The organism is Phenylobacterium sp. LjRoot225, assembly GCF_964252855.1.
Lineage (GTDB): Bacteria > Pseudomonadota > Alphaproteobacteria > Caulobacterales > Caulobacteraceae > Phenylobacterium.
In genome coordinates this window covers 552,005-606,414 of sequence record NZ_CAXUPL020000003.1, presented here as the reverse complement: position 1 = coordinate 606,414, position 54,410 = coordinate 552,005, and the positions used below count along the sequence as shown (strand labels likewise).

Annotated in this window: 53 protein-coding genes and 1 pseudogene (2 of these 54 running past the window's edge); 28 read left to right on the top strand and 26 right to left on the bottom strand. The window is 69.5% G+C overall.

Annotated elements, in window-relative coordinates; all coding sequences use genetic code 11:
- Together moaC and ACSQ2B_RS18085 are read left to right on the top strand one after the other, a co-directional pair.
- Positions 1-370, top strand: partial view of a cyclic pyranopterin monophosphate synthase MoaC gene (gene moaC / locus ACSQ2B_RS18090; RefSeq protein WP_436051978.1) — the 3' portion only. It extends 101 nt beyond the left edge of the window; only the last 370 of its 471 coding nucleotides appear in the window; its start codon lies beyond the left edge, outside the window; it ends in the stop codon at positions 368-370.
- 236 nt (positions 371-606) lie between these two features.
- Positions 607-1,797 (top strand): molybdopterin molybdotransferase MoeA, encoded by a 1,191-nt coding sequence (locus ACSQ2B_RS18085; protein WP_436051977.1) that lies wholly within the window; start codon positions 607-609, stop codon positions 1,795-1,797.
- On the opposite strand, the gene ACSQ2B_RS18080 is transcribed toward ACSQ2B_RS18085, so the two are convergent.
- Positions 1,752-2,726: an XdhC family protein gene (locus ACSQ2B_RS18080; protein WP_436051975.1), complete on the bottom strand. Its 975-nt coding sequence runs from the start codon at positions 2,724-2,726 to the stop codon at positions 1,752-1,754. The genes ACSQ2B_RS18085 and ACSQ2B_RS18080 overlap by 46 nt on opposite strands.
- 105 nt (positions 2,727-2,831) lie before the next feature.
- Here ACSQ2B_RS18080 and ACSQ2B_RS18075 point away from each other — a divergent pair, with 105 nt between their 5' ends.
- Positions 2,832-3,707, top strand: coding sequence for a bifunctional regulator KidO (locus tag ACSQ2B_RS18075; protein ID WP_436051973.1), 876 nt, complete (start codon positions 2,832-2,834; stop codon positions 3,705-3,707).
- Between the two features lie 98 nt (positions 3,708-3,805).
- On the top strand, positions 3,806-4,564 hold the full coding sequence (locus ACSQ2B_RS18070; protein ID WP_436051971.1) for an alpha/beta fold hydrolase: 759 nt from the start codon (positions 3,806-3,808) through the stop codon (positions 4,562-4,564).
- On the opposite strand, the gene ald is transcribed toward ACSQ2B_RS18070, so the two are convergent.
- From ald to ACSQ2B_RS18055, 3 genes are all read right to left on the bottom strand, one after another.
- On the bottom strand, positions 4,543-5,658 hold the full coding sequence (ald, locus tag ACSQ2B_RS18065; protein WP_436051969.1) for an alanine dehydrogenase: 1,116 nt from the start codon (positions 5,656-5,658) through the stop codon (positions 4,543-4,545). The two genes, ACSQ2B_RS18070 and ald, sit on opposite strands and share 22 nt — an antisense overlap.
- A 64-nt stretch (positions 5,659-5,722) precedes the next feature.
- Positions 5,723-6,409: a monofunctional biosynthetic peptidoglycan transglycosylase gene (mtgA, locus tag ACSQ2B_RS18060; RefSeq protein WP_436052608.1), complete on the bottom strand. Its 687-nt coding sequence runs from the start codon at positions 6,407-6,409 to the stop codon at positions 5,723-5,725.
- A 208-nt stretch (positions 6,410-6,617) separates the two neighbouring features.
- Complete coding sequence (locus ACSQ2B_RS18055) at positions 6,618-7,583, bottom strand: WD40 repeat domain-containing protein (RefSeq protein WP_436051967.1); 966 nt, start codon at positions 7,581-7,583, stop codon at positions 6,618-6,620.
- Between the two features lie 133 nt (positions 7,584-7,716).
- Here ACSQ2B_RS18055 and ACSQ2B_RS18050 point away from each other — a divergent pair, with 133 nt between their 5' ends.
- Positions 7,717-8,709: an aldo/keto reductase gene (locus tag ACSQ2B_RS18050; RefSeq protein WP_436051965.1), complete on the top strand. Its 993-nt coding sequence runs from the start codon at positions 7,717-7,719 to the stop codon at positions 8,707-8,709.
- Between the two features lie 7 nt (positions 8,710-8,716).
- On the opposite strand, the gene ACSQ2B_RS18045 is transcribed toward ACSQ2B_RS18050, so the two are convergent.
- Complete coding sequence (locus ACSQ2B_RS18045; protein ID WP_436051963.1) at positions 8,717-9,628, bottom strand: aspartyl protease family protein; 912 nt, start codon at positions 9,626-9,628, stop codon at positions 8,717-8,719.
- A gap of 335 nt (positions 9,629-9,963) precedes the next feature.
- On the opposite strand from ACSQ2B_RS18045, the gene ACSQ2B_RS18040 reads away from it, so the two are divergent.
- Positions 9,964-11,103 (top strand): hypothetical protein, encoded by a 1,140-nt coding sequence (locus ACSQ2B_RS18040; protein ID WP_436051961.1) that lies wholly within the window; start codon positions 9,964-9,966, stop codon positions 11,101-11,103.
- A gap of 16 nt (positions 11,104-11,119) precedes the next feature.
- Here the strand turns inward: ACSQ2B_RS18040 and ACSQ2B_RS18035 are convergent, their stop codons facing one another.
- Complete coding sequence (locus ACSQ2B_RS18035) at positions 11,120-11,350, bottom strand: hypothetical protein (RefSeq protein WP_436051959.1); 231 nt, start codon at positions 11,348-11,350, stop codon at positions 11,120-11,122.
- A 217-nt stretch (positions 11,351-11,567) separates the two neighbouring features.
- On the opposite strand from ACSQ2B_RS18035, the gene ACSQ2B_RS18030 reads away from it, so the two are divergent.
- Positions 11,568-12,032, top strand: coding sequence for a hypothetical protein (locus ACSQ2B_RS18030; protein ID WP_436051957.1), 465 nt, complete (start codon positions 11,568-11,570; stop codon positions 12,030-12,032).
- A 9-nt stretch (positions 12,033-12,041) separates the two neighbouring features.
- On the opposite strand, the gene ACSQ2B_RS18025 is transcribed toward ACSQ2B_RS18030, so the two are convergent.
- Positions 12,042-13,010 carry a cation diffusion facilitator family transporter gene (locus ACSQ2B_RS18025; RefSeq protein ID WP_436051955.1) on the bottom strand — a complete coding sequence of 323 codons (969 nt, stop codon included), beginning with the start codon at positions 13,008-13,010 and terminating at the stop codon, positions 12,042-12,044.
- A 78-nt stretch (positions 13,011-13,088) separates the two neighbouring features.
- Between ACSQ2B_RS18025 and ACSQ2B_RS18020 the strand changes: the two genes are divergently transcribed.
- Positions 13,089-14,219: a CobW family GTP-binding protein gene (locus ACSQ2B_RS18020; protein WP_436051953.1), complete on the top strand. Its 1,131-nt coding sequence runs from the start codon at positions 13,089-13,091 to the stop codon at positions 14,217-14,219.
- Positions 14,220-14,429: 210 nt separating this feature from the next.
- On the opposite strand, the gene ACSQ2B_RS18015 is transcribed toward ACSQ2B_RS18020, so the two are convergent.
- Positions 14,430-15,068, bottom strand: a complete 639-nt coding sequence (locus ACSQ2B_RS18015; RefSeq protein WP_436051951.1) for a TetR/AcrR family transcriptional regulator — start codon at positions 15,066-15,068, stop codon at positions 14,430-14,432.
- 151 nt (positions 15,069-15,219) lie between these two features.
- Between ACSQ2B_RS18015 and ACSQ2B_RS18010 the strand changes: the two genes are divergently transcribed.
- The 3 genes and pseudogenes from ACSQ2B_RS18010 to ACSQ2B_RS18000 all read left to right on the top strand — a co-directional run bounded on the left by ACSQ2B_RS18010 (position 15,220) and on the right by ACSQ2B_RS18000 (position 17,574).
- Positions 15,220-16,035 (top strand): UDP-2,3-diacylglucosamine diphosphatase, encoded by an 816-nt coding sequence (locus ACSQ2B_RS18010; protein WP_436051949.1) that lies wholly within the window; start codon positions 15,220-15,222, stop codon positions 16,033-16,035.
- An 84-nt stretch (positions 16,036-16,119) separates the two neighbouring features.
- A pseudogene (locus tag ACSQ2B_RS18005) lies at positions 16,120-16,311 on the top strand (TetR/AcrR family transcriptional regulator); the annotation flags it as partial.
- 165 nt (positions 16,312-16,476) lie between these two features.
- Entirely contained in the window at positions 16,477-17,574 is a 1,098-nt protein-coding gene (locus ACSQ2B_RS18000; RefSeq protein ID WP_436052606.1) for a glycosyltransferase family 4 protein, read from the top strand.
- Positions 17,575-17,789: 215 nt separating this feature from the next.
- On the opposite strand, the gene pstB is transcribed toward ACSQ2B_RS18000, so the two are convergent.
- The 4 genes from pstB to pstS form a co-directional block, all read right to left on the bottom strand.
- On the bottom strand, positions 17,790-18,599 hold the full coding sequence (gene pstB, locus ACSQ2B_RS17995) for a phosphate ABC transporter ATP-binding protein PstB (RefSeq protein WP_436051947.1): 810 nt from the start codon (positions 18,597-18,599) through the stop codon (positions 17,790-17,792).
- The gene (pstA, locus tag ACSQ2B_RS17990; RefSeq protein ID WP_436051945.1) at positions 18,596-19,462 is read right to left on the bottom strand and encodes a phosphate ABC transporter permease PstA; all 867 of its coding nucleotides are present in this window, start codon (positions 19,460-19,462) and stop codon (positions 18,596-18,598) included. The genes pstB and pstA overlap by 4 nt, the downstream gene beginning before the upstream one ends.
- Before the next feature lie 11 nt (positions 19,463-19,473).
- Entirely contained in the window at positions 19,474-20,439 is a 966-nt protein-coding gene (gene pstC, locus ACSQ2B_RS17985) for a phosphate ABC transporter permease subunit PstC (RefSeq protein ID WP_436051944.1), read from the bottom strand.
- A gap of 90 nt (positions 20,440-20,529) precedes the next feature.
- Positions 20,530-21,567 carry a phosphate ABC transporter substrate-binding protein PstS gene (pstS, locus tag ACSQ2B_RS17980; RefSeq protein ID WP_436051942.1) on the bottom strand — a complete coding sequence of 346 codons (1,038 nt, stop codon included), beginning with the start codon at positions 21,565-21,567 and terminating at the stop codon, positions 20,530-20,532.
- A gap of 267 nt (positions 21,568-21,834) precedes the next feature.
- On the opposite strand from pstS, the gene ACSQ2B_RS17975 reads away from it, so the two are divergent.
- Entirely contained in the window at positions 21,835-23,406 is a 1,572-nt protein-coding gene (locus ACSQ2B_RS17975; RefSeq protein WP_436051940.1) for an OprO/OprP family phosphate-selective porin, read from the top strand.
- Positions 23,407-23,609: 203 nt separating this feature from the next.
- On the opposite strand, the gene phnE is transcribed toward ACSQ2B_RS17975, so the two are convergent.
- The 3 genes from phnE to phnC are packed head-to-tail and all read right to left on the bottom strand — an operon-like array spanning position 23,610 to position 26,217.
- The gene (phnE, locus tag ACSQ2B_RS17970) at positions 23,610-24,425 is read right to left on the bottom strand and encodes a phosphonate ABC transporter, permease protein PhnE (protein ID WP_436051938.1); all 816 of its coding nucleotides are present in this window, start codon (positions 24,423-24,425) and stop codon (positions 23,610-23,612) included.
- A complete protein-coding gene (gene phnD, locus ACSQ2B_RS17965) occupies positions 24,425-25,426 on the bottom strand; it encodes a phosphate/phosphite/phosphonate ABC transporter substrate-binding protein (RefSeq protein ID WP_436051936.1) in 1,002 nt (333 codons plus the stop codon). Before phnD ends, phnE begins: the two co-directional genes overlap by 1 nt.
- Positions 25,423-26,217, bottom strand: coding sequence for a phosphonate ABC transporter ATP-binding protein (gene phnC, locus ACSQ2B_RS17960; RefSeq protein WP_436051934.1), 795 nt, complete (start codon positions 26,215-26,217; stop codon positions 25,423-25,425). The genes phnD and phnC overlap by 4 nt, the downstream gene beginning before the upstream one ends.
- 304 nt (positions 26,218-26,521) lie before the next feature.
- Between phnC and ACSQ2B_RS17955 the strand changes: the two genes are divergently transcribed.
- Together ACSQ2B_RS17955 and ACSQ2B_RS17950 are read left to right on the top strand one after the other, a co-directional pair.
- Positions 26,522-27,793 carry a type III PLP-dependent enzyme gene (locus ACSQ2B_RS17955; RefSeq protein ID WP_436051932.1) on the top strand — a complete coding sequence of 424 codons (1,272 nt, stop codon included), beginning with the start codon at positions 26,522-26,524 and terminating at the stop codon, positions 27,791-27,793.
- Positions 27,794-27,892: 99 nt separating this feature from the next.
- On the top strand, positions 27,893-28,960 hold the full coding sequence (locus ACSQ2B_RS17950) for a 1,9-bis(guanidino)-5-aza-nonane synthase (RefSeq protein ID WP_436051930.1): 1,068 nt from the start codon (positions 27,893-27,895) through the stop codon (positions 28,958-28,960).
- Positions 28,961-29,277: 317 nt separating this feature from the next.
- Here ACSQ2B_RS17950 and ACSQ2B_RS17945 read toward each other — a convergent pair whose 3' ends face one another.
- A complete protein-coding gene (locus tag ACSQ2B_RS17945; protein WP_436051929.1) occupies positions 29,278-31,356 on the bottom strand; it encodes a TonB-dependent siderophore receptor in 2,079 nt (692 codons plus the stop codon).
- Positions 31,357-31,530: 174 nt separating this feature from the next.
- Here ACSQ2B_RS17945 and ACSQ2B_RS17940 point away from each other — a divergent pair, with 174 nt between their 5' ends.
- From ACSQ2B_RS17940 to ACSQ2B_RS17915, 6 genes are all read left to right on the top strand, one after another.
- The gene (locus tag ACSQ2B_RS17940; RefSeq protein WP_436051927.1) at positions 31,531-31,935 is read left to right on the top strand and encodes an Imm6 family immunity protein; all 405 of its coding nucleotides are present in this window, start codon (positions 31,531-31,533) and stop codon (positions 31,933-31,935) included.
- Positions 31,936-31,999: 64 nt separating this feature from the next.
- Complete coding sequence (locus tag ACSQ2B_RS17935; protein WP_436051925.1) at positions 32,000-32,185, top strand: hypothetical protein; 186 nt, start codon at positions 32,000-32,002, stop codon at positions 32,183-32,185.
- 25 nt (positions 32,186-32,210) lie between these two features.
- On the top strand, positions 32,211-32,393 hold the full coding sequence (locus ACSQ2B_RS17930) for a DUF3606 domain-containing protein (protein ID WP_436051923.1): 183 nt from the start codon (positions 32,211-32,213) through the stop codon (positions 32,391-32,393).
- A 195-nt stretch (positions 32,394-32,588) separates the two neighbouring features.
- Positions 32,589-34,295 carry an FAD-dependent oxidoreductase gene (locus ACSQ2B_RS17925; RefSeq protein ID WP_436051922.1) on the top strand — a complete coding sequence of 569 codons (1,707 nt, stop codon included), beginning with the start codon at positions 32,589-32,591 and terminating at the stop codon, positions 34,293-34,295.
- Positions 34,292-34,849, top strand: a complete 558-nt coding sequence (locus ACSQ2B_RS17920; RefSeq protein ID WP_436051920.1) for an NADPH-dependent FMN reductase — start codon at positions 34,292-34,294, stop codon at positions 34,847-34,849. The genes ACSQ2B_RS17925 and ACSQ2B_RS17920 overlap by 4 nt, the downstream gene beginning before the upstream one ends.
- Before the next feature lie 49 nt (positions 34,850-34,898).
- The gene (locus ACSQ2B_RS17915) at positions 34,899-35,183 is read left to right on the top strand and encodes a hypothetical protein (RefSeq protein WP_436051918.1); all 285 of its coding nucleotides are present in this window, start codon (positions 34,899-34,901) and stop codon (positions 35,181-35,183) included.
- Between the two features lie 6 nt (positions 35,184-35,189).
- Here the strand turns inward: ACSQ2B_RS17915 and ACSQ2B_RS17910 are convergent, their stop codons facing one another.
- On the bottom strand, positions 35,190-35,966 hold the full coding sequence (locus ACSQ2B_RS17910) for a molybdopterin-dependent oxidoreductase (RefSeq protein ID WP_436051916.1): 777 nt from the start codon (positions 35,964-35,966) through the stop codon (positions 35,190-35,192).
- The gene (locus tag ACSQ2B_RS17905; RefSeq protein ID WP_436051915.1) at positions 35,963-36,793 is read right to left on the bottom strand and encodes a cytochrome b/b6 domain-containing protein; all 831 of its coding nucleotides are present in this window, start codon (positions 36,791-36,793) and stop codon (positions 35,963-35,965) included. Before ACSQ2B_RS17905 ends, ACSQ2B_RS17910 begins: the two co-directional genes overlap by 4 nt.
- Positions 36,794-36,916: 123 nt before the next feature.
- On the opposite strand from ACSQ2B_RS17905, the gene ACSQ2B_RS17900 reads away from it, so the two are divergent.
- The 3 genes from ACSQ2B_RS17900 (at position 36,917) to ACSQ2B_RS17890 (ending at position 38,589) form a co-directional block, all read left to right on the top strand.
- Positions 36,917-37,123, top strand: coding sequence for a hypothetical protein (locus ACSQ2B_RS17900; RefSeq protein WP_436051913.1), 207 nt, complete (start codon positions 36,917-36,919; stop codon positions 37,121-37,123).
- 81 nt (positions 37,124-37,204) lie between these two features.
- Complete coding sequence (locus ACSQ2B_RS17895) at positions 37,205-38,125, top strand: thioesterase family protein (RefSeq protein WP_436051911.1); 921 nt, start codon at positions 37,205-37,207, stop codon at positions 38,123-38,125.
- A 29-nt stretch (positions 38,126-38,154) separates the two neighbouring features.
- On the top strand, positions 38,155-38,589 hold the full coding sequence (locus ACSQ2B_RS17890; RefSeq protein WP_436051909.1) for a DUF488 domain-containing protein: 435 nt from the start codon (positions 38,155-38,157) through the stop codon (positions 38,587-38,589).
- Positions 38,590-38,784: 195 nt separating this feature from the next.
- Here ACSQ2B_RS17890 and ACSQ2B_RS17885 read toward each other — a convergent pair whose 3' ends face one another.
- Together ACSQ2B_RS17885 and ACSQ2B_RS17880 are read right to left on the bottom strand one after the other, a co-directional pair.
- Positions 38,785-39,999, bottom strand: a complete 1,215-nt coding sequence (locus tag ACSQ2B_RS17885; RefSeq protein WP_436051907.1) for a pentapeptide repeat-containing protein — start codon at positions 39,997-39,999, stop codon at positions 38,785-38,787.
- 180 nt (positions 40,000-40,179) lie between these two features.
- A complete protein-coding gene (locus tag ACSQ2B_RS17880) occupies positions 40,180-40,860 on the bottom strand; it encodes a CHAP domain-containing protein (RefSeq protein WP_436051905.1) in 681 nt (226 codons plus the stop codon).
- A 474-nt stretch (positions 40,861-41,334) separates the two neighbouring features.
- Between ACSQ2B_RS17880 and ACSQ2B_RS17875 the strand changes: the two genes are divergently transcribed.
- Together ACSQ2B_RS17875 and ACSQ2B_RS17870 are read left to right on the top strand one after the other, a co-directional pair.
- Complete coding sequence (locus ACSQ2B_RS17875; RefSeq protein ID WP_436051903.1) at positions 41,335-42,126, top strand: TerC family protein; 792 nt, start codon at positions 41,335-41,337, stop codon at positions 42,124-42,126.
- A gap of 103 nt (positions 42,127-42,229) precedes the next feature.
- Entirely contained in the window at positions 42,230-44,482 is a 2,253-nt protein-coding gene (locus ACSQ2B_RS17870; protein WP_436051901.1) for a beta strand repeat-containing protein, read from the top strand.
- A gap of 3 nt (positions 44,483-44,485) precedes the next feature.
- Here the strand turns inward: ACSQ2B_RS17870 and ACSQ2B_RS17865 are convergent, their stop codons facing one another.
- Positions 44,486-46,648 carry a primosomal protein N' gene (locus tag ACSQ2B_RS17865; RefSeq protein WP_436051900.1) on the bottom strand — a complete coding sequence of 721 codons (2,163 nt, stop codon included), beginning with the start codon at positions 46,646-46,648 and terminating at the stop codon, positions 44,486-44,488.
- 97 nt (positions 46,649-46,745) lie between these two features.
- On the opposite strand from ACSQ2B_RS17865, the gene fsa reads away from it, so the two are divergent.
- The 3 genes from fsa to ACSQ2B_RS17850 all read left to right on the top strand — a co-directional run bounded on the left by fsa (position 46,746) and on the right by ACSQ2B_RS17850 (position 49,108).
- Entirely contained in the window at positions 46,746-47,399 is a 654-nt protein-coding gene (fsa, locus tag ACSQ2B_RS17860; protein ID WP_436051899.1) for a fructose-6-phosphate aldolase, read from the top strand.
- Between the two features lie 90 nt (positions 47,400-47,489).
- Positions 47,490-48,167, top strand: a complete 678-nt coding sequence (locus ACSQ2B_RS17855; protein WP_436051897.1) for a DUF484 family protein — start codon at positions 47,490-47,492, stop codon at positions 48,165-48,167.
- Entirely contained in the window at positions 48,152-49,108 is a 957-nt protein-coding gene (locus tag ACSQ2B_RS17850) for a tyrosine recombinase XerC (protein ID WP_436051895.1), read from the top strand. The genes ACSQ2B_RS17855 and ACSQ2B_RS17850 overlap by 16 nt, the downstream gene beginning before the upstream one ends.
- A gap of 65 nt (positions 49,109-49,173) precedes the next feature.
- On the opposite strand, the gene ACSQ2B_RS17845 is transcribed toward ACSQ2B_RS17850, so the two are convergent.
- The 5 genes from ACSQ2B_RS17845 to ACSQ2B_RS17825 all read right to left on the bottom strand — a co-directional run.
- Positions 49,174-49,428, bottom strand: a complete 255-nt coding sequence (locus tag ACSQ2B_RS17845; protein WP_436051894.1) for a hypothetical protein — start codon at positions 49,426-49,428, stop codon at positions 49,174-49,176.
- Positions 49,429-49,483: 55 nt separating this feature from the next.
- The gene (locus ACSQ2B_RS17840; RefSeq protein WP_436051892.1) at positions 49,484-49,927 is read right to left on the bottom strand and encodes an N-acetyltransferase family protein; all 444 of its coding nucleotides are present in this window, start codon (positions 49,925-49,927) and stop codon (positions 49,484-49,486) included.
- 7 nt (positions 49,928-49,934) lie between these two features.
- Positions 49,935-51,341 carry a dihydrolipoyl dehydrogenase gene (gene lpdA, locus ACSQ2B_RS17835; protein WP_436051890.1) on the bottom strand — a complete coding sequence of 469 codons (1,407 nt, stop codon included), beginning with the start codon at positions 51,339-51,341 and terminating at the stop codon, positions 49,935-49,937.
- A 96-nt stretch (positions 51,342-51,437) separates the two neighbouring features.
- A complete protein-coding gene (gene odhB, locus ACSQ2B_RS17830; RefSeq protein WP_436051889.1) occupies positions 51,438-52,652 on the bottom strand; it encodes a 2-oxoglutarate dehydrogenase complex dihydrolipoyllysine-residue succinyltransferase in 1,215 nt (404 codons plus the stop codon).
- A 52-nt stretch (positions 52,653-52,704) separates the two neighbouring features.
- Positions 52,705-54,410, bottom strand: the 3' portion of a protein-coding gene (locus tag ACSQ2B_RS17825; protein ID WP_436051887.1) for a 2-oxoglutarate dehydrogenase E1 component. Its footprint extends 1,246 nt past the window's final position; the window shows 1,706 of its 2,952 coding nt (coding positions 1,247-2,952); its start codon lies off the right edge, out of view; its stop codon occupies positions 52,705-52,707.

Here is a 54,410-nt window from a genome sequence, read left to right as displayed (position 1 = left end):
GCGCATGTCGTCGGACACCCTGACGCTCGCCCTGTCCGGCGAGGGCAAGAAGGGCGACGTCCGCGCCGTCGCCGAGATCGCCGGCGTCATGGCCGCGAAGAAGACCTCCGACCTGATCCCCATGTGCCACCCGTTGGCGCTGTCCAAGGTCGAGGTCCGGGTCGAGCCGGCGGACGGCGGGCTTTCCGTCACCGCCCGGGTGAAGACCACCGGTCCGACCGGCGTCGAGATGGAGGCGCTGACCGCCGTCTCGGTCGCCTGCCTGACGCTCTACGACATGCTGAAGGCCGCCGAGAAGGGCATGGTCATCGAGGCCGTGCGGCTGCTGGAGAAGTCCGGCGGCAAGTCCGGCGACTGGAAGGCGGGGTAGGCGCGGTCGCTGGCGGGCAGGGAAGTTGCATATGCCGCAACGCCCCCTCCGTCTCGCTACGCGAGCCACCTCCCCCGCTGCGCGGTGGAGGATCTGGGCCGTAGATGCTCCACCGCGCAGCGGGGGAGCTGTCGCGAAGCGACTGAGGGGGCGTTTGGCGCCGCCGCGATCCCCCGCCCTGCCGTGAAGGATCTTGGGACGTTGAACCGTTAGACGAGTTTGGATTGAACGGGACTATGAAACTCCTCACCGTCGACGACGCCCGCGCACGGATGCTGGCCGAGATCTCGGCGCTTCCGGCCGAGACCGTTGCGCTGTCCGACGCCATCGGCCGGGTGCTCGCGGAGGATATCGCCGCCAGCCGCGACCAGCCGCCGTTCCGCGCCTCGGCGATGGACGGCTGGGCGGTGCGCCACGCCGACACGCCAGCCAGCCTGACCATCGTCGGCGAGAGCGCGGCGGGCCACGGCTATGACGGCGCCGTCGGACCGGGCCAGGCCGTGCGGATCTTCACCGGGGCCGCGGTCCCCGACGACTGCGACGCCGTCGTGATCCAGGAGGACGCCGAGCGCGAGGGCGACCAGGTCCGCGTCCCGCAGGCCAAGCCGAACGGCAACATCCGCCCGGCGGGCGGCGACTTCACCGCCGGCGCCGTGCTGCTTGAGCGCGGGAATCGGATCGATCCCTGGCGGCTGTCGCTGGCCGCCTCCGCCGGCCGCGCCGACCTGTCCGTCTATGGCCGCCCGCGCGTAGCCGTGCTGTCGACCGGCGAGGAGATCGTCGAGGCGCCGGCGGAGCCGGGTCAGTTCCAGATCTACAATTCCGGCACGCCGGGGCTGGCGGCCATGATCACCGCCTGGGGCGGAACGCCCGTGCGCGCCAGGCCGGTGCGCGACGACATGCAGGCGACGGTCGCGGCGATCCGGAGCGCCGAGGCGGATATCGTCGTCACCATCGGCGGGGCCTCGGTCGGCGACCACGACCTGGTGCGCGCCGCCGCCGCCGAGCTCGGCCTCGAGCTGAAGGTCGCCAGCGTGGCGATCCGGCCCGGCAAGCCGACCTTCTTCGGGGTTCTCGGCGACGGCCGTCGGCTGCTCGGCCTGCCCGGCAATCCGGCCTCGGCCTTCGTCTGCGCCGAGCTTTTCCTGAAGCCGATCCTGGCGGCCTGTCAGGGCGCCGCGCCCGAACCGCGGATGATCGGCGCCAGGCTGGAAGCCGACCTGCCGGCCAACGGCCCGCGCGAGCAGTGGATGCGAGCCAAGCTCGACTTCGCGGACGGAAACGTCACCGTGCGGCCGCTGCGCGATCAGGACTCGTCGCTGATCACCGTCTTCGCGGTCTCCGACGCCCTGCTGCGCCGGCCCGCCAGCGCGCCGCCCGCTCAGGCCGGCGAGGTCGTCGAGGTGCTGCCGCTCTCCCGCGCATAACGCCGGGCCATGATCTCGCCGATCACCGAGACGGCGACCTCCCAAGGCGCCTTGCCGCCGATGTCGAGGCCGATCGGCGCGGACAGGCGCTCGATGTCGGCCTCCGAGATCCCCGCCGCGCGCAGCCGCGCCAGCCGCTGCGACAAACGTCGCCGCGCGCCGAGAAGGCCGACATAGGCGGCCGGCGACGGCAGGGCGGCGAGCAGGGCGGCGTGATCGGTCTCGCTGTCGTGGGTGGCGATGGCGACGGACGTCCAGGGATCGAGGCCGACGGCGTCGAAGGCCTCCGCCGGCTCCTGGCGCAGATAGGCGACGCCCGGCAGCAGCGGCGCAGCCTCGGGCCCCTTCGGCCGGACCAGGGTGGTCTCGAACTCGGCCTGGGCGCCCAGCTGGGCGATGGCCAGCGCCGTGGGGTCGGACCCCACCACCACCAGCCGCGGCCTGGGCTCATAAAGCCGCTCCACCTGGGCCTCGGGCCAGGGCTCCAGCTCGGCGGCGCAGGCGCGTGCAAAGCCGTCGCTGACCCATCTGATCGGGCGGCGATCAGCGTCGGCGGCGAGCAGGGCGGCCAGGGCGGCGTCGTCCGGCGCGACCCGTTCGATAAAAATTTCGATCCTCGCGCCGCACAACAGGCGGATGTCCGGCCAGGGACTGCCCTCGCCATAGACCAGCGTTCGCGGCTGACCGTCGTCCAGGCAGGCGAAGGCGTGGTCGGCCACGTCGGATTCCACACAGCCGCCAGAAAAATATCCGGCGACGATCCCCTCGGCGAAGACCATCTGCGTCCCCTCTGGACGCGGCCCGCCGCCCTCCACAGCGACCAGGGTGGCGAGCGCCAGCGCCCGGCCGCCGTCGCGCGCCTGGCGCAAAGCCGGGCGCACATCGGCTGGCAGACCGAACATCGGCCACTCGGGCAGGGGCTTTCTCACCAGGCTCCCTTAACTTCCCGGCAAGGTCTCGGATACGGCTTCTTAGGCATCGGCGGACAAGATGCGCCCTCGCCAGGGACGCTCAAGGCTCAAGCCCAAAAATTGATGACATCACCAATTACAAAACTGGGCCTCGGTTCTGGCCAATTCGGCCTTGATCAGCCGACGACCGCCCGGGGCCGGCCCCGCGAGGCGGAGGCGCGCGACATCCTCGCGATCGCCGCACGCTCCGGACTGGGCGTCTTCGAAGCCAGCCGGCATTCGGAATCCGCCGAGGTCGCCCTGGGTCGGGTCATGCCCCGGCCCAATCCGTTCCGCATCACCATCACCACGGTCCGTCCGGACCGCGGGCCGGACTATGCCGAGGCCGAAGTGCGCGCCCAGCTGCTCCGCCTGGGCGTGGACACCTGCGACACCATCCTGGCGCCGTCGGCCACCGATCTCCTGAGCCCCGCCGGACCGAAGATGTGGGACCGGCTGCGCGCGCTGAAGGACGCCGGCCTGTGCCGCAAGATCGGCGTGTCGGTCTACGCCTCGGACGATCCGGTCGGCCTCGCCAAGCGCTTCAAGCCCGACGTGGTGCAGGCGCCCGCCTCCCTGCTCGACCAGCGCCTGCTGATCGACGGGACGCTGGCGACCCTGACGGAGATGGATATCGAGGTGCAGCTGCGCTCGATCTTCCTGAACGGCCTGCTGTTCCTGCCGCCCGACCGGGCGCCCCATCATCTCAAGGCCGCCGCCGGCCGCATCTCGCGGGCGCGCCGGCTGATCGCCGAGGGCCGCTCCGATCCGCTGCAGGCCGCGCTCGGCTTCGCCCTGTCGCGTCCGGAAGCCTCCAGCGTGCTGGTGGGCGTGGCCTCGGCCGCCGAAATGTCGGCCGTCATCGCCGCCGCCTCCAGCCCGCCCCCGGATCTGGATTGGGACGAGATGGCCTTGGACGATCCGGTGGCGCTCGACCCCACCGCCTGGGCCGCGGCCTAGAACGCCTCCGCGCACGGCTCGCCAGAGTCGGATAGGGTTCTCTGACCTGTCGCGGCGACCCACCGTCGCCGTGTCGCCGCGCAGCTGTCGGGGAGCGGATGAGCGAGCCAATTGACTACGTCTTCCTGCATGGCGGCGTTCAGGGCGGCTGGGTCTGGGACGAGACCATCGCCGCGCTCGGCCAGCAGGCGAAGGACGAGGTCGGCCGCACCCTGGCGCTCGACGTCCCGGGCTGCGGCGCAAAGCGCGGCCGCGCGACAACCGCCCTCGGACCCGACGAGATTGCGGCCGAGCTGGTCTCAGACATCGAGGCCGAAGGCCTACGCCACGCCGTCCTGGTCGGCCACTCGCAAGCCGGCACCCTGCTGCCGCGGCTCCTGGAGCTGCGGCCGGAGCTGTTCCGGCAGGCGGTCTACATCAGCTGCATTGCGCCCCTCGCCGGCCAGACCGTTCTGAATTTCCGGGACTCCGGGCTTCCAGACGGCGGCGATCCGGAAGCGACCGAGGCCCCATCGGGGACGCCCACCGGCGACCTCCGCGACGCACTGCGTCCCCGGTTCTGCAACGACATGAGCCCGGACGAGGCCGAGGCCTTTCTGGCGAAGATCGGCGGCGACGCCTGGCCGGCGCTCACCTATGCCGAGTCCGACTGGCGGTACGATCACCTCGAGGCGACGCCGGCCAGCTACTTCGTCTGCCTGCGCGACGCCGCGGTGTCGGTCGCCTGGCAGACGGTTTTTGCCGAACGCCTCAGGGCCTCAAGCCTGGTTCGGCTCGACGCCGGCCATCAGGTCATGAACACCCGCCCGCACGCCCTGGCCGAGGCGCTGCATCACTACGCCCGCCAGGCCCCGTAGGGATCTGAGAACGCCTTCCCCAGAGCCTCGGCCACGGCTGGGTGGGTGACCTCGCCCTTCAGGACGTTGAGGCCCTTGGCCAGATGGCGGTTGGTCTTCAAGGCGTCCAGCCCATGGTCGGCGAGCTGCAGGCCGAACGGAAGGGTGGCGTGCACCAGGGCTTCCGAGGAGGTGCGCGGCGCGGCTCCCGGCATGTTGGCCACGCAGTAGTGCACCACCCCGTCGACCACATAGGTGGGATCGTGGTGGGTGGTCGGCCGGCTGGTCTCGAAACAGCCGCCCTGGTCGATGGAGACGTCCACCAGCACCGAGCCCGGCTTCATCCGCGACAGGTGCTCGCGCCGGACCAGCTTGGGCGCCGCAGCGCCGGCGGTCAGCACGGCGCCGATCACCACATCGGCCTTCAGCACCTCTTCCTCGACCGCATCGAGGATCGAATAGCGGGTGAGGATCCGGCCCTGGAACATGTTGTCGAGCTCGCGCATGCGCGGGATCGAACGCTCGACCACCACCACCTCGGCGCCGAGGCCGGCGGCCATGCGTGCGGCGTTCATCCCGACCACGCCGCCGCCCAGCACGCAGACCCGGGCCGGCGGCACGCCCGGCACGCCGGAGATCAACAGGCCCATGCCGCCGTTGTGCTTCAGGAGGCTCTCGCCGGCGGAGAAGACGGCGATGCGGCCAGCGACCTCGGACATCGGGGCCAGCAGCGGCAGGCCGCCCGCCGCATCGGTCACCGTCTCATAGGCGATAGCCGCGCAACCGGACTTCAGCAGCCCCTCGGCCTGGGCCGGGTCGGGCGCCAGGTGCAGATAGGTGAAGAGGATGTGCCGGTCGGTGAGCCTGGCCCACTCGGCGGCCTGCGGCTCCTTGACCTTGATGACCAGCTCGGCCTCGGCGAACACCTCGCCGGCGGTGGCCAGCAGGCGGGCGCCGGCGCGCTGGTAGGCGTCGTCGGGATAGCCCGCGCCGGCGCCCGCGCCGTGCTCGACGAAGACCTCATGGCCGCGGGTGACGTACTCGCGCACCGCCGTCGGCGGCAGGCCCACCCGATACTCGTCCGGCTTGATCTCGCGGGGCACGCCGATGCGCATGGGGGCCTTCCTGCGGGCGTATCATGTTACGTCCGCAGGATTTGCCGACGAACTTATTTCCCCGTCAACGGAAAACGCAGTCAGCCAAGCCCTGGCGGCGCACCACGCCGGCGCGCGCGGCGATGGTGCCTGAGCGCTTGCGGACATAGCGGCCGGGCTTGTCGGCCTTCCAGGACAGCGGCTTGGGCACGATGACCGCCAGGCGGGCGGCCTGGGCGGGCGTGAGCCTCGCCGCGCTGACCCCGAAATTGCGCTGGGCGGCCGCCTCCGCGCCATAGACGCCCGGGCCCCATTCGATGGAGTTCAGATAGACCTCCATGATCCGCGGCTTGCCCCAGATCGCCTCGATCAGCACGGTGAAATAGGCTTCCAGCCCCTTGCGGACGTAGTCCCGCCGCGGCCAGAGGAAGACGTTCTTGGCGGTCTGCTGGCTGATGGTCGAGCCGCCGCGGATGCGGTTCGGATCCTTGGCGTTGTGCTTCAGCGCCTTGCGGATGGCGGCCATGTCGAAGCCCTGATGCTCGCAGAAGCCGGAGTCTTCCGAGGCGATCACCGCGCCCACCAGCCGGGGCGAGATCTGCGACAGCGGAACCCAGCGGCGCTCGAAGCCGCGGCCCTCGAACAGCCGCTGCACCATCAGGAAGGTCATCGGCGGGGGCACGAAGCGGTAGAGGGTCACCACCACCATCGGACCGATCAGGCCGAAGATCAGAAACAGCACCAGCAGGCCGCTGAACAGCCGCCCGATCACGCCGGACGAGCGCCCGGGTTTAGACTTGGCCTTGGAAGGGGCCTTGGGTTTCGGCTTCGCTCGGCGGGCCACGCGGTTCACCTCGGAGTCGCGAGCCACGGGCCTCGCGGGCGATCCTATCTCCGGCAGAAGCCCTTGCGAACTGGTGAACAGGGGCTAACCAAACCCACATCCGTCATCACCCGACCCGTCCGGGACGGAAGGGGCGTCAGACCTCCGCCACCCCGGCCTGGCCGTCCTCGTCGCCCCAGGCCACGCGCTTGCCGTCGGTTGTCATGGCCAGGGCGCTGATCGGCGCGCCGCGCTCCGCCTTGAGCTCGACCACCTTCTGGCTCGCCAGATCGCAGGCGCGCACCCGGCCGTCGTCCAGGCCCCAGGCTGTCCAGCCGCCGCCCGGCGTGCCGGCGACGCGGGTCGCCAGCGCCTTTTCCTCATAGCCGACCTCGGCCGCCTGCTTGCCCATCGGCCCGGTCGAGCCGGCGAACGGCCAGACCACGACGCCATTGGCGCCGGAGGTGGCCATCAGATTGCCCTTGGCCAGGAAGACCAGGCTCTTCACCTTGGCCGGATAGCCGCCCATCCTCATGTTCTTCTCGTCGGCCACCCGCCAGCCGTGCAGGGCGTTCTCCTGCATGCCGGAGATCAGGAACTTGCCGTCCGGGCTCCAGGCGATGGCCACGTGGCTTCCCGCCCACTTCAGCACCGTCGGCTTCTGGTCGGCGATGCGGGCGTACCAGAGCCAGACGCCACCGTAGCTGGCCGCGGCGATCCGCCGGCCCTTGGGATCGAAGGCGACCTCCGAGATCGACTTCTCGTGCTGGAAGACCCGGGAAAAAGCCGGGTCGGCGGCGTCGAGCACGTGCAGCTCGCGGCCAGCGGAGAAGGCGATCAGCTTGGACTCCGCGCTCGCCGCCACGCTGTCGAGCCAGCGGCCCGGGACCTTGGCGAGCTCGACGGCCCCGTCGGGCCTGGCCCAGACCAGGCGCCCGTCGTCGCCGCTGCTCAGCACCCCCTCGCCGCTCGGATGCAGGCAGGCGCTGAGCGAGGCGCCGTCATGGGCCTCGACCACCGCTCCGTCCTCGAAACGGACCGTGCCGTCGCCGAGCGCGAAGGCGGCGCGGCCGGCGCGGTCGAACAGGGCCGTGGTGACGTAGGCGTCGAAGGACTGGATCATCCCCCTCCCCTAGATCGCCAAGGGCGGTTGCGGAAAGACCTTTCGCGCCGCGCGTTCGCAGGAATTCTGGATCGCAAAGCCGCGGCCGGCGCTTCAAGATCCCGCCGGTTCGCCCGCCAAGAAGGAGACTGCCATGCAAAGCCGCAAACTCGGAACCCAGGGCCTCGAGGTCTCGGCGATCGGCCTGGGGTGCATGGGGCTGTCGATGGCCTACGGCGCGGCGCTGGAGGAGCGTGACGCGCTGAAGGTGATCGAGCGGGCGGTCGAGCTCGGCGTCACCTTCTTCGACACCGCCGAGATGTACGGCCCCTTCGACAACGAGATCCTGCTGGGCAAGGGTTTGCGCTCGATGCGCGACCGCGTGGTGATCGCCACCAAGTTCGGCTTCAAGATCGAGCCCGGCGAGCGCCGTCCGCGCGGCGTCGACAGCCGCCCAGAGCACATCCGCGACGTCTGCGACGCCTCGCTGAAGCGACTGGGCGTGGAGACCATCGACCTGCTCTACCAGCACCGCGTCGATCCCGCCGTGCCGATCGAGGAGGTCGCCGGCGCCGTCGGCGACCTGGTCAAGGCGGGGAAGGTGCGCTTCTTCGGCCTGTCGGAGGCCGGCGCTGAGACCATCCGCCGGGCGCACAAGGTCCATCCGGTGAGCGCCGTGCAGAGCGAGTATTCGCTGTGGTCGCGCGACATCGAGACGGCCGTGCTGCCGACCTGCCGCGAGCTCGGGATCGGCCTGGTCCCCTACAGCCCGCTTGGCCGCGGCTTCCTGGCCGGCGCCGGCAACGACCTCGACAAGCTCGCTCCGGACGACTTCCGGCGCGGAATGCCGCGCTGGCAGGCCGACGTCATCGGCAAGAACCGCAGCCTGGTCGAAACCCTGACCGCGATCGCCGGCGGCAAGGGGCGCACCCCGGCCCAGCTGGCGCTGGCCTGGCTGCTGCACCAGGGCGAGGACATCGCCCCGATCCCCGGCACCACCAAGGTCCACCGGCTCGAGGAGAACCTGGGCGCCGCCGAGATACATCTGTCGCCTGAGGAGCTCGCCGAGATCGAGCGCGCCGTGCCGGAAAGCGCCGTCGAGGGCGGCCGCTACGACGAGCGCGGCATGGCGATGCTGAACCTCTGACGCTTCGCTAGAGAGTGAAGCGGGTCGGCGGACGCGGCGCGGCCGGGCGCGGCGGCCGCTCCGGCCCCATCAGGAAGACGCGTTCCCCCGGCAGGTCCAGCGCCAGGTGGAAGCGCTCCAGCACGCCCAGGCCCAGCAGGCCGGCGGGCGCCGGCGCATTGGCCGCCGGTCGGTAGATCTGCACGTCGATGTCCTCGATCTCATGGCCGGCGAAGGTCAGCCGGCGGATGCGCGTCATGCCGTCCTCGCTGACCCCGCCCAGGGTGACCGACTGGGCCCGGCGCACCGGCCGGCCGTCCATCAGCCCCGCGGTGCGGGCGGTCGCCTCCGACAGCGCCAGCGCGCCGGTCGCGCCGGTGTCCAGCATCACCTCCACTGGCGGGGCCTGCTCGATGCGGACCTCGACCATCAGGCTGCCGGTCTGGGATCGCACGGTGACGGCCCGGGCGCCCGCCGGCGGGGTCCAGGCCTGCGGCGCGAAGATGGCCACGCGCCGCCCCGGGAAGTCCGCCTCGACCACCACCGCCCGCAGGAAGTCGCGACCGAGCAGCAGGGAAAAGGGCTGGCGGGTGAGGCTGGACAGCGCCTGCAGGTTCAGCGGCGCGGCCCGCAACCCCTTCAGCGAGAAGTGTCCCAGGTCGACGTCGACGCCGACGGCGCGCGTCACCGTGGGCGGGCCGCTGACGCCGAAGGCGACCATCGGGATCGGCGTGGCCACCGGCAGGTTCAGGCGCTCCGCCAGGCCGGAATCGATCGCCGAATACTGCGCCCCCGAATCGATCACCGCCTGGATCCGCGTCCGGCCGATCCGCGCCGGCAAGGCGATCAATCCGCGGGCGCCCGGCAGCTCGATCCAGCCGCTCCAGCGCCCGGCGTCGAAGCTCACCTGCGGGGTCGGCCAGACAAGCTGGTGGCGCAAGACAAGGTAGCCGGCCCCGCCGGCGGCCAGGATCGCCAGCCGCCGAAGGAAGGCGCGACGGTGCGGCCGAGGCGGGTTCAAGGGCGGGCGGACGGATGAATGGCGCGCAGGCGCGCGTGGCCCTGGGGGGTCGCCCGGACGCGGTGCAGGTCGGTCATCGCGATGCCTTGGTCCTCCAGGTCCTTAAGCCGGCAATCCGGCGGAAGTTCACGCCGTGCGGGCGGCCCCAGGGCAACCCCTCCGGTCATACAGGCGTTGGACCCCCGACGTGGGCGCTGACGGGGGCGCCGGCGGCTTGATTGCGCCTGTGCGGCGCGCCACCCGACGAGATCAAAATGACCTCCATCCTCCGTCCCGCCGCCAGCCTTCTGGGGGCGGGCGCGCTCGCCCTGACGCTCGGCGGCTGCAAGATCGACAATCGTCCGCTGCTCGCTCGCGGCGAGCCGCCGCCGGCCGCGCCGGCGCTCGGCCCGCTCGACCCTGCCCTCGTGACGGCCATGCCCGCGGCCTATCCGGCGCCCGACCAGGCCTACGCCTATCCGCAACGGGCCTACGCCATGAGCCAGGTCGTCCGCCAGCGGCCGCCAAGCTATGCCTTCAGCTATGGCGACGAAGAGCCCTGGGCGTGGGACGCCGCCGACCAGGGCCTGATGTTCGCCGAGCCGGTCGATGACAGCTGGCGCTACTATTATTACGAGCCGGGCGCCGTCCGTCCCTACTTCATCCAGGACCGGGACTACGGCTACGCCTACGGAACCAATGGCGTCCTCCTGGCCCTGTTCGACGCCGCCGGCGCCCTGATCGCCGCCGACCGCTACCACGACTATGGGCCGCGCGCGTCGGGCTACTGGACGCGCGCCTACGACCTGCAACAAAGCTATCGGCGCAGTCCCCGCCGCCACGTCGAGGAGACGGTCTGGCGCGAGCGGGCGCCGGCCTTCGCCGCCTCCCACGACCGCTGGTTCCGCACCGTCTCGACCCAGCCCGCCTGGAACCAGGCTCTGCGCCGTGACAACGGCCGCCATCTCGGCTGGTACAAGGCGCATGGCGCGCCGGATCGGCCCGAGCGGGTCCGAACCGAGCGGGATAGGGGCGGCCGGGATAGAAGCGACCATGATCGGGGCCGGCAGATCGCCGTCGCGACGCCCTCGCCCCAGCCGCGGCGCGAGGCCCACGCCGAACGCCCGCCGCCACGGGCCGTCCACGACCGAAAGGCGGCGCGCCAGGAGGTCCGGCCGCACGCCGCCCCCAACCAGAAGGTCCGGCCCGAGTCCCACGGCGGCCAGGCCTTCGCGCGCGCCGCTGGAGATCACGGCCGTCCGGCGGCGTCGCACGGACCCGCCAAGGCGCAGGCGAAATGGAACCCTCCCGACGCAAAACTGCATGCCGGCGGCGGCGGGCGCGACAAGGCCCGCGACAAGGGCGGCGGCAAGGGCGGGGGAGACCACAAGGGCCGCGCCGGCCACGACCACTGACGGGGCTTGCGCCGCGTCAATCCCGCAGGCTGCGCGCCAGGATCTCCAGCGTCAGGCGCGCGGCCTGGCGGGTCTCGTCCTGTTCGCCGCGCTCGAAGGTGACGAGGCCCGCCTCGAACAGCTGATCGAGCTCCTCGGAGGTCAAAAGGCCCTTGCGCTTGAGCGTCGAGAGCACGCCCACGGTGATGGCGTGCAGGGCCGCCAGCATGCCGGCGCGCTCGGCCTCGGGTGAAATGGCGTTGTCCATGCTTGCCGTGCTCCGTTAACCGGTCTGTCAGCCGCAGTTCATCTGGAACGCCCTAGATCCTGTTGCGTGCGGCGCCGTCGGACGTCGAGAATGGTCCGTCATTCCTGAGCGAACTCCTTCTTGCCCAGTCGCATCGCGAGTGGGAAGGGGGCTTGGAGCCTAGCCGCCCGACAACAAGATGGGCGCTTCTTGCGAGGATTATGTGTTGAAAGCCGGCATGCCTGTTCTGCGTCACACCCGGGGAGCCCGGACCCTGTCCCTGAAACTCGCGGTGCGCGCGGGCCTCGCCGCCGGCGTCGCCTTCGCCGGCCTGAACGCCCAGGCCGGAGAGCTGGCCGGGGTCGCCGCCGCCTTTGGCAACACCGTGGTCTCCACCTATCCCGACGGCACCTCGCAGAAGATCTGGCTGCGCGCCGACGGCAGCTGGACCGGACTGTCCCGCCGCAATTCGCCGCTGGCCGGCAGCTGGGCCGTCAAGGGCGCGAAGGTCTGCCTTCGCCAGAGCCAGCCGCCGACCCTGCCGGTCGCCTATTGCACCTCGCTTCCGGCCAGCAGCCAGCCGGGCGTGCAATGGACCGGCCGCGACGTGGCCGGCCGCGCGATCACCCTGTCGCTGACGAAAGGGATGCCGGCTCAGTACCAGAGCGCGCAATCTCAGCGCGGGTCGTCCTCGCCCCGCTGAGCCGCGCCTTCAGCAGACGTGGCCGTGCCCGCCGCCGCCGCGAACTTCGATGGTCAGGTGCGAGAGGCCGGGAATGTCCTCCAGGCGCGCGCGATAGGTTTCCGCCGGCGCCGGCGGATCGGCGGTGACCACCGCCACGGCGGCGTGATGCCCCGGCCCCAGCCGCCAGAGATGCAGGTCCAGCACGCGCGCTCCGGCGGCCTCGAGCCGGGTGCGGATCTCCTCGGTCAGGACCGGAGAGGGATTGACGTCCAGCAGGGCGGCGCCGGCGCGGCGGATCAGGCTGTAGGCGAACTGCGCCACCAGGCCCGCGCCGATCAGCCCCATCAGCGGATCGGCGAAGCCCCAGCCCAGGGCCTGACCGGCCGCCAGGCCGGCGATCGACAGCGCGGAGATGATGGCGTCGGCGGTCAGATGCAGGTGCGCCGCCGACAGGTTCAGGTCGCCCTCGGGGTCGTGATGGGCCTTCGCGCTGCGGCTTGGCCGCAGCAGCCAGACGCAGATCAGGGTCACGACCAGGCCGGCTCCCGCCAGCGGGATCGCCGCGCCGAAGTCGACCACCTCCGGCGTCAGCAGCCGCTCGATGCTTTCGACCGCGATGGTGACGGCGGTGATGACCAGGACCACGGCGTTGGCGAAGCCCGCCAGATAGCCGACCTTGCCCGCCCCGAAGGCGAACCGCGCGTCCCCCGCCAGTCGCCGCGCCAGCCAGTAGGCCCCGGCCGCGGTCAGCAGCACCGCCACATGGGCGGCCATGTGCAGGCCGCTGGCGGTGAGCGCCATGGAATGGAACAGCGTCCCGCCCGCCAGCTGGGCGGCGCAGGTGACCGCGCAGATGGCGACCACGATCCAGGTGCGCCGCTCGTTGCGGCGGTGGTCGGCGCCCAGATAGGTGCGATTGCTGCGGAAGCCGTCCAGCTCTCGCGGCGGCTCGCGCCCGGTGAAGGCGATGGGATCGGGTCGGGCGGCGCTTAGCATCGGACCGTTACTTTATAACACGCACGCCTGGACACAAGGCGCTTCATAAGTCGGCTCGCGCCCCTTACATGGGACGGCATGACCGATAAGACGCCCGTCACCGTGCTCACCGGCTATCTTGGCGCCGGCAAGACCACCCTGCTCAACCGCATCCTCTCGGAGGACCACGGCAAGCGCTACGCCGTGATCGTCAACGAGTTCGGCGAAGTGGGCATCGACAACGACCTGATCGTCGGCGCCGACGAAGAGGTCTTCGAGATGAACAACGGCTGCGTCTGCTGCACGGTTCGCGGCGACCTGATCCGGGTGCTCTCCGGCCTGATGAAGCGCAAGGGCAAATTCGACGCCATCATCGTCGAGACCACGGGCCTGGCCGATCCCGGCCCGGTGGCGCAGACCTTCTTCGTCGACGAAGAGGTGCGGGCCAAGACCCAGCTCGACAGCGTCACCGCCGTGGTCGACGCCAAGCACCTGCCGCTGCGGCTGGCCGACTCCAAGGAGGCGATCGAACAGATCGCCTTTGCCGACCAGATCATCCTGAACAAGACCGACCTGGTCACCGAGGCCGAGCTGGCCGACGTCGAATCGGCGATTCGCAAGCTCAACCCGCTGGCGCCGATCCACCGGGCCCAGCGCTCCAACGTGCCGCTGGAGACCATCCTGGGCCGCCACTCCTTCGACCTGGAGCGGATCACCAGCCTGGAGCCGGACTTCCTCAACCCGGGCCATGGCGAGCCAGGCCACGTGCACGACGAACACTGCGACCATGACCACCACAGCCATGATCACCATGGGCACGACCACGCGCACGAGGGGCATTCGCACGAGGGGCATGTCCACGACGAGCACTGCGGCCACGACCATCACGACCATGACCATGGCCATGGGGCGATCCACGACCATGTCGCCGAGTCCGGCATCCGCGGGGTCTCGCTGACCAGCGACAAGCCGCTGCATGGCGTGCGCTTCACCGCCTGGCTCAACAATGTGCTGCAGACCCAGGGTCCCGACATCCTGCGCGGCAAGGGCATCATGGATATCGCCGGCGAGAACCGCCGCCTGGTCTTCCAGGCCGTGCACATGATCCTCGAGGGCGACTACCAGGCCGACTGGAAGCCCACCGAAAGGCGCTACTCCCGCATGGTGCTGATCGGCCGCAACCTCGACGAAGCCGCCCTCAGGGCGGGCTTCGAGAGCACGGTGGCTTAGGGGCGTCCTGGGGTAGAGTGATCCGCCCCCACGACTGTCATCCCGGTTTTTCGCGAAGCGAAAAGACGGGGACCCAAGAACACGACGTTCCAGGCATGATCGCGGCTCGGCCGCCGCGGAACTCGGCCACGCCGTGTTCTTGGATCCCGGACAACCGCTGCGCGGTTTCCGGGATGACAGCGCCCCAAAGGGGAAGCATCCGGCGCGTCCCTACTCCGCCCAGAGATCCTGGATGTCGCCCTTGCGGTTGAGCATGCGCACCGCGCGCTTGACGATCGCCAGCAGGCGGTCGCGGCGAGCGTCGACGTCATAGGTCATGGCGCCGCGCGCCAGGCCTTCGAGCATGAAACGGCCCAGGTCGCGGCTCGCCTGGAAGCGCGGGTCGTGGCCAGCCTGGACGAGGGCGCCGAAGCGGTCGCCGCCGACCTGGGCGTGGTCGAAGGCGTTCTGGGCGCTCGCCAGCTGCTCGCGCAGCATGGCGTCGGTGCGGGCCGCGGCCTCCAGCTCGGCGAAGGCGACGAACGGGGTCTCGTGCAGCAGAGCCCAGTAGGTGTCGATGGCGTGCTCGGCGGCGTCGATCCCAGGCGCCGCCGGGGCGGACGCGGCGCGTTCGAGAAGCCTGGCGCGCTGCAGGTCGATGTGGGCGACGGCCGCCTGGACCAGCTCTTCGCGGGTGGAGAAGTGATAGAGCATGGCGCCGCGCGTCAGCTTCGCCGCCTCGGCGATCACCGCATTGGTCGCAGCATGATAGCCCACCTCGGCAAAGAGGTTCATCGCCGCATCGAGGATGCGCGCGCGGGTGCGAAGCGACTTCGGCGTCGCCTTCGCCGGATTTGTTCTGGCGTCCATCGGGACCAAATTATTCGCAAACCGGGGAGGTTTATTCGGCGGCTCTCTAGCAGGACAACTGCAGAACGCGCCAGCACCCTGCCTAACTTCATGAAACCGACATGCAATCGGCCTAGGCGCTGGACGAAATGAAGGCGCCTGGAGAGCTGAAGTGACCGAGCTTCCGACCCGCCGCTACCGTAGCGTGTTTATCTCCGATGTGCATCTCGGCACGCGGGGCTGCCAGGCTGAACTCCTGCTCGACTTCATCCGGCACGTGGAGTGCGACGCCCTATATCTGGTGGGCGACATCGTCGACGGCTGGAAGATGAAGAGCGGCTGGTTCTGGCCGCAGAGCCACAATGACGTGGTGCAGAAGATCCTGCGCCTGGCGCGCAAGGGCGTGGCGGTCACCTACATCCCCGGCAATCACGACGAGACGATCCGCGATTTCTGCGGCGTCCACTTCGGCGGGGTGGTGGTGGCGCGCGATGCGATCCACGAGACCGCCGACGGCCGGCGCTTCCTGGTCACCCACGGCGACGAGTTCGACGGGGTGGTGCAGCACGCCCGCTGGCTGGCCTTCCTCGGCGACTGGGCCTACCGCACCGTGCTGGCGGCCAACACCATGATCAACGGCGCCGGCCGCAGGCTGGGCTTCGGCTACTGGAGCTTCTCGGCCTTCCTGAAGACCCGGGTGAAGAACGCCCTGCAGTTCATCGAGAATTTCGAATCGGCCGTCGCCGAAGAGGCGCGCCGCCGGGGGGTCGACGGGGTGATCTGCGGCCACATCCACAAGGCCGAGATGCGCGACATCGACGGCGTCGCCTACATCAACGACGGCGATTGGGTGGAAAGCTGCACGGCCCTGGTCGAGCATGCGGACGGCCGGCTGGAGATTTTGGAGTGGGCGAAGCTGCGCTCCTGGTCGGCGATCGACCGCGCCAGGAGCTCGGCCGAGTCCCAGATGGAACCCATTGCGGCCTGAGCGGTTGGTCCTGCCGCGCCGCCCCGCCCTGCCCAGATCCGGCTTGATTGACACCGGCAGAGAATTGCTGACAGTGCCGCTGCCATGACGCCTCCCTCGGCCCCGCATCCAAACGCGCGCGACCGACAGCGCGAGGAAACGCGCGAGCAGATCCTGCGCGCCGTCGCCCGCCAGCTCGAATTCGGCCAGATGGAGGACGCCAGCTTCGCCGAGATCGCCCGGGAAGCCGGCGTCGGCGAACGCACCGTCTACCGCCACTTCCCGACCCGCGAAGCCCTGCTGGGCGCCTTCTGGAGCTGGATGCAGACCCAGGCGCAGGCGCAGACCCTGGCCCAGGTTCTGGCCCAGCCTCAGGCCCAGGTGATCGAGCGGCCGAGGTCGTCCCCGGCCATGCCGCGCATCCGCGAGACCATCAAGGCCTCGCGCGACACCCACCGGCCGATGCGCATCCTGCTCGCCACCGACGCCTGGGAGCCCCAGGTCAACGGCGTGGTCCGCACCCTGACCCGGGTGGCGAAGGAGCTGCGCGACATGGGCCACAAGGTCGAGGTGATCAGCCCCGACCAGTTCAAGACCTTCCCGTTGCCGACCTACGCCGAGATCAAGGTCGCGATCGGCGTCTACGAGCCGGTGCAGGAACGCTTCAAGGCGTTCGAGCCCGAAGCCATCCACATCGCCACGGAAGGCCCGATCGGCCTGGCCGCCCGGCGAATCTGCGTGGAATGGAAGCTGCCCTTCACCACCAGCTACCACACCCGTTTCCCGGAATATGTCTCGGCGCGCCTGCCGCTGCCGCTGGCCGCCGGCTACGCCTATATGCGCTGGTTCCACAAGCCGTCTGGGCGGCTGATGGTGGCGACCCCGACCATGCGCGACGAGCTTTCGCAGCACGGCTTCCGCAACATCTCGTCCTGGTCGCGCGGCGTCGACACCGAAACCTTCCGGCCGCGCGCCGAGGGCGAGCCGGACGTCTTCGAAGGCCTGGCCCGGCCGATCTTCCTCTACGTCGGCCGCGTGGCGGTGGAGAAGAACATCGAGGCCTTCCTGGCGATCGACCTGCCGGGAACCAAGGTGGTGGTGGGACCGGGTCCCCAGCTCGACGAGCTGAAGGCCAGATACCCGAACGTGGTCTTCCGCGGCGCCCGGTCGGGCGGGGACCTCTCGGCCCATTTCAGCTGTGCCGACGTCTTCGTCTTCCCCTCGCTCACCGACACCTTCGGCCTGGTGATCCTCGAGGCCATGGCGTCCGGCACGCCGGTGGCTGCCTATCCGGCGCCCGGCCCGATCGACATCATCCCCAATTCCAGGGCCGGCGTGCTCGCCGGCAGCGCCACCGAGGGCCTGCGCGAAGCCTGCCTGGAATGCCTCAAGCTCGACCGCAAGACGGTCCGCGCCTTCGCCGAGAAGTTCTCCTGGCGCGCCTGCGCCGAGGACTTCGTGCGCAACCTGCAGCCCTATCCGGAACCGGAGAAGACCCGCTTCTGGCGCCGGCTGCGGCGCCTGGCCCGCGTGCGCCGGCGCCGGCCGGAAGCGGCCTGACTTCCTCTCCCGCACGGCGGGAGAGGGGGACCGCGGGCCGAGCGTAGCGAAGAGCCCGGGGTGGAGAGGACATGCCCCAAGCGCGGCGCTATTCGCCCCGAAGCTCAGCTGAAGATCCTGGAACGCGGTGCGGCGGCTCGCCCTCTCCACCACCCGCACTGCGGCGGACGGTCCCCCTCTCCCGCACAGCGGGAGAGGAACGGCGGCTGCGTCGCCTAGCCGAACCGGCCGGTGATGTAGTCGCTGGTCCGCGGGGTGGCGGGCCGGGTGAAGACCTGGTCGGTCGGGCCGTATTCGATCAGCTCGCCCAGGTACATGAAGCCCGTGTAGTCGCTGATGCGGGCCGCCTGGCCGAGGTTGTGGGTGACGATGACGATGGTGTGCTCGGCCTTCAGCTGACTGACCGTCTCCTCGAGCCGGGCGCTGGAGATCGGGTCGAGCGCCGAGGTCGGCTCGTCGAGCAGCAGCACTTCCGGGCGAACCGCCACGCCGCGGGCGACGCACAGCCGCTGCTGCTGGCCGCCGGAGAGGCCAAGGCCCGAGCCTTTGAGGTTGTCCTTCACCTCGTCCCAGAGCGCGGCCTTGCGCAGCGCCTCCTCGACCCGGGCGTCCATGTCCGCATGGGAGAGCTTTTCATAGAGGCGCACGCCGAAGGCCACGTTGTCGTAGACCGACATCGGGAAGGGCGTGGGCTTCTGGAACACCATGCCGATGCGCGAACGCAGCCGGGCTAGGTCCACCTTCGGGCTGAGGATGTTCTCCCCATCCATCAGGATCTCGCCTTCGGCGCGTTGGCCCGGATAGAGGGCGTACATGCGGTTCAGCGTGCGCAGCAGGGTGGACTTGCCGCAGCCCGAGGGTCCGATCAGGGCGGTGACCCGGTTGCGGGCGAACGAAGTCGACACCGACTTCAGCACCCGCGTCTTGTCGTAGAAGAAGTCGAGGTTCTTGACCGCGATCTTCACCTGATCGGCCTGGATGGGCGCGATGCTGACGTCGAGATTTTCGGCTTTCATCGTATTCATGAACGTCGGGGCTCCTTGGCGATTGCGCGCGCAAGCAAGGTCACGCCCAGGACCGCCGCAGCGATCAGGAGCGCGCCGGCCCAGGCGAGGCGACGCCAGTCATCATAGGCGCTGAGGGCGAACTGGAAGATGACAACCGGCAGATTGGCGGTCGGATGGCTGAGGTCAACCGAGAAGAACTGGTTGTTCAGGGCGGTGAACAGCAGGGGCGCGGTCTCGCCGCTGATCCGGGCGAAGGCCAGGAGGGCGCCGGTCAGCATGCCGCTGCGCGCCGAGCGCCACAACACCGTCTGGATGATAAAGGAGAGCGGCGCGCCCAGCGCCACGCCCGCTTCGCGCAGGGGGGCCGGCTGCAGCGACAGCACGTCCTCGGTGGTCCGGGTGATCACCGGGACGGCCAGCAAGGCGAGCGCCACGGCGCCGGCGAAACCGGAGAAGCCTTTGAACGGCGCGACCAGCAGCTCGTAGACGAACAGGCCGATGAGGATTGAGGGCGCGGAAAGCAGCACGTCGTTGAGGAAGCGCACCACGCTGCCGTAGCGGCTCTTGCCGGCGTATTCGGCGAGCCAGGTGCCGGCGAGCACCCCCACCACATTGGCGATGACCATCGCCAGCAGGCACATCAGGATCGAGCCGACGATGGCGTTGGCCAGGCCGCCGACGGAGCCTGGCGCCGGCGTCGACTTGGTGAAGACGTCGAGGTTCAAGCCGCCTAGGCCCTGGCTCAGCAACGACCAGAGGATCGCCGCCAGGGCGAGCAGGGCGACGAAGGTGACGACGACGCAGAAGGTCTGGAAGGCGGCGTCGGCGATCTTGCGCCGGATGACGCGGCTTGCGCTGGCGTTCACGGCCGTTGCGCTCATGGGCGTTGCAGTCACCGGCGTTGCTCCGCGTTTCGCAGCATCAGGCGCGCCAGCGCCAGGACGACGAAGGTGATGACGAAGAGGACGAAGCCCAGGGCGATCAGGGCGGAGCTGTGCACCGGGCTGGTGGCCTCGGTGAACTCGTTGGCGATGGTGGAGGCGATGGTCGAGCCACTGTCGAACAGCGAGCCTGGCATGCCGTGCGCGTTGCCGATGATGAAGGTCACCGCCATGGTCTCGCCCAGCGCCCGGCCGAGCCCCAGCATGACGGCGCCGATCGCGCCGCCGCGGACATAGGGCAGGGTCACCGACATCACCACCTCGGCGGTCGTCGCGCCCAGGGCATAGGCGCTCTCGCGCACTGCGGCCGGCACGGTCTGCAGCAGCTCGCGCAGGGTGGCGGCCATGAAGGGCAGGATCATGATGGCCAGGATGATCGAGGCCGAGAGGATGCCCGAGCCGTTCGGCACGCCGACGGTGAGCTTCTCCAGCAGCGAGCCGGGCTTGGCCGCCATCATCATCGGCATCTGCACATATTTCGAGAACAGCGGGGCGAAGACGAACAGGCCCCACATCCCATAGACGATCGACGGGATGCCGGCGAGCAGCTCCACCGCCGTGCCGATCGGCCGCCTGAGCTTCGCCGGGCAAAGCTCCGTGAGGAAGAAGGCCACGCCGCCGGCGATCGGCAGCGAGATCAGCAGCGCGATGGCCGCGGTCACCAGGGTGCCGACGATCGGACCGGCCGCGCCATAGACGTCGGTGACCGGGTTCCAGGTCGAGGTGGTGAAAAAGGCGGGGCCGAAGCGCTTGAACGCCGGCCAGCCGCCGATGAAGAGGGAGACCAGCAGGCCCCCGAGGGTCGCCAGCAGGGCGGTGGCTGCGGTGAAGCAGACCGCCTCGAAGATCCGGGCCACGAAGGCGCCGCGCGGCTGCGATCGGCGTACGGGCGCCTGGGAGATGGCGGCGTCTGTCATGGGCGCGCTCTACTCGGGATGTGCGACAGTTCTACGACATTCTCGTCACGATACGCTCCCCGCCCGCGAGCGGGCAGGGAGCGGCTCGTCCTAGCGGTAGACCGGCTTGTTGTCCGGGCCCGTAACCTTGGTCCAGGAGCGGCGGATCAGCTCCTTGACGCTGGCCGGCATCGGCACGTAGTCGAGCTGGTCGGCGGCGCCGTCGCCGTTCTTGTAGGCCCAGTCGAAGAATTTCAGCACTTCAGCGCCCTTGGCCGCATTGGCCTGCTTGGCCTTCACCAGGATGAAGGTGGCGCCGGTGATCGGCCAGGCGTTCGGAGCGGCCTGGTCGAGCAGCAGCAGGTAGAAGCCCGGGGCCGACTGCCACTTGGCGCCAGCGGCGGCCGCGGCGAAGTTCTCGGAGGTCGGCGACACGAACTTGCCGGCCTTGTTCTGCAGCAGGGTGTAGGTCATGCCGTTCTGCTTGGCGTAGGCGTATTCGACGTAGCCGATGGAGCCCGGCGTCTGCTTGACGAAGGCGGCGACGCCGTCGTTGCCCTTGCCGCCGATGCCGGTCGGCCATTGCACCGAGTCATTGCCGCCCACCTGAGCGGCCCAGCGCGGCGCCTTCATGGTCAGGTAGCTGGTGAACAGGAAGCTGGTGCCGGAGCCGTCCGAGCGGTGCACGACGGTGATCGGCATGTTCGGCAGCGGCACGCCCGCGTTGGTCTTCGCCAGAAGCGGGTCGTTCCACTTCTTGATGACGCCACGGTAGATGTCGGCGATCTGGGGGCCGGTCAGCTTGATCTGGCCCGACTTGATGCCCGGAAGGTTGACCACCGGCACGACGCCGCCGATCACGGTCGGGAACATGACGAGGCCGCTCGCGGCCAGGTCGTCCGGCTTCATGGGCTTGTCGCTGGCGCCGAAGTCCACGGTGCCCGCAGTGATTTGCTTGATGCCGCCGCCGGAGCCGATCGCCTGATAATTCAGAGCGTTGCCGGTCTGCGCCTTATAGGTCTCGGCCCATTTGGCGTAGACGGGCGCCGGGAAGGTGGCGCCGGCGCCGGAAATGGTCGCGGCCTGCGCCACGGTGGCGCCGGCGACGATCAGGGCGGCGCCGAGGGCGGCCCCCAGGGTCTTCAACATGGTTCTCTCCAGAGTTAAGAGCGCCCCATCCATGTCGCTCTAGCGGGGCGGTCCTTACCGGCCCTGCATCTCAGGTTTGTGACACCTTCCGCGGGCTGAGAATCTTTAGTGACAGCCCACGCCCGCCCCGACATCGGTTTTGTCATCGATCTGTCATCGGACTGTCGGCGAGCCGTCACGCCCCGCGGATAGACCCCCGGCCGGGCGACCTGGGCGAGCCTTCAAAGAGGCCGTCCGGCGTCATCGCCACAAGAATGGGGGATACCAATGATGCTTTCTAAGACGCGGTCGCGCGTCGCGCGCGCCGCCTTCGTCGCGCTCTTGATGTCGAGCGCCGCCACCGGCGCGCTCGCCGCGCCCGCCGCCCGCGACGCGAAGCTGCAGGCCATGCAGCAGCAGCTCGACGAGATGCGCGCCCAGATGGAGCAGATGCGCGCTCAGAGCGGCCAGAGCGAGCAGCTCGCCGCCCTGCAGCAGCAGCTCGCCGATTTCGGCCAGCAGCTCGCCGACATGAAGTCGGCCCAGGCCGCCGCGGCCTCCGACATCATCACCCTGAAGACGCCGACCGGCTCGACCGTCGTGCCGAAGCTCTCGAACGGCCGGCCGACCTTCGCCACCGCCGACGGCAACTTCAGCGCCGGCCTGAAGGCCGTCGTGATGTTCGACGCCGCCAGCTATATGCAGAAGGACAATCTGCCCAGCTCCGTCGCCGCACGCGATCTGAACGACGGCACCAACTTCCGCCGCGCCCGCTTCGGCATCGACGGCACCCTGTTCAAGGACTTCTCCTACACCCTGCTCTACGAATTCGGCGGGTCGGGCGCGGAAGAGGCCGGCCGCATCCAGGAGGCCTTCTTCCAGTACAACGGCCTGAAGCCGTTCCGCTTCCGCCTCGGCGCGTTCGAGCCCAACATCGGCCTGGCGGCGGCGTCCTCGACCAGCGGCATGCCGCTGCTGGAACGTCCGGCCTCCGCGGAGATCGCGCGTAACGTCGCCGCCGGCGACGCCCGCAGCGCGCTGCAGGTCTCGGCCAACGGCATCTTCGGCGAAGGCGACACGGGCTTCGCGTCCCGCTGGTTCGTTTCGACCGCGGTGACCGGCAACGTTGTCGGCCAGAGCAACGCCGGCGGCGGCGGCGGCGAGCAGCAGGCCTGGATCGGCCGTGTCGCCGTGGCGCCGTTCAATGCGAACGGCCTGCAGGCCCACCTCGGCGCCAACGCCCAATACGTCTTCCACCCCGCCGACGCGACCGGCCCGACCGGCACGGGCACGCGGTACGGCATCCAGCTGCGCGACCGTCCGGAACTGCGCGTCGACGGCGCCCGCCTGATCGACACCAGCTCGATCGACGCCAACCACGCCTCGGTCTACGGCGCCGAAGCGGCCCTCGGGTACCGGAGCTTCCTGGTCGAAGGCGAATATTTCAAGTACGACATCGAGCGCCGCGTCACCGGCACGACGACCCTGGCCGATCCCGAGTTCGACGGCTGGTACGTTCAGGGCTCGTGGGTGCTGACCGGCGAGGCCCGGGCCTACAACGGCGCCGACGCCCGCTTCGATGCGCCCAAGCCGAACTTCAACTTCAACCCGGCGGCCGGCACCTGGGGCGCCTGGGAAGTCGCGGCTCGCTACTCGACGGTCAACCTGAACGACCTCGGCGCCGGCGTGCGCGGCGGCGAGCAGAAGATCGCCAGCGTTGGCGTCAATTGGTACCTCAATCCGACCATGCGGTTGATGCTGAACTACCTGCACGTCGACGTCGATCGCCAGAACAGCGCCGGCGCCCAGATCGGCCAGGAGTACAACGCCGTCGCGCTGCGCAGCCAGCTCAGCTTCTAAAGACCCTATCCCCTTAGAACTTGGCCGCCGCGGATCCCTCCGCGGCGGCCTTTCTTTTTGATGGATGGCATTCACACATCTTTCAACGCCGGCCCCGGGCAAGGCGGACGCAGGTCTGAACGCCTCTCCCCGCTTGCGGGGAGAGGCCTCGAGACGTGGCGCCAGATGTGTGAATCAAAGTGGGAGGCTCTGGGCGGCAGCCTCTATATCAGCCGGCTGCGCATGGCCTGGGAGAGCAGGTCGATCAGCGAGACGGCGAGGATGATCACGACCACCATCGCCGAGAGCTTGTGGAACTGGAAGGCGTTGAGGGTCTCGAACAACAGCTGGCCGATGCCGCCCGCGCCGATCAGGCCGAGCACCGTCGCCGAACGGGCGTTCGACTCGAAGCGGTAGAGGGCGAACGAGGTCCAGTGCGGGGCCACCTGGGGAACGACGCCCCAGACCAGCTCCTGCAGCTTGCTGGCGCCGGTGGCGCGGATCCCGTCGACCGGCCCGCGGTCGATCGCCTCGACCGCCTCGGAGAAGAGCTTGGCCAGGACGCCCCCCGTGTTCAGCGCCAGCGCCATGACGCCGCTGAACGGACCCAGGCCCACGGCGACGATGAACACCAACCCGATCAGCAGGTCGGGGATCGAGCGCAGCAGGTTCATCAGCAGCCGCAGCGGCTGCTGCAGCCAGGGCGGCGAGACGTTGCGCGCGCACCCCAGGCCAAACGGCACGGCGATCAGAATGGCCAGGACCGTGCCCCAGAGCGCGATCTGCACCGTCAGCCACATCTGCGAGACATAGAGCCTCCAGTCGGTGAAGTCCGGAGACAGGAACTCGCGCCCGAACTCGCGCATGTTCTCCGACCCGGTGACCAGCTTGACCACGTGGGCCATGTCCACCGGACCGAAGCTGACCAGCAACAGCGCCAGCACCCCGCCCCAGACCAAGATGTCCGGCGCGCGCTCGGCGAGGCTGCGGCGTGGCGGCAGGAGGGCTCCGGACCCCGGGCCGGAATCAGGAAGGCTCATCAGACGTCGGGGTTGGCGGCGCGGCGTTGGGCGGCGGCGGCCCGCACCTTTTCGAAGTTCGCCTCGGCCGCGGCGATCTTGGCCTTGTCTCCGGACTTGCGCGCATCGGCCACCCCCTGGCCGGCCACCATCTCGCGCACCGGGTCGAGATAGCCGTCGTCGGCCGGCCGGAACCCGCCATAGGCCAGCTTCTTCAGCACCTCGCGCTGGCGGTCCGCCTCGGCGCCCGTCCCGGTCCCGTAGGTGATGAAGAACTGGCGGATCTTCTCCTTGAGCGCCGGGTCGAGGTCCTTGCGCACCAGGATCGAGGATTCCGGCAGCGGCGGCGAGGTCCAGATCACCTCGACCCTGGCGGCCAGGGCGGGGTTTTCACGTTGGGCGAACATCACGCCCACGGTGTTGTTGGTGGCCACGTCGACGACGCCGTTGGCGACGCCGAAGAAGTTGGCCTGGTGATTGGCGGCGCGAACCGCCCGGAAGCATTTGGAAGGCTCCAGGCCGCGCGGGGTGAAGAGATAGGTCATGGGCGCCAGCGTGCCCGAGGTGGATTCCGCGTCGCCGACCCCGAAGCTGTACTTGCGGCCGCACTTCACGACGTCGTCGAGGGTGATTCCCTTGTCCTTGCGAGCGATCAGCACCGAGCGGTAGGTGGCGTCGCCGCCGGCGTCGACCACCCGGCCCAGCACCTCGGCGTCGGCGCGGTTCACCGCCTCCAGCGCCGGACGCGCCGAGAACCAGCCGGCCTGCACCTGGCCGAAGCGCATGGCTTCCACCAGCGAGGTGTAGTTGGTGGCGAAATAGGGCTTCACCGGCACGTCGATGGCCTTGGCGAGGTCGTCGAGCAACGGCTGCCACAGCGGCTGCATCGAGGACTGGCTCTCGGCCGAGAGGATCGAGAAGGTCAGCTCCGTGGGACGCGTCCCGGTCAGCTGTTCCTTCTGACCGCAGCCAGCCAGCGCCAGCGCGGCCGCAAGCCCTGCGAGCAGGCGGCGGCGGATCATGTGGGGGCTCCTTCCCAGAACGCGTCCTCGAACTCAGGACCATAGATCTCGACCAGTCGCTCGCGGCTCAAGCCCGAGGGCGGGCCATCGTACACCAGCCGGCCAGCCTTCAGCGCCACCACCCGATCGCAGTAGCGCAGGGCGTAGTCCACCTGATGAAGAGTCACCAAGACGGTCAAGCCGTCGGATTTGTTCAGGCCCCGCAGCAGCTCCAGCACGCGGCGGGCGGACACCGGGTCGAGCGAGGCGACCGGCTCGTCGGCCAGCAGGATCTCCGCCTGCTGGACCAGGGCGCGGGCGATCGCCCCGCGCTGCTGCTGGCCGCCGGACAGCGCGCCGGCGCGCTGTCCGGCGTAGTCGGCGACGCCGACCCGCTGGAGCGCCGCCATGGCCGCGCTGCGCACCGACGCCGGCCAGACGCCCGTCAGCCCGCGCCATAGGCCGATGCGGCCGAGCGCGCCCAGGGCGACGTTGGTGAAGAGGCTGAGCCGGTCGATCAGGTTGAACTGCTGGAAGATGACGCCGATGCGGCTGCGGATCGCCCGGACCTGCCCGCTCAGCCGCCCATCCGCCTGCACGGTCTGGCCGAAGGCTTCGATGCGGCCTTCGCCGCGATCGAGGGCGACCAGGCCGCCGATCGCCCGCAGCAGGGTCGACTTGCCGGAGCCGGAGGGACCGATCAGCGCCACCATCTCGCCCCGGGCCAGGGCGACGGAGACGCCCTCCAGCGCGCGGCGGCGGCCGAACGTCCTCGAGGCGTTGCGAACCGACAGAACGGCGGCGTCAGTCATGTCGGAGGAGGCATCCCCTAAGGAGCATGCGCACCCGAACGTGCGCAGGACGCGTGATCTTGCCCCTGAGCCGCGGCGCCACGCGAGAAGTTTCATGCCACGGGCCGGTTCTTACGGTCCAGCCTGCCCCCGGGCAGGGGCGCCGGGCGACGCCACGCCGCATTCCCGATCATGCATCGAGCCAAGATCAAATCTTTACATGCCGGCCATTACCCCCTACATGCGCCTCTCCGGCGGACCCGATGTCCTAAAAAGCGCTGCTAACGCCGGTCTGGGTTCAACAATCCGTTGGGGGTTGCGTGAGGTGCACAAGTACCATACGCCCCTGGACCTGGTCCGTGAGCGGTCCCCGGAACGTCCTGTCGCGCTTGCGCGGCCGGACGCCGTGGCTGTAGCGGCGCGCTGGTTCCAGGCTAGTTTCAAGGGCGACGTTTTTTACGCCGTGAAGGCCAACCCTTCGCCATGGGTCATCGAGACCCTGGTGGAGAACGGCGTCACGTCGTTCGATGTCGCGTCGGTTCCCGAGATCGAGCTGGTGGCGCAACACGCCCCAGGCTCGCGCATGGCCTTCATGCACCCGGTGAAGAGTCGCGCCGCCATTGCGGCCGCCTACTTCGACCATGGCGTGAGGACCTTCTCGCTCGACACCCACGAGGAGCTGCAAAAGATCCTCGAGGCGACCGGCGGGGCCAACGACCTCTCGCTGATCGTCCGTCTGGGCGTTCAGACGGAAGGCGCGTCCTATTCGCTGTCCGGCAAGTTCGGCGTCCCGCTGCACGACGCCCCCGCCCTCCTGCTCGCCGCACGCCGTGCGACCCAGGATCGGATGGGGGTCTCCTTCCACGTCGGAAGCCAGTGCATGCGGCCGACCGCCTTCCAGGCGGCGCTCGCCCAGGCCAACCGCGCCATCGTGCGAGCGGGCGTCCTGGTCGACGTGGTCGACGTGGGCGGCGGCTTCCCCTCGGTCTATCCGGGCATGATGCCGCCCGACCTGGCGGACTACCTCGACTCGATCGACCGCGGCTTCGCCGAGATGTCGGTGCACGAAGACACCGAGCTGTGGTGCGAGCCGGGCCGGGCGCTGGTGGCCGAAGCCTCCTCGATCCTCACCAAGGTCGAGCTGAAGAAGGCTGACGCGCTCTATCTGAACGACGGCAGCTACGGCAGCCTGTTCGATGCGGCGCACGTCAAATGGCCCTTTCCGGTCAAGCTGTACCGCGGCGAGGGCGCCGAGGTTCGGGAAGTCGAAAGCCCGCTGAAGCCCTTTCGCTTCTACGGTCCGACCTGCGATTCCATGGACCACATGCCGGGTCCGTTCTGGCTGCCGGAGGACGTCCGCGAGGGCGACTACATCGAGATCGGCATGCTGGGCGCCTATGGCGTGGCCATGAACACGCGCTTCAACGGCTTCGGCGACGCCGAAACGATCGTCGTTGAAGATGCGCCGATGGCGTCCATGTACGGGCTCGCGGGCCGTGTCATCCGCGTGCCGCGCGAACAGCGTGAGGACGAGCGCAAGGTGGTCCGTCTGTCGCGGCCCAAGGGCGCCGCCGGCAAGAGGCGCCGCAGGCGCTAAAAGGCGTCACGATTGTGAGTTAAGGCGTGGTCGGTCGCTCCGTCCCGACCACGCCTTTCTATTGGACGGGCGATCACCCTCAGAAGGGAACTTCCGACGATGAACGCTCCTGTTCAGAAATCTAACCGCAAAGCCGAACTGCTCTCGCGCACCGTCGAGCATGTGGCGATCAACCAGTACGACGCCCGCCCCGTCATCGACGCGATGCGGAACATGAGCTTCACCAGCCGCGACACCGCGCGCGCAGCGGACATCTTCTCGATGGCGCTCGAAGACGAGGGCTGCTCGACCTGGCTGACGCTGGCGGGCTCGACCAGCGCCGGCGGCTGCATGCACATCTACCGCGACATGCTGCAGTACGGCCTGATCGACGTGATCGTCTCCACCGGCGCCTCGATCATCGACATGGACTTCTTCGAAGCGCTTGGCTTCAAGCACTACCAGGCCAAGCCGGGCGAGGTGGTCGACGACCGCGACCTGCGCGCCAACTACATCGACCGGATCTACGACACCTACATCGACGAGGAAGAGCTGCAGGCCTGCGACGAGGCGATCTACCAGATCACCAATTCGCTGGAGCCCCGCCCCTATTCGAGCCGCGAATTCATCCACGAGATGGGCAAGTGGCTGGCGGCGGGCAACGCCAAGAAGCCGAACTCGCTGATCGAAACCGCCTACCGCGAAGGCGTGCCGATCTTCTGCCCGGCCTTCACCGACTCGTCGGCCGGCTTCGGCCTGGTGAAGCACCAGGTGGAGCGGATGAAGGCGGGCAAGCCCTACCTGACCATCGACTCGATCGCCGACTTCCGCGAGCTGACCGACATCAAGATCGCGGCCGGCACCACGGGCCTGTTCATGGTCGGCGGCGGCGTGCCGAAGAACTTCGCCCAGGACACCGTCGTCTGCGCCGAGATCCTCGGCCACGAAGTCGACATGCACAAATACGCCGTTCAGATCACCGTGGCCGACGTGCGCGACGGCGCCTGCTCGTCCTCGACGCTGCAGGAGGCCTGCTCCTGGGGCAAGGTCGACGTGACCTGGGAGCAGATGGTGTTCGCCGAGGCCACCACCGTGGTCCCGCTGATCGCCTCCGACGCCTGGCACCGCGGCTCCTGGAAGACCCGCCAGAAGCCCCGCTGGGCCAAGCTGTTCGACAAGGCGGCCTAAGCCGAGAGTTCAAAGCCCTCTCCCCCCGGGAGAGGGCTTTTTCTTTGCCTTGGAACACGTTCCGCAAGTGCGGGCGCCGCCGCCAGACTGCCGAGAAGACGCGCCTCTCCAAGCGCGCCGGCCTCCAGACGCCGGGGGGAGCGACGCCTGGCGGCCGTTGGGTGTCGCGGGGCGGCGGCTCAGGCTGTGAGCGCCTCGCCCGCAGGCGCCGGCAGAATGGCGGCGGCGACCGCCTGGGCCTCGCCCGCGTCAGGACTGACGGCGCGCGCCCAGAGAAGAAGGCTCGAGAGACCAGCGACTGCCGGCCCGCCCCAGCCCTAGAAGGCGTAGTCGAGCCGCACGGAGACGTTGCGCGGCGCGCCGTAGTAGGCCTGGTTCCACTGCAAGCTTCGGAAGTACTTCTTATCGCCGACGTTCTTGACGTTCAGCGTCGCGCGCACCTTCTCGGTGACGTCCACCGAGGCCGTCAGGTCGACCACGGCGTAGCCCCCCTGCTTCACGGTGACGATGTCTTCGGTGGAGATGTGGTCCTGCCAGCGCACGGCGCCGCCGAGCTTCAGGTTGCGCAGCTCGGGGAAGGTGTAGGTGGTGGAGGCCTTTAGGGTGCGCCGCGGAATGTAGGTGCGGATCGGCGTATCGGTCGGGCCATCGATCTCCAGGTCGGTGAAGCCGCCGGCGATGGTCCACTGGTCGGTGATCCGGCCCGCGGCCTCCAGCTCATAGCCCGTCACCTTGGTGTCGAGGCCCTCGTAAAAGGTCTTCCCGTTCTTGACCCCCGCGGCCTCCGCCAAGCCCAGCTGTTCGGCCTTGTAGACGGCGGCGGTCAGATAGAGCCGCCGGTCGAAGAACTCGCTTTTCACCCCCGCCTCGAAGCTCTTGCCGTGGGCGGCGGTGAGCTTCTCATCGTTCACATCGGTCTGGGACTGCGGATTGAAGATGTCCGTGTAGCTCGCATAGAGCGAGACCTGGGGCGTGAGGTTGTAGATCAGGCCGACGTAGGGACTGACCTTCGACTCCTCTCGCGCCTGGTCGGTTGCATAGGAGAAGCCGGTCGTCTTCAGTTTGACGGCTGTGGCGCCGACCACGGCGCTGAACTGGTCGGTGAAGACGAGCCGCGCCGAGGCATAGGCCCGGTAGAGCTTCTCGGCGCTCTTCGCGGACAGGTATTCTCCGGGATAGACCGGCTCGGCGACCTGCTCGCGTCCCCAGAGGCCGATTGCCGGATAGGCGGGAAAGTCGCCGTAGAAGTCCTCGAACTCCTTGTTCGTGGAACGTGAGGCGCTGGCGCCGACCGCCAGCTGGTGCGTCCGGCCGAAGAGCTCGAACGGCCCCGAAGCCGTGACGTCGAACAGATATTGCCGGGCGCTGTTCGGATAGCGGCCGGTCATGGCGCCGACGCCCAGACCGGTCACCGGGTCGGGGTTGCCGAAGGCGTAGAGCAGCTTGGCGTCCTTCTCGATGCTCCGGTAGGTCGTCGTGGCCTTGGCGGTCCAGTCGTGCGGCAGGGCGTAGCTGGCTTCGACGAAAAACGTCTCGTCAAGCACGTCCCAATAGGTCCAGTCCGCCGAGGTCGAAGCCGACCTCGGGTAGTCGATCGGCGGTCCGTCCGAATAGACGAGCGGCAGGGCGCCCCAGAGCACGCCCTTGGCTCGGTTGTCTTGTCGCGAATAGCCCCCGGTGAGGGTCAGGTCGGGCGTTACGTCCCAGGCGACCACGCCATAGAAGACGCCGCGCTTCTGCTTGCGATAATCCAGGTAGGAGTCGGCGTCCTCGCCGGCCAGGATCAGGCGCCCGCGCACGGAGCCCGCCGCATTCAGCGGTCCGGAGAGGTCGGCCTCAAGGCGCTTGAAGTCCCACGACCCGACCTCGGCCGAGAGTTCGCCCTTGAACCCTTCGGTCGGCCGCTTGCGGACGTAGTTGATCGTCGCCGAGGGGTTGCCGATACCAGTCATGATGCTGTTGGCGCCGCGGATGACCTCGACTCGGTCGAACATCACCGTGTCCAGCGCGCCGAACTGGATGCCGCTGGCCAACGGAACGCCGATCCCGTCCATCTGGAAGTTGGTGATGTCGAAGCCGCGGGCGTTGTAATAGGTGCGGTCGGTCTCGACCTCCTCGACATTGATGTTCGGCACCTGGGCCAGCAGCGCGTTCACGTCGGTCAGGGCGAAGTCGCGGATATGCTGGGCTCCCACCACAGTCACCGCCTGGGGCGTGTCGCGAACGCTGAGCGGCAGGCCCGTCGCCGAGGCGACCGCCTCCCGCGCCGGCCGGGTGACCACCACCTCGTCAACCACCTTGGCCCGCCCTTCGGCGGCGTCCTCGGCATGCGCAACACTGACCGCGCCCAAGGCGGCGGAGGCCAGAAGCGAAAGCTTGGAGACGCGGAACAGCATGCGGAGACCTTGAGAATGCGAATGACTCGCAGGCGCATTAGCGGAGCGCGCGGCGGCCTGTCAAATGCTGACGCCGGAAATAAGCAGGGGCGCCGAGCCTGTCGGAGGTGGTCGCCGGCCGGGCCCGCGGCGACGATGCGCCCGGCAGGGATCGCCTGCGCAGGACGCTGAAGCATGGGACTGCGTGCTGAACTGACCGGACTTCCGCCGCGTGAGCAGGCCCGGCGACTGGCCGCCGTCGCTCAGCCCCTCGTCGCGCAGATCGAGCGGACCGAGGCCGACGCCCGTGAGGCCAAGGCCGCCCTGGCCGCGATCCGGGCGTGGGGCGGCGGCGAGCGCCTGACCGGCCGCAGCTTCTCTGACCTCGTCTACAGTGAAGAGGAGCGCGGCACGCTGCGACGGCTCTCGGAGGCGGCCGGCGAGCCCAGTGAAGGCGCCTGGAACGCGCTCACGACGATCGCGATGTACGTCGCCTGGCTCGCCTACCGCGAGACCTGTGAGCCCATGCCCGGCGACGTCAACGAGGTGGACGAGGACACGCTGGACCTCCTCGACGAGCAACTGGGCCGGTCCGCCTAACGCCTGCAGCGGCCGCCGCCAAACGAGGCGGCGGAATTCCGCGGCCCGTGCTAGACCCCTGCATATGAGCGACGATCCGAAAGACGCTGCCCCGAAAGACAGTGGCGACGAGACGCCGATCCAGCGCGCCCTGCGCCTGAAGAAGGCGGCGATCGACGCCAAGCCGAAGCCGCCGCGCGGCGGCAAGTTCCAGCGCGAGCAGGCCGCCGCCATGACGACCGGCGTGTCCAAGCCCTGGATGAAGCGCTAGTCTCCCGCCGAAGCGGGGAGGATCCATGGCGGGCCTGAAAGACAAGCGCGGATTCATCGACAAGGAGCGGCTCGACCTCTCCGAGCGCAAGGCCGTGGAATACTGGATGAAGCGCTGGGGCGTGACCCGCGACCAGATCACCGCAGCCCACCGCAAGGTCGGCCGGTTGACCAAGGACATCGCCGCCGAACTCGGCAAGAAGCGCTGAGCGGCGAGACCCGCGGCGCGCCCCGCCTGCCCGCGACCTGCTCCCGATGACGATCCCGGCCTGATTTGCGCGGCGAGCGTTCGACGCGGCTGTCGCGCGGGTGCATGCTCGCGGGCCGTCGGACGCCGGCTTGAGCCCATCGCTCCGACATCTTGGTCCGCCCCAGGGCGGCCTGGCTCCGACGCGGAGGAATTCATGGCGACAGCGCCGTCCAGCATCATCGACACGCGAGGCCACCAGGCTTTCCCGATCCTGAACCCTGCCGAGATCGACCGGCTTGGCGCCTTCGGCGCGCTGCGGAGCTACGCCGCCGACGAGCACCTCATGAAGATGGGCGAGAGCGACCACGGACTGGCGGTCATCCTGTCGGGCGGGGTCGACATCCTGGCGCGCGAAGCCGGCCAGGTTCGGCGGATCGTCAGACACCATGCCGGCAGCTTCATGGGCGAACTGGCCCAGCTGACCGGTCGGCCGTCGCTGGTCGAGGCGGTCGCCGTCGGCGCGGTCGAGGCGATCCTGATTCCGCCGGAGCGGTTGCGCGCCGTCCTGGTCTCCGAGGCCGAGCTCGGCGAGCGGATCATGCGCGCCCTGATCCTGCGCCGGGTCGGCCTCCTGGAACAGGGCACCGGCGGGCCGATCATCCTGGCGCCCGAAGGCGATCCCGAGGCGCGCCGGATCGAAGGCTTCCTGATGCGCAACGGCCATCCGCGGCGCCGGCTGGTCACCTGCCGCGATCCGGAGGCCGCGGCCCTGGTGGCGCGCTTCGAGATTCCCGCGGCCGACCTGCCGATCGTGCTGTGCCCGGACGGCTCCCTGCTGCGCAATCCGAACGAAGGCGACCTCGCCCGGTGCCTCGGCCTGGTGTCGCCGATCGACCCGGACCGGATCTACGACCTGGCGGTCGTCGGCGCCGGCCCCGCCGGCCTGGCGGCGGCGGTCTACGCCGCCTCGGAGGGCCTGTCGGTGCTGGTGCTGGACTGTCGCGCGTTCGGCGGCCAGGCCGGCGCCTCGGCGCGGATCGAGAACTACCTCGGCTTTCCGACCGGGATCAGCGGCGTCGCCCTGATGGCGCGCGCCCACAACCAGGCCCGCAAGTTCGGGGCCGAGATCGCCATCCCCGACGAGGCGGCCAGCCTCGCCGCGCATCCGGACGGCGGCTATGCGATCGCCCTGGCCAACGCCGAGCAGGCGCGCGCCCGCGCCGTGGTGATCGCCGCCGGCGCCCGCTACCGGCGGCTCGGCCTGGAGAGCCTCTCCCAGTACGAGGCCGCCTCGGTCCACTACTGGGCCTCGCCGCTGGAAGGCCGGCTCTGCGCGGGCCAGCACGTCGCCCTGGTGGGGGGCGGGAACTCGGCCGGCCAGGCGGCGGTCTATCTCGCCAGCCAGGTCGCCAAGGTCGCCCTGATCATCCGCGGTCCGGGGCTCGAGGCCAGCATGTCGCGCTATCTGATCGAGCGGATCGCAGCGACGCCGAACATCGAACTTCGGCCTCACACCGAGATCATCGGCCTGGACGGCGACGGCGGCGCCCTGGAGGCCATCCGCCTGCGCGACGTCCGCACCGGCGCCGAGATCCGCGAGGCGATCCGCCACATCTTCCTGTTCATCGGCGCAGATCCCAACACCGACTGGCTGGCGGGGTCGGGGATCGAGCTGGAGGCCAAGGGCTTCATCGCCACCGGCGACACGGCGGGGGCGGGCCATGAGCTTGAAACCAGCCTGCCCGGGGTGTTCGCCATCGGCGATATCCGGGCGGGGTCGGTGAAGCGCGTCGCCGCCGCCGTCGGCGAGGGCGCCCAGGCGGTGGCCGCGGTGCACGCCTATCTCAGCCGCGTCGACCTTGCGGCCCACGCGGTCGCGCCGCCGGCGCGCGCCGCGCCGGAAAAGGAGCTTGCCCAGTGAGCGCGCTCAAGATTCTCGGCTTCGCGGGCAGCCTTCGCCGCGCCTCCTTCAACCGCGCGCTGTTGCGCGCCGCCCAGGACCAGGCGCCCGAGGGCATGGTCATCGAGATCTTCGATCTCTCCGTGGTCCCCCTCTACAACGGCGACGTCGAAGCCGAGGGCGATCCCGACGGCGTGGTCGCCTTCAAGCAGGCGATCCGCGACGCCGACGGCGTCCTGATGGCTACGCCAGAGTACAATCACGGCGTCCCGGGCGTGATGAAGAACGCCGTCGACTGGGCGTCGCGCCCGCCGCAATCGGCGCCGCTCGCCCACAAGCCGGTCGGCATCATCGGCGCCTCGCCGGGCATGACCGGCAGCGCCCGCGGACAGAGCCAGCTGCGCCAGGCCTTCGAGTTCACCAACTCCTACTGCATGCCGCAGCCGGAGCTGCTGGTGTTCCGCGCCCACGAGAAGTTCGACCCCGAAGGGCGGCTGATCGACGAGACCACCGGCGCCTATCTGCGCCGTTACCTCGAAGCCTTCATGGAGTGGACGCACCGGCTGAGGGTCTGAACGGCCACGCCAGGCGTTGCGTTCGCGTCAGCGGAACAGGAGAGCCCCCGTGATCTTCGCCATCATCGGCCTTCTCAAACAGCCGGTCCCGCCCCGCGACGCCGCCTTCGAAGCCGCGCTCAACGCCCATCTGGCCCAGCCCAATCTGCGGATCGTCAACGCGGGATATTTGCGCGACGCCGAGCAGGCGCTGATCGGCCACCTGGCCCTGGTCGAGACGGATAGCTTCGGCCAGGCGAAGGCCTTCCTGGAGACCAGCCCCTTCCAGACCGGCGGCTTCTACGAGCGGACCGAGATCGCCGAATACGACAACGAGGTCGGCCGGCTGGGGTGATCGCCCTCAGATGCCGGCGTACCACTCGTAGCCGCGGTCCTCCCAGAAGCCGCCCTTGCCGCCCCTGATGTGGGCGAAGTCGGCGACCGCCTCCAGGCGCATGACGTACTTGGCCTGCTTGTAGCCGAGCTGGCGTTCGACCCGCAGGCGCACCGGCGCGCCGTAGGCGACCGGCAGCGCCTGGTCGTTCATGGCGTAGGCCAGCAGGGTCTGCGGATGGTAGGCGTCGATCAGGTCGACGCTCTCGTAATAGCGGCCCGAGCCGTCGGCGTGCTGGCCGCCGAGGCTGTCGGCGCAGTGAAAGACGATGTAGCGCGCCTCCCGCTTCAGCCCCGCCTTGTCGAGCAGCGGCCCCAGCCGCGCCCCGGTCCACTTGGCGATGTCCGACCAGCCCTCGACGCAGTCGTGCCGGGTGATCTGGGTGCGGGCGGGCTCGGCCCGCAGCTCCGCCAGGCTGAGCGCCAGCGGCCGCTCGACCAGGCCGTCGATCACCAGCTTCCAGTCGGCGAAGCCGTTCGCCACCAGGGCGACGTAGTCGGAATCGCTGGGATTGGTCGAGCCGTTGGCGCGGAAGTTGGCCGAGATCAGCGCCGGGCTGAACTCGCGGGCGAGCGCCTTGCGGTCGATGACGAGCCGCTGGGCGCGGCGGGTCAGTCCCTCGGCGCGCGCCAGCACGGCCTGGCCCTTTGGGCTGCCGCTGACCCGGTCGCAGGCGGCGAGCCAGAAGGCGCCCAAGCTGGCGGCCGCGCCCTTCAGCCAGGCGCGGCGGTGGGCGAGGCTCATGCGGACTCTCCTTCGACCTCGCCCTCGACGTCGATCGCGTAGCGGCCGGTGATCATCGAGCGGATGTTGTTCCAGACGCCTGAGACCACCACCATCACCAGGTGGACGATGACGAAGAGGACGATCAGGGCGGCGCAGATAAAATGGATCGAGCGGGCCGACTGGCGGCCGCCGAACAGGTCCAGCAGCCAGGGCGCGGCGGCGTTGAACCCGGGGGACATGGTCAGGCCGGTCACCACCATCAACGGCAGCAGCATCAGGGCGACCGCCAGATAGCTCAGCTTCTGCAGGACGTTGTAGCTGCGCGCCGCCTCGCCCTTGGGGAACTTCAGCTGCGCGTGGGTGACGATCTCGTGCAGGATATGGCGCGGTCGGAGCTGGGCCCGCGTGGGCCACAGATCGCGCCGGATGTGGCCGCCGATCAGGCTCCAGGCCAGATAGACCAGGCCGTTGATCACGAAGAGCCAGGCGAAGAAGAAGTGCCAGCGCCGGCCGCTCGCCAGGTCGCGCCAGCTGGGAACCGTGGCCCAGGCCGGGAAGGCCTGCCGCACTCCCGCCCCGGGCTTGCCGGACCAGCCGAGGACTCCGGTGGTCTCGAAGACCTTGCCGGCGACCTGGGTCAGGCCGACCGGCCGGCCGCCGCGCTCCGCAGCGCCGATCGCCAGCCACGGCCGGTCGAAGGTGGATTTGGCGCCCCAATAGAGGGCTGGATGAGCGTTGAAGATCTGCAGCCCGCTCATTAGCAGCAGGCTGAGCGCCAGCACATTGATCCAGTGGGTCAGGCGGGTCACGCCCGAGTGGCGGCGAACCAGCAGCCTGGTCTTCATCTCACGCCTCCGGACGTCGCATCGAGCATCCTACAACGACCATACGACGTCGCGCGCGCTCCGGATGCGGAACGCCGGCGCCCGCCCGGCGCTTTCCTTGCCGAAGTGGCGAAGGAGCTGACCATGGCCAATGAACGCACAGGCATGCCCGAGCCGCCGAAGGGCGTGGCGAACGAGAACCGGACCCAGGCCGAACGCTATCCCCAGGTCAACCAGACCGACGCGATCCTGGGCGAACGCCGCAGCTTCGAGCCGGCCGCGGACTTGCCGGAATCCGCCGCCGAACGCCGCCTGGGGCCCGGAGGCGACCCGGCGGAAGGCAAGCCCTGAGGCGCCCAGATCCTCCCCCCCTAGGCCTGCGCGACGCCCGGCCCTAAGGTCCCCGCCAATCTGAAAGACGGGGAGCGGACGTTGGGTGAAGCGATTGAAGTGTGGCGTGGCAGCGTGGCGACCTGGGAGTGCGACTCCATGGGGCACCTCAACGTCGGCTTCTATGTCGCCAAGGCGATGGAGGGGCTGATCGGCCTGGCCGCCGAACTCGGCATGCCCCACGCCTTCGCGCCGCACGCCCACTCCACCCTGGTCGTGCGCGAACAGCACATCCGTTTCCTGCGCGAGGCCCAGGTCGGCGCGCAGCTGCACATCGAGGCGGGCGTGCTGGAGATGGGCGAGGAGGAGGCCCGCGTCCTGCTGCTGATGCGCCACGAGGACGGCGAACTGGCGGCCAGCTTCCAGATGCTGGTGGCGCACGCCACCTCCCGCGAGGGCCGCGCCTTCCCCTGGCCGGACCGGGTCCGTGCGCGCGGCGAGGCGCTGGCGATCCAAATGCCCGAGAAGGCCGCGCCGCGCGGCGTCGCCCTGGGTCCGATCGAGAGCGCCGCCAGCCTGACGCGCGCCCTTGAGCTCGGGGTCAAACGCATCGGCATGGGCGCCTTCCGGACGGTCGACTGCGATCCCTTCGGCCGGATGCGGACCGAACTGGTGATGGCCCGCATCTCGGATTCCGTCGCCCACCTGATGTCCGATCTGTTGACCGGGCTGGGGACTGGCGGCGAACGGAGGCTGGGCGCGGTGGTGCTCGAATATCGCTTCGTCTTCCTCGACTGGCCGCGCGCGGGCGACCGTTACGAGCTGCGCTCCGGCATGGTCGGGGCGGAGCCGCGGCTGCGCCGCATGGTCCACTGGTTCCTCGACCCGGCCAGCGGCCGGCCGTGGGCGTCCGCCGAGGCCGTCGTCGCCGTCTTCGACCTGGAGACCCGCAAGACCGTCGCCCTGACCGACGATGAGCTCGTCCCTTGGGCCAAGGCCGCCATTGCGGGGCTTTCGATCTGAGCCGCCGCTTCGCGCAACGGAGAGACGCGATGAAGACCCTGGCCACCATCGGCTACGAGGCCGCCACCCAGGACCAGGTGATCGACAAGCTGAAGCGCGCCGGCGTCGAAGTGCTGATCGATGTCCGCGCGGTGGCGGCCTCGCGCCGCGCTGGCTTCTCCAAGCGGGTTCTGGCGGCCAGCCTGGAGGCCGAAGGGATCGACTACGTCCACCTGCGCCAGCTCGGCACGCCCAAGCCGGGCCGGGACGCGGCGCGGGCCGGCCGCATCGCCGAAATGCACGCCATCTATGAGGATCACCTGCGCGAGCCCGCCGCCCAGCTGGAGCTGGCCAGGGCCGCCGAGATCGCCGGCCAGCGCAAGGCCGCCCTGCTCTGCTACGAGGCCGACGTCCACCACTGCCACCGCGAGATCGTCGCCGACCGGCTGCGCGACGAGATCGGCTGCAGGATCGAGAACCTCTGATCCCCCTACACCGTCATGGCCGGGCCCCATCCCGGCCACCCATGAACGTCGAAGGCGCAGGGATGGTCCCCGTTTCCCGTGCGCATGGGTTCCCGGCACAAGGCCGGGAATGACGGTGGGAGGAAGGGCGGAGCCGCGGGTCCCTAGGTCAGCGCCCATGCGAACAAGCCGGACGATGACGGCGGTATAGGTTGCTCAGACCTCCATCTCGGCCTGCTGCAGGTTGCAGCCTTCGAGACGGGCGTGTTCGAGGTCGCACTCGAGGAAACGGGCGCGCGGCGCGCTGGCGCCGCGCAGGTCGGCGCCGCGGAAGGTGGCGCGGGTGAAGTCGGTGCGCACGTAGCGGCCCGGAGCAATCATCAGCGGTCCGAGCTGGGCGCCGCGCAGGTCAGCGCGGGCGAGCTGGGCGTCCGCCAGCTTGGCGCCGCGCAGGTCCGCCTCGCGCAGGTCCGCCCCGCGGAAGTCGCCGCCGGAGAGGTCCGCGCCCTGCAGCTGCACCTTGCGCAGGTCCAGGCCGAAGAAGATCGAACGCGGCGCGATCAGCGCGGTCAGGCGCCGGCCCTGCAGCGTTCGCAGGGGCCGGAAGTCGATCTCGGACAGGTTCATCACCGCGCCCTGCTGGCCCTCGGACGAGCAGTAGGCCTCATATTCGGCCAGGACGTCGGTCAGCGGGCGGTCGTCGATATAGACCAGCGGCGGCGGCCCGCGCAGCACATTGGACATGTCCGCCTCGTCCAGGCGGGTGTGTTCGAGATTCACCCCGGAGAGAACCGCGCGCTTCATCGAGGCGCCCGTCAGGTCGGCCCCGCCCAGATCCGCCCCGGAAAGATCCGCGCCGTCGAGCACGGCGCGCATCAGCCGCGCCCCGGCCAGATGGGCCCCCGCCAGCACCGCGTCGGTGAAGTCGCTGGCCGTCGCCATGGTCCCGCTGAGATGGGCGCCGGCGAGGTTGGCGCCGGCGAGAATGGCGTAGTTGAGTTCGCCCGGCCGATGCTCGTGGCGCAGGACGCGGAAGCCGTCGAGCTTGTCCTGCAGGGCGATGCGGCCCTCGCGCAGATCGCAGCCGGCCATCTCCGCATGGGCGAGATTCGCGCCGCGCAGGCAGGCCCCGCGCAGATCCGCACGCTTGAGGTTGATGCGGCGCATGTCCGCCTCGCGCAGGTCGGCCCCGAACAGGATGGACCGCGACAGGTTGGCGTCCGACAGGTTCGCCCCGGAGAAGCAGGCCCCGGCGAGATCGGCCTCGCGCAGGTCGACGCCGTGGAGGTCGCAGTTCGACAGGTCCGCGTAGGTGAGAGACATGCGCCGGCCGCCGGCCCGGCCCGTGAGATAGCGCTGATGCGCCTCGACGGCTTCACGCAGGGACTGCGCGTCGAGGGGCGTATGATGTTGCGGAAGCGTGCTCGTCATGGGGGCGGCCTTGTTGATCCGAGCCTGCCCGAACGCGCTTAAGGAACCGTGTCCGCCGCGCGATTTTCTTGCCGATCTGCAATCTTGGATTGCGCCGCCGAGCTCGGCGGGTGAGCGACCTCAGGCCGCGCCATGTCAGGGTTCGAGGCTCTCGCCCCGTCCCACAGCGACCGCGGAGGCCTACTGAGCGGGCTTGGAGTCGCCGCGGGTGGCCGCGGCGATCAGGGCGCCGATCTGGTCGGTGGAGTCGACCACCTGGCTCAACATGTGCAGCGGTCCGGCCCCGGGCCGCACGGCGGTGGCCATCTGGTTGGCGGCGGTCTGGGCCATGGCCAGCGCGGTGTTTTCGGCCGTATTCAGACCCGAGTTGGCGACACGGCGCGCCTGGGCGTCGGGATAGATGAAGCCGTAGGTCGGATAGGTCGAGCCGCCCAGGTCACGGCTGGGGTCGTACCAGACCTTCACCTGGCTCCAGTCGCCGCCCGGCGAGACGTCGACGAGCGTGACGTCCTTCTCGATCTTGCCGCGGGAGCCTTCGATCGGCGACCAGTTGGCGTGGGTGATCTGGACGATGCGGTCGGTCAGCACCTGGCTGACCACGGCCACGTGGCCAAGCTTCATGCGTTGGGTCGGCTTGAAGCACAGGACGGCGCCGGCGCGCGGCGTGAAGCCGGTCTCATACTTGCCGATCGCCTGGTTCCACCAGGTGCGGGCGTCGCCGAAGATCTGAATGCCGGAGATCAGGCGCGCGAAGGGAACACACTGCCAATAGGTGTCGGCGATCGCACCGGCGGTCGGCGTCAAGCTGACCACAGCCGCGACGGCTAAGGAACCCAGCAGGGTTCTCGTCCGTTTCCGCATGTTCTGGGGCCCTCCCCGACGCTACGTCCAAGGGATAACCCTAACCCCCAACGAGTGAAAAGAGCGTTTACGCCCTCGCGTCGGCGCGCCCGTGCGATCAGCCGCCTTCACATCGACGTTACCTCACCTATTTCCGACATCTCCGAAAGGTGTTCGAAGATTCTATGCGTCCCTGGCGCACGGATCATGCCCGCGTCCGCCTAAGATTCAACCACGCATACGCAACGTTGTTGAATTCGGATCGCCTCTATACACGAAATAACGCGATCGCCCCGCACCAACACCAGATCACGCAAGTGCGAAATGATTCGAAACAAGAGCTCGGACATTTGACGCAAATGATGGTGGCGCCGGCGCAACAGCGCTTCACAAAACCGCGACTGGCGCAGGCGCCTGTGGATAAGGCCGTCTGGTGACCTTTTGCTCGCCTGCGGCGTCCGTTCGGTTAAAAGCGCTGCAGGAGGCACAACCCGAATGGACAATATCGCCGCGCTCGCGGCCAGCCCGGCGGCCTGGGCCGCCCTCCTCACCCTGATCGTGATGGAGGTGGTGCTGGGGATCGACAACCTGGTGTTCGTTTCGATCCTCTCGAACAAGCTGCCGGAAGCCAACCGTCGCAAGGCGCGGTTGATCGGCATCTCGCTGGCGCTGGGACTGCGCCTGGCCCTGCTCTCGACGCTCGCCTTCATCGTCGGCCTGACCGAGCCGGTCATCACCCTGCCCTTCACCGCCCCGCTGGGCGAGGACGGCCATCCGATGATCGACGTCGCCTTCTCCTGGCGCGACCTGATCCTGTTCGCCGGCGGCCTGTTCCTCGTCTGGAAGGCGACCACCGAGATCAGCCACAGCGTCGATCCGCACCAGGGCGACGAGTTTCTCGACAAGCGCGGGCCCGGGGCGATCAGCTTCGGCGCCGCGATCGTCCAGATCCTGGCCCTCGACATCGTCTTCTCGATCGACTCCATCCTGACGGCCGTCGGCATGACCGATCACCTGCCGATCATGGTCGTCGCCGTCGTCGTGGCGGTGGGCCTGATGCTGGTGGCCGCCAATCCGCTGGCGGACTTCATCAACAACAACCCCAGCGTGGTGATGCTGGCCCTGGGCTTCCTGCTGATGATCGGCGCGACCCTGATCGCCGACGCCTTCGGTATCCATGTTCCTAAAGGCTATATTTACGCGGCCATGGCATTCTCCGGCCTCGTCGAGGGGCTCAACATGGCCTCTCGCCGGGCCAGGAGCCGCGGCGGGAAGTCCCACCACTGAACCGGCGTCGCGCGTTGTACCGACGCGCGACGCAACCTAACCTTGACGGGCAGGTGAGTCGCGCAACTGCCGCGCTCGCAGGGAGCCGCCTCGTCGGACGCGCATGCCGATCAGTTACCTCTCGGCCGCACAGATTTCTGCGCTGGACATCACGGTCTTCCAGCAGCTGTCCAGCACCAAGATCGGACAACTGACTCAAAGCCAGATCAGCGCCCTGACGATCACCGAGGTGGAGGCGCTTACGAGCGCCCAGGCCGTCGCGCTCACGGCCACCCAGGTCAAGGGCCTCACGGTCGCCCAGATCCCCCACGTCCGCGACTCGGTGGTGTTCGATTCCAACCAGCTGCTGGCGCTGAACGGCGCCCAGCTGAGCGCCATGAACGAGACCCAGTTCGGCCGCCTCGGGCCGACGCAGGTCGGTCAGCTGTCGGCGACCCAGGTCGCGGGACTGGCGACCACCCGGCTGTCGTCGCTCGACAGCGCCCAGATGGCGGCGCTCAGCACCACCCAGGTGCGCGGCCTGACCAGCGCGCAGCTCGCCGGCCTCACCGCCACCGACATCGGCGAGCTCTCGGCGACCCAGATCGGCGCCCTGACCACCACTCAGGTCGGATGGCTCACCGCCACCAACACCGGCGCCTTCAGCGGGGCCCAGGTGCAGGCGCTGACCTCCAGCCAGATCGGCGCGCTCACCACCACAGGCCTGGGCGCCCTGCCCACCAGCCAGATCGGCCTGCTGACCTCCACCCAGCTGGCCGGGCTGACCACCACCCAGGTCGCCAGCCTGAGCGCCGACGATTTCGCCGCCCTGTCGTCCACCCAGATCATCGGCCTGCCGCCCGCCGACTTCGCCGTCATCTCGGCGACCAACCTCTGGAGCCTCGACACCGCCGTCATCCAGGGCCTGACGACCACCCAGTTCGCCAACGTCAGCACGACCCAGATCGCCGGCATGGGGACCGCGGACTTCGCCAAGCTCAGCGCGGGCCAGATCGCGGCCTTGAGCCCGTCGCAGCTCGGCGCGCTGTCGGGGACCAATCTCCTCGCGTTCAGCGACACCCAGCTCGGCGCGCTCACCGTCAGCCAGATCCAGGGCCTGTCGGCCGCCCAGCTGTCCGGCCTCAGCTCTGCCGAGCTGACGCGGTTCTCCAACACCCAGATCCTGTCGCTCAAGCCCGCCCAGATCGGCGCGCTGGCCGCGGACACCTTCTCCGCGCTGGACGCCACCCTCGTCGGCGGCCTTTCGACCTCCCAGGTCGCCGGCCTCTCGGCCTATCAGGCGCACCGGCTGTCGACGGCGGACATCGCGGAGTTCTCCGTCACCCAGGTCTCCGCCCTCACCGCAGGCCACATCGGCGCGCTCACATCCAGCGCGCTGGCGTCGCTCAGCACCACCCAGTTCAAGGCGCTGACCTCGACCCAGCTCTCCGCCGTCAGCGCCAGCGCCTTGGACGCCCTCAGCGCGACGCAGATGGCGGCGCTGACGACCACCCAGATCACCGGCCTCGCCACCGGGACGATCAACGCCCTCACCTCCGACGCGCTGACCGAGCTCAGCAGCACCCAGATCCTGGCCTTCACAACGGCTCAGGTGGCCGCGCTGTCGACCAGCAATCTGATGTCGTTGACCACGACCGAGATCGGCGCCCTGGCCAGCGCCCAGATCTCCGCCCTCACCACCACCCAGGTCGGGGTGCTGACCGGCAGCCAGATCGACCAGCTGCACGTCTTCCAGATCCAGGCCATCTCCAACAGCCAGGCCGCCGCCCTGTCCTCCAGCGGCGTCGCCGCCCTCAGGACCGAGCAGCTGGCGGCCTTCAGCCTCGGCCAGCTGGGCGCGCTGTCGACGACCGCCCTTTCCGCGCTCACCTCGACCCAGATCGGCGTGCTCACCACCACCCAGGTGCGGGCCTTCAGCGCCGTGCAGCTGCGCAGCATGAGCGACAGCGATCTCGACCGGCTGACGCTGACCCAGCTTGGCGCGCTGCAGCCGATCCAGGTCTCCGCCCTGACCACCACCGTCTTCGGCGGCCTGTCGAGCAGCGAAGTCGCCGCCCTGACCACCACCCAGATGTCCGGGATAACCTCGAGCCAGCTCTCGGCCCTGGCGGCGGTGGACTTCAGCGCGGTGACCGCGACCCAGGTGGCGGCCCTGAGCGTGACCCAGGTCCGCACCCTGCCGACGACCGTGTTGGACGCCTTCAGCACCTCGCAGATCGCCGCGCTCACCATCACTCAGATCCCGGCGCTGAGCTCGACCCAGATCGCCTCGCTGACCACCACCCAGGCGCAGGCGCTGACCCCGATGCAGCTCAACGCCTTGTCCTCCGGCCAGATCGCCGTCCTGCCGACGTAGTCCCTAGAGAAAGCTGTAGGGATCGATGTCGATGGAGACGCGGATCGCCGTCGGCGGCTTCACCCGCGCGCGCCAGGTGGTCATGTAGGCCGACAGGTCGACGCCGCGGTCGGCGCGGACCAGGAAGCGCTTGCGGCGACGCCCGCGAACCAGGGCCAGCGGCGCGTCCGCCGGCCCATAGACCTCCACCCCCTGGGCGTTGGGCGCGGCCTGGGCCATCTCGCGCATGAAGGCCTCGAGCTGGCCGAGATCCGGCCCCGAGGCGATGACCGCGGCCAGCCGGCCGAACGGCGGCAGCTTGGCGAGCTCGCGCTCCTCCATCTCGGCGGCGACGAAGGCGTCGCGGTCCTGGGCTTTCAGCGCCTGCATCACCGCATGCTCGGGCGCGTAGGTCTGCAGCAGCGCCTTGCCGGGCCGGTCCCGACGTCCCGCCCGGCCGGTCGCCTGGGCCAGCAGCTGGAAGGTGCGCTCGGCCGCCCGCAGGTCGCCGCCGCGCAGGCCGAGGTCGGCGTCGACCACGCCCACCAGGGTAAGCATGGGGAAGTTGTGACCCTTGGCGGCCGCCTGGGTCGCCACCAGGATGTCGATCTCGCCGGCGGTCATCGCCTCCACCAGCCGCCGCGCCTCCCGCGCATCGAACATGGTGTCGGAGGAGAAGACCGAGATGCGCGCCTCCGGGAACAGCATCCGCGCCTCCTCCTCGACCCGCTCCACGCCCGGGCCGATCGAGACCAGGCTGTCCTGGGCGCCGCAGTGCGGACAGCGTTCCGGCTTGGGCATGGAGAAGCCCGTCAGGTGGCAGACCAGCCGGCCGGAGTAGCGGTGCTCGACCAGCCAGGAGTCGGTGTCGGGCGCGGTCATCCGCTCGCCGCAGGCCCGGCAGAGGACCAGCGGCGCATAGCCCCGCCGGTTGAGGAACAGCAGGGTCTGCTCGCCGCGCGCCAGGGTCTCGGCGATCGCCTGCACCAGCAGCGGCGACAGCCAGCAGCCGCTCGCCGGCGGCGTGGTGCGCAGGTCGACCAGCTCGATCTCCGGCAGCTGGGCGACGCCGTGACGCGAGGAGAGCCGCAGCCAGCGGTAGCGGCCTGTCTCGGCGTTGCGCAGGGTCTCCAACGAGGGCGTGGCCGAGGCCAGCACCACCGCCGCCTGCTCGATCTTGCCGCGCACCACCGCCAGGTCGCGGCCCTGATAGATGAATCCCTCTTCCTGCTTGAACGACCCGTCGTGCTCCTCGTCGACGACGATCAGCTTGAGGTTGGCGAACGGCAGGAACAGCGCCGAGCGCGCGCCGACGACGATGCTGCAGCGGCCGGCGGCCACCGCCTCCCAGACGCGCCGGCGGGCCGGGGGCGCGACCTCGGAATGCCACTCGCCGGGCTGGACGCCGAAGCGCTCGGCGACCCGGCCGATCACCGCCTGGGTGAGCGCGATCTCCGGCAGCAGGATCAGCACCTGGGCCTTGGGATCCTTGGCGAGCGCGTGCGCGGCGGTCTCCAGATAGACCTCGGTCTTGCCGGAGCCGGTCACGCCGTCGAGCAGGGCGACGTTGAAGCCGCCGTCGTCGACCATCTCGTTCAGCAGGCCCGCGGCGGCCGCCTGGCTGGCGTTGAGCTCCGAGCCTGAACGCGACAGGTCCGGCGCATCGAACCGGGCTTCCGGCGCGATCTCGAAGACCTCCAGCACGCCCTCGTCGATCAGCCCCTTCACCACGCCGGCCGAGACGCCGGCCGCCCGCGCCAGCTCCGCGGCCGGCGCCGGTTGCTGTTGGGCCGCCTCCTGCACCCGGGCCCGGGCTGGGGTCGAACGCACCGGCTGGACGCCGGTCGGGCGGACCATGCGGACCGGCTTGGGTTTGGGAACGCGCGCGCCGCGCAGCGCGATGGCCAGCACCTGGCCGGGATTGTCGACGGCGTAGCGCGCCGCCCACTGCACGAACTCCAGGGTGTTCGCCGGCAGGCGCGGCTCGTCCAGACGCCGGTCGATCGGCTTCAAGGGACGGTTGCCGCCGGCGGCTTCGCGCAGGCCCACGACCACGCCGCGCAGCAGGCGCGGACCCAGCGGGGCGGCCACCTGGTCGCCGACCGTCAGCTCCATGCCCTCGGGCTCGGCGTAGTCGAACGCCTCGGGGAGCGGCATCGGCAAAAGAATGGACGCGATGCGACTCATCTAATGTCCCGCTTGCGACGTTCGCAGGCGCTTAGAGGCTTTTGCGCTTTCACCGTCAGCCGCTACAAGCGCGAGCAGGCAACCGGAAGCGGGATCGATGCAGCTTTTCCTCGACACCACCGACGTCAACATCCTCAAGGACCTGGCCGCGACCGGCCTGGTGGACGGAGTGACCACAAACCCCACCCTGATCGCCAAGTCCGGACGGCCCATGCTGCAGGTCATCGCCGAGATCTGCGCCGCCGTCGAGGGCCCGGTCAGCGCCGAGGTCGCTGCGATGGACACGGTGGGCATGCTGGACGAGGGCCGCAAGCTCGCCGCCATCGCGCCCAACGTCGTGGTGAAGGTGCCGCTGACCCGCGACGGCCTGATCGCCACCCGCGAATTCGCCCACGAGGGCATCGCCACCAACGTCACCCTCTGCTTCTCGGCCTCGCAGGCCCTGCTCGCCGCCAAGGCGGGGGCGACCTACATCAGCCCCTTCATCGGCCGCCTCGACGACCATGGCGCCCACGGAATGGACCTGATCACCGAGATCCGGACCATCTACGACAACTACGACTACGACACCGAGATCCTGGCGGCGTCGATCCGCAACTCGGTCCACGTCACCCAGGCCGCGATGGCCGGCGCGGACTGTGCGACCATTCCGCCGTCCGTCTTTCAGGAGCTCTTCAAGCACCCGTTAACCGAGAAGGGTCTTGAACAGTTCATGAGCGACTGGGCCAAGACGGGTCAGTCGATTCTCTAGTGTGCTGGGTTTGAGGTTCGCCGGTGCACGGGTCGTGCGCTGAAGCGAGCTTCAAAGCCAAAAAGCACAGACTAAGGCCGGAGGTCGCCAATGGACGGATCGCAGGGCAGGATCGAGGATGCTCCTGTGGAGCCGGCCGCGGTGCGGCGCTTCCTGGCGGACAATCCGGAATTCCTGCGCGAGGACGACGGGCTCCTGGAGGAGCTCGGCCTCAAGCTCGCCGCCGGCAATGTGGTCGACTTCGGCCCCGCGGCGATCGCCCGGGTGCACGCCGCCCACCAGCGCGAGGCGATGCAGCGCCAGCAGCTGGAAGAAATCGCGCGGGCCAACTTCTCGGCCCAGGCCCAGACCCACGGCGCGGTCGTCGACCTGCTCGACGCGCGCGACCACGCGGACCTGGCCGCCCGGCTCGATCACCTGGCGCAGCACCGCTTCGGCCTCGCCGCCGGCGTAATCGCGGTGGAGGGCGAACGCGCGCCCGACGGCTGGCGGTCGCTGGTCGAAGGCCAGGTCGGCATGGTCTTAGGCGATCACGGCCTGGCCCGCATGGGCGTGCTGCCGATCGCCCACGGCCTGTTCGGCCCGCAGCACGGCGAGATCCGCTCCGTGGCCCTGGTTCGCATGGCCATCTGGGAGCCCTCTCAACAAGGCCTGCTGGCCTTCGGCTCGGCCGATCCCGAGGGCTTCACCCCCGACATGGGCTCCGAGCTCGTCGCCTTCCTGGCCCGGGTGGTGGAGCGCACGGCGGAGCGATGGCCGGTCCTTTAAGCGGCGGGCCTCTGAGCGCCGCCCCTCAGAGCGCCGATGCGGCCCGGGCGCTCTGGCTCGAGCACCTGGCCCACGAGCGCCGGGCCTCGCCGCGCACCCTGGAGGCCTACGGCTTCGCCGCGAGCCGCTACATCGCTTTCCTGGAGCGGCACCGCGGCGAAGCGATGACGGTTCCCGGCCTGGCCGAGGTCACCGCCGCCGAGGTCCGCGCCTGGCTCGCCCACCTGCGCTCCGGGAACCATCCGCTGTCGCCGCGCTCGCTCTCCCAGGCGCTGTCGGCGATCCGCACCTTCCACCGGTTTCTCGACCTGCGGCTCGATGCGCCCAACGCCGCCATCTCTCTGGTCAGAGGCCCGCGCGTGAAACCGGGCGCGCCCCGGCCGGTGACCGAGGACCAGGCCCGCGGCCTGATCGCCGAGCCCGGCCTCGACCCGGACCGCGAGGGCTGGGAGGTCGTCCGCGACCAGGCGGTGCTGACCCTGCTCTACGGTTGCGGCTTGCGGATCTCCGAGGGCCTGTCGCTGAAGCGGTCCGACGCGCCCTTAGGCGATAGCCTGCGGATCATTGGCAAGGGTTCGAAAACCCGCATCGTGCCGGTGCTGCCGGCGGTGCGCGAGGCCGTGGACGCCTATCTGGCCGAACAGCCCTTCACCCTCGATCCCGACGACGCCCTGTTTCGCGCCAAGCGCGGCGGGGCGCTCTCGCCGCGCCACGTCCAGGCGACGGTGCAGGCCCTGCGCGGCCGGCTGGGCCTTAGCCCCAGCGCCACGCCGCACGCCCTGCGCCATTCCTTCGCCACCCACCTGCTGGGCGCCGGCGCCGACCTGCGCTCGATCCAGGAGTTGCTCGGCCACGCCTCGCTGTCGACCACCCAGCGCTACACCGAGGTCGACGCTGCCCGCCTGCTCTCGGCCTACGCGAGCGCGCATCCGCGGGCCTGAGGCAGCCTTCCCGTCATCCCGGTTTCGCGCAGCGAAAGACCGGGCCCATGCTTCCGGGATGACGCCTATTTTGGGCGGAACGTGTACCGCGCCGGCGCGGCGACCATGCAGCCTTCGACCAGCCGCACGACGGCGTATTCGGCCTTGGCTCGCGGAAGGTCGCCCAGCTTGCGCGGCCTCGCCGTATTCCAGTCCTGCGGCCGAAGCAGCAGCGCCGGATCGACCGAGGTATGCAGCATGCCGGCGTTACAGGCAGCCTGGCTGCGGATCAGCGGGGCGTCGGATGCGGCGAGCCCGGCCGCCAGAAGAAGCGCGATCATGTCGCCCTCCGTTCGCAAGACCGCCATCCTGGCGCCGGCGTCGTGGCCCGCCAAATTAAGGTTTGGCCAGATCCCGCACCAGCCGGATCCACTGGACGTCCGACCCGCGATCGCGGCCGCGCTCGGCCGCGACGAAACCTTCGCGGGCGTAGAAGGCCTGGGCGCGGAGGTTCGCCTGCTGGACCTTCAGCGAGATAGGGCCGCCGGCGCGGCGGCTGACCTCGTCAAGCAGGGCCCGGCCGATCCCGCGCCCACGGTCGTCCACATAGAGCGAGTGGATGAAGTTCATCGGCCGGTAGAAGCCGGCCAGGCCGACGATGCGGCCGTCCCGGACGGCCACATAGATCTCTTCGTCGCGGGCCGCGCGCAGGAATTCCTCACGGCTGTGCCGTTCGGGCGGCAGCCAGGTGAAGGTGTCGCGCAACACCCTGACATAGAGGTCGGCGCAGGCCGGGAGCTCCTCAGGCCGCGCCCGCCGGATCTCCAGGTCCTGCGCCAAGGCAGGCCTAGGCCTGCATGGTCCAGCCTTCCACGCCCATGGCCGCCTGGCGAAGCGCCTCGGAGCGGGTGGGGTGCGGATGGCAGGTGCGGGCGACGTCCTCGGAGGCTGCGCGGAATTCCATGGCCACGCAGTACTCACCGATCATTTCGCTGACCGACGGGCCGATCAGGTGGGCGCCGAGGATCTCGTCGGTCGTCGCGTCGGCCAGCACCTTCGCGAAGCCCTCGGTCTCGTGGTTGATCTTCGCCCGGCTGTTGGCGAGGAAGGGGAACTTGCCGACCTTGTAGGCGCGGCCCTCGGCCTTCAGCTCCTCCTCGGTCTTGCCGACCCAGGCGACCTCGGGCGTGGTGTAGACCACGCTGGGGATGATCCCGTAGTTCACGTGGCCCGCCTTGCCGGCCAGGGTCTCGATGCAGGCGACCGCCTCTTCCTCGGCCTTGTGCGCCAGCATCGGGCCCAAGGTGACGTCGCCGATGGCCCAGACGCCCGGCGCCGAGGTGCGCCAGTGGTCGGTCTCGATGAAGCCGCGCTTGTCCGGGGTGATCCCGACCGTGTCCAGGCCGAGGTTCTCGGTATAGGGCCGCCGGCCGATCGCCAGCAGGACGTAGTCGGCCTCGAGGGTCTCGGCGGCGCCGCCGGCCACCGGCTCGACGGTCAGGCTGACGCCCTTCTTGGAAGTCGCCGCGCCGGTCACCTTGGCGCCCAGCTTGAACTCCATGCCCTGCTTGGTCAGCTCGCGCTGGAAGGTCTTGGCCACTTCGGCGTCCATGCCGGGCGAGATGCGGTCGAGGAACTCGACCACGGTCACCTTGGCGCCCAGGCGGCGCCACACCGAGCCCAGCTCCAGGCCGATGATGCCCGCGCCGATCACCACCAGGCTCTTCGGCACTTCCGGCAGAGAGAGCGCGCCGGTGGAGTCGACGATCCGCTGCTGGTCGACGGCGACGCCCGGCAGGCCGGCAGGCTCGGAGCCCGTGGCGATGACGATGTTCTTGGCTTCGAGCGTGGCGACCTGGCCGTCCTCGGCGGTGACCTCGACCTTGCCGGCGCCGGCGATGCGGCCCGCGCCCTTGATCCAGGTGACCTTGTTTTTCTTGAACAGGAACTCGATGCCCTTGGTGAGCGCCGTCACCGACTCGGCCTTCTGCTTCATCATCTGGACGAGGTTCAGCTTGGGGGCGACCTCGATGCCCAGGTGAGCGAACTCGGTGTTCGCCGCCGCAAACAGTTCGGAGGCGTGCAGCAAGGCCTTCGACGGCATGCAGCCGACGTTCAGGCAGGTGCCGCCCAGGGTGACGCGCTTCTCGACGACGGCCGCCTTCAGGCCCAGCTGCCCGGCGCGGATGGCGGCGTTGTAGCCGCCGGGTCCGCCGCCGATGATGATGACGTCGTAGGAAGTGGGTTCGGCCATGGTCGCGCCTGCTTGAAACCAGTTTGCGGGCGCCCAGGCGCCGACGAGGAGAGGACCAGCCCTATCCCCGCGGAGCGGAGGCAGGGCTGGGCGGGATCAGATATCCAGCAACAGGCGCTGCGGATCTTCGATGGCTTCCTTGACGCGGACCAGGAAGGTCACCGCGCCCTGGCCGTCGACGATGCGGTGATCGTAGCTGAGCGCCAGGTACATCATCGGCCGGATCACGATCTGACCATTCAGAGCCACCGGACGCTCCTGGATCTTGTGCATGCCCAGAATGCCCGACTGCGGCGCGTTCAGGATCGGCGTCGACATCAGCGAGCCGTAGACCCCGCCGTTGGAGATGGTGAAGGTGCCGCCCTGCAGGTCTTCCAGCGTCAGCTGGCCGTCGCGCGCCTTCTTGCCGAGGGCGCCGATGCCCTTCTCGACGCCGGCGAGGCTGAGCACGTCGGAGTCGCGCAACACCGGCGTGACCAGGCCCTTCTCGGTGCCGACGGCGACGCTGATGTCATAGTGGTTCTTGTAGATCAGGTCCTGGCCGTCGATCTCGGCGTTGACCTCGGGAACCTGTTTCAGGCCGTGGACGACGGCCTTCACGAAGAAGCCCATGAAGCCGAGCTTCACGCCGTGGCGCTTCTCGAAGGCGTCCTTGTGCAGGTTCCGCAGCGCCATGACCGCGCTCATGTCCACCTCGTTGAAGGTGGTCAGCATGGCCGCGGCGTTCTGGGCTTCCTTCAGGCGGCGCGCGATCGTCTGGCGCAGGCGCGTCATGCGCACGCGCTCTTCGCGTTCGTGCACCGAGCGGGCGGCCTGGGGCGCGGGGGCTGCAGCCGGGGCGCTGGCGCGGCCTTCCAGGGCGGCGAGCGCGTCGCCCTTGGTGATCCGGCCGTCCTTGCCGGTGCCGGAGATCGCGCCGGCGTCGAGACGGTTCTCGGCGACGACCCGCTGGGCCGAGGGCGCCAGGACCGGCTCGGCCTTCGCGACCGTCGCCGGAGCCGGAGCCGGCGCGGGGGCAGGAGCCGGAGCGGGCGCAGCGACCGCGGCCGGCGCGGGCTTGGCGGCCGCAGCCGCGCCGCCTTCGCTCACCCGACCGAGCACGGCGCCCGGGACGACCGTCGCGCCTTCCGCTGCGGCGATCTCCGAGAGCACGCCGTCGGCGGGGGCGGCCACTTCCAGGCTGACCTTGTCGGTCTCGAGCTCGACAAGGATCTCGTCCTTGCGCACCGCATCGCCGGCTTTTTTCGTCCACCGCGCCACAGTCGCTTCGGTGACAGACTCGCCCAAGGCAGGAGTCATGATGTCGGCCATGGGGAAGAGGCTCCTTAAGATCGCAGTCGGTGTCGGTTAAGCGCGAGTTGGTTTAAGCCAGGGCTTCCTTGAGGAAGGCGTCCAGCTCCTTGAGATGCCGGCTCATCAGGCCCGCGGCCGTCGAGGCCGAGGCCGGGCGGCCAACGTAGCGGGCGCGCTTGGCGGCGATGTTCAGCCGCTCCAGCGTGAGCTCCAGCCAGGGATCGACGAAGGTCCAGCCGCCCATGTTCTTCGGCTCTTCCTGAACCCACAGCAGCTCGGCGTTCTTGAACCGCTTCAGCTCCTTGGAGAGCGACTTCAGCGGCCACGGATAGAACTGCTCCAGGCGCAGGATGTAGACGTCGTCGCGGCCGGTGACCGCCCGGCGCTCGATCAGGTCGAAATAGACCTTGCCCGAGCACAGCAGCACCTTCTTGATCTCGGCGTCCGGCTTCAGGGTGACGCCGCCCACGTCGCATCCGGCTTCGGCTCCGTCGATCATCACCCGATGGAAGCTCGATCCCTCGGCCATGTCCGCCAGGTTCGACACCGCCCGCTTGTGGCGGAGCAGGCTCTTCGGCGTCATGACGATCAGCGGCTTGCGGAACTCGCGCAGCACCTGGCGGCGCAGGGCGTGGAAGTAGTTGGCCGGCGTCGTCGGATTGATCACCTGCATATTGTCTTCGGCGCAGCTTTGCAGGAAGCGCTCGAGGCGCGCCGACGAGTGCTCCGGACCCTGGCCTTCGTAGCCGTGCGGCAGCAGCATCACCAGGCCGCTCATCCGCAGCCACTTGCGTTCGCCCGACGAGATGAACTGGTCGATCACCACCTGGGCGCCGTTCACGAAGTCGCCGAACTGGGCTTCCCACATGGTCAGGGTGTTCGGATCGGTCAGCGAGAAGCCGTACTCGAAGCCGAGCACCGCCTCTTCCGAAAGCGCCGAATCCAGCACCTCGAAGTGGGCCTGGCCCGCTCCCAGGTTGCGCAGCGGGAAATAGGTTTCCTCGCTCTTCTGGTCGATCAGGCCCGAGTGCCGCTGGGTGAAGGTCCCGCGGACGCTGTCCTGGCCGGACAGGCGGACCGGATAGCCCTGGTCGAGCAGGCTGGCGAAGGCCAGGTGCTCGCCCGTGGCCCAGTCGAGGCCCTCGCCGGTCTCGATCGCCTCGCGGCGGCCGTGGATCACCCGCTCGACGGTCTTATGGACGCTGATCCGCTCCGGGATGGTGGTGATCTTGCGGCCGAGGTCGAGCAGCTTGGTCTTGGGCACGCCGGTCACGCGGCTGTCGTCGCCCGCCGGCAGCTTCAGGCCCGACCATTTGCCGTCCAGCCAGTCGGCCTTGTTGGCCTTGTAGGACTTGCCGGCGTCGAACTCGCTGTCGAGGAAGGTCGAGAAGTCGGCGAGCCAGCCGTCGGCCTCGGCCTGCGTGACCACGCCCTCGCCGACCAGGCGATTGGCGTAGAGTTCGCGCACGGAGGGGTGGCCCTTGATCTTCTGGTACATCAAGGGCTGCGTCATCGTCGGATCGTCGCCCTCGTTGTGGCCGAACCGGCGGTAGCAGAACATGTCGATGACCACGTCCTTGGCGAACAGCTGCCGGTATTCGGTGGCCACCTTGGCGGCGTAGACGACCGCTTCCGGATCATCGCCGTTCACGTGGAAGATCGGCGCTTCCACCATCAGCGCCACATCGGACGGATAGGGCGAGGAGCGGGAATTCTTCGGGCTGGTGGTGAAGCCGATCTGGTTGTTCACCACGAAATGCATGGTGCCGCCGACGC

What these genes read in the sequence shown, in the direction of transcription:
- ACSQ2B_RS18085 (WP_436051977.1), top strand. Translation starts at nt 607, where the DNA reads ATGAAACTCCTCACCGTCGACGACGCCCGCGCACGGATGCTGGCCGAG.
- ACSQ2B_RS18075 (WP_436051973.1), top strand. Translation starts at nt 2,832, where the DNA reads ATGACATCACCAATTACAAAACTGGGCCTCGGTTCTGGCCAATTCGGC.
- ACSQ2B_RS18070 (WP_436051971.1), top strand. Translation starts at nt 3,806, where the DNA reads ATGAGCGAGCCAATTGACTACGTCTTCCTGCATGGCGGCGTTCAGGGC.
- ald (WP_436051969.1), bottom strand. Translation starts at nt 5,658, where the DNA reads ATGCGCATCGGCGTGCCCCGCGAGATCAAGCCGGACGAGTATCGGGTG.
- ACSQ2B_RS18055 (WP_436051967.1), bottom strand. Translation starts at nt 7,583, where the DNA reads ATGATCCAGTCCTTCGACGCCTACGTCACCACGGCCCTGTTCGACCGC.
- ACSQ2B_RS18050 (WP_436051965.1), top strand. Translation starts at nt 7,717, where the DNA reads ATGCAAAGCCGCAAACTCGGAACCCAGGGCCTCGAGGTCTCGGCGATC.
- ACSQ2B_RS18040 (WP_436051961.1), top strand. Translation starts at nt 9,964, where the DNA reads ATGACCTCCATCCTCCGTCCCGCCGCCAGCCTTCTGGGGGCGGGCGCG.
- ACSQ2B_RS18035 (WP_436051959.1), bottom strand. Translation starts at nt 11,350, where the DNA reads ATGGACAACGCCATTTCACCCGAGGCCGAGCGCGCCGGCATGCTGGCG.
- ACSQ2B_RS18030 (WP_436051957.1), top strand. Translation starts at nt 11,568, where the DNA reads ATGCCTGTTCTGCGTCACACCCGGGGAGCCCGGACCCTGTCCCTGAAA.
- ACSQ2B_RS18025 (WP_436051955.1), bottom strand. Translation starts at nt 13,010, where the DNA reads ATGCTAAGCGCCGCCCGACCCGATCCCATCGCCTTCACCGGGCGCGAG.
- ACSQ2B_RS18020 (WP_436051953.1), top strand. Translation starts at nt 13,089, where the DNA reads ATGACCGATAAGACGCCCGTCACCGTGCTCACCGGCTATCTTGGCGCC.
- ACSQ2B_RS18015 (WP_436051951.1), bottom strand. Translation starts at nt 15,068, where the DNA reads ATGGACGCCAGAACAAATCCGGCGAAGGCGACGCCGAAGTCGCTTCGC.
- ACSQ2B_RS18000 (WP_436052606.1), top strand. Translation starts at nt 16,477, where the DNA reads ATGCGCATCCTGCTCGCCACCGACGCCTGGGAGCCCCAGGTCAACGGC.
- pstB (WP_436051947.1), bottom strand. Translation starts at nt 18,599, where the DNA reads ATGAATACGATGAAAGCCGAAAATCTCGACGTCAGCATCGCGCCCATC.
- pstA (WP_436051945.1), bottom strand. Translation starts at nt 19,462, where the DNA reads ATGAGCGCAACGGCCGTGAACGCCAGCGCAAGCCGCGTCATCCGGCGC.
- pstC (WP_436051944.1), bottom strand. Translation starts at nt 20,439, where the DNA reads ATGACAGACGCCGCCATCTCCCAGGCGCCCGTACGCCGATCGCAGCCG.
- pstS (WP_436051942.1), bottom strand. Translation starts at nt 21,567, where the DNA reads ATGTTGAAGACCCTGGGGGCCGCCCTCGGCGCCGCCCTGATCGTCGCC.
- ACSQ2B_RS17975 (WP_436051940.1), top strand. Translation starts at nt 21,835, where the DNA reads ATGATGCTTTCTAAGACGCGGTCGCGCGTCGCGCGCGCCGCCTTCGTC.
- phnE (WP_436051938.1), bottom strand. Translation starts at nt 24,425, where the DNA reads ATGAGCCTTCCTGATTCCGGCCCGGGGTCCGGAGCCCTCCTGCCGCCA.
- phnD (WP_436051936.1), bottom strand. Translation starts at nt 25,426, where the DNA reads ATGATCCGCCGCCGCCTGCTCGCAGGGCTTGCGGCCGCGCTGGCGCTG.
- phnC (WP_436051934.1), bottom strand. Translation starts at nt 26,217, where the DNA reads ATGACTGACGCCGCCGTTCTGTCGGTTCGCAACGCCTCGAGGACGTTC.
- ACSQ2B_RS17950 (WP_436051930.1), top strand. Translation starts at nt 27,893, where the DNA reads ATGAACGCTCCTGTTCAGAAATCTAACCGCAAAGCCGAACTGCTCTCG.
- ACSQ2B_RS17945 (WP_436051929.1), bottom strand. Translation starts at nt 31,356, where the DNA reads ATGCTGTTCCGCGTCTCCAAGCTTTCGCTTCTGGCCTCCGCCGCCTTG.
- ACSQ2B_RS17940 (WP_436051927.1), top strand. Translation starts at nt 31,531, where the DNA reads ATGGGACTGCGTGCTGAACTGACCGGACTTCCGCCGCGTGAGCAGGCC.
- ACSQ2B_RS17935 (WP_436051925.1), top strand. Translation starts at nt 32,000, where the DNA reads ATGAGCGACGATCCGAAAGACGCTGCCCCGAAAGACAGTGGCGACGAG.
- ACSQ2B_RS17930 (WP_436051923.1), top strand. Translation starts at nt 32,211, where the DNA reads ATGGCGGGCCTGAAAGACAAGCGCGGATTCATCGACAAGGAGCGGCTC.
- ACSQ2B_RS17925 (WP_436051922.1), top strand. Translation starts at nt 32,589, where the DNA reads ATGGCGACAGCGCCGTCCAGCATCATCGACACGCGAGGCCACCAGGCT.
- ACSQ2B_RS17910 (WP_436051916.1), bottom strand. Translation starts at nt 35,966, where the DNA reads ATGAGCCTCGCCCACCGCCGCGCCTGGCTGAAGGGCGCGGCCGCCAGC.
- ACSQ2B_RS17905 (WP_436051915.1), bottom strand. Translation starts at nt 36,793, where the DNA reads ATGAAGACCAGGCTGCTGGTTCGCCGCCACTCGGGCGTGACCCGCCTG.
- ACSQ2B_RS17900 (WP_436051913.1), top strand. Translation starts at nt 36,917, where the DNA reads ATGGCCAATGAACGCACAGGCATGCCCGAGCCGCCGAAGGGCGTGGCG.
- ACSQ2B_RS17890 (WP_436051909.1), top strand. Translation starts at nt 38,155, where the DNA reads ATGAAGACCCTGGCCACCATCGGCTACGAGGCCGCCACCCAGGACCAG.
- ACSQ2B_RS17885 (WP_436051907.1), bottom strand. Translation starts at nt 39,999, where the DNA reads ATGACGAGCACGCTTCCGCAACATCATACGCCCCTCGACGCGCAGTCC.
- ACSQ2B_RS17880 (WP_436051905.1), bottom strand. Translation starts at nt 40,860, where the DNA reads ATGCGGAAACGGACGAGAACCCTGCTGGGTTCCTTAGCCGTCGCGGCT.
- ACSQ2B_RS17875 (WP_436051903.1), top strand. Translation starts at nt 41,335, where the DNA reads ATGGACAATATCGCCGCGCTCGCGGCCAGCCCGGCGGCCTGGGCCGCC.
- ACSQ2B_RS17870 (WP_436051901.1), top strand. Translation starts at nt 42,230, where the DNA reads ATGCCGATCAGTTACCTCTCGGCCGCACAGATTTCTGCGCTGGACATC.
- ACSQ2B_RS17865 (WP_436051900.1), bottom strand. Translation starts at nt 46,648, where the DNA reads ATGAGTCGCATCGCGTCCATTCTTTTGCCGATGCCGCTCCCCGAGGCG.
- fsa (WP_436051899.1), top strand. Translation starts at nt 46,746, where the DNA reads ATGCAGCTTTTCCTCGACACCACCGACGTCAACATCCTCAAGGACCTG.
- ACSQ2B_RS17855 (WP_436051897.1), top strand. Translation starts at nt 47,490, where the DNA reads ATGGACGGATCGCAGGGCAGGATCGAGGATGCTCCTGTGGAGCCGGCC.
- ACSQ2B_RS17850 (WP_436051895.1), top strand. Translation starts at nt 48,152, where the DNA reads ATGGCCGGTCCTTTAAGCGGCGGGCCTCTGAGCGCCGCCCCTCAGAGC.
- ACSQ2B_RS17845 (WP_436051894.1), bottom strand. Translation starts at nt 49,428, where the DNA reads ATGATCGCGCTTCTTCTGGCGGCCGGGCTCGCCGCATCCGACGCCCCG.
- lpdA (WP_436051890.1), bottom strand. Translation starts at nt 51,341, where the DNA reads ATGGCCGAACCCACTTCCTACGACGTCATCATCATCGGCGGCGGACCC.
- odhB (WP_436051889.1), bottom strand. Translation starts at nt 52,652, where the DNA reads ATGGCCGACATCATGACTCCTGCCTTGGGCGAGTCTGTCACCGAAGCG.